We start from the raw sequence: 57,671 nt of genomic DNA on the forward strand, positions 1-57,671 counted from the left end.
GTCATCTCCTACCGCGTCCCGGACCTCGACGACCGGGAAGTGCGCGCGCAGTACGCGGGCAAGCACACCGCGATCGCCGGCGGCGGCCACTCGGCACTGAACGCCATCGTTGCTCTCGCCGCGCTCGAGAAGGAAGCACCCGGCACTCGGATCACCTGGATCCTGCGCCGCGGCGACGTCGCCTCCACGTTCGGTGGCGGCGAATCCGACCAGCTGCCCGCCCGCGGCGCCCTGGGCCTGAAGGCGAAGCAGGCCGTCGACGACGGCCTGCTGAACGTCGTCACCGGCTTCCGCACCGCCGCAGTCGAACCCGCAGACCAGAACCAGGTTGCCCTGACCTCCGACAACGGTCAGCGAGTCGACACCATCGACCGCGTCGTGGTGCTCACCGGGTTCCGGCCCGAGCTGTCCTTCCTCTCGGAGATCCGCCTCGGCCTCGACCCGGTCCTGCAAGCCCCGACCGAGCTGGCCCCGCTGATCGACCCGAACGTGCACTCCTGCGGCACCGTCTACCCGCACGGCGCCAAGGAACTCAGCCACCCCGAACCCGGCTTCTACCTGGCCGGCATGAAGAGCTACGGCCGCGCACCGACGTTCCTGGCCATGACCGGCTACGAGCAGGTCCGCAGCATCGCCGCCGCCATCGCCGGTGACCACGAGGCCGCCGCCCGCGTCGAGCTGATCCTCCCCGAAACCGGGGTCTGCGGCGGCGCAGGGGTATTCGACGAGCCCGACGCCGACGCCGACGAGGGCGGCTGCTGCGGCGCGCCGCAGCCGGAGTTGGTGACCCTGACCGCACCCGGCGGGGCACGCTAGCCCGATGACGGACACCAAGACCCCGCCGCAGACCGACACCCTTCCCGCGGCCGGTCTGCGGCGGGTCTTGGCGATCCTGTGCCTGACGGAGATCACCAGCTGGGGAATCCTCTACTACGCGTTCCCCGTGCTGTCGGTGTCGATCACCGACGACACCGGCTGGTCCTTGCAGACGATCATGGCCGCGTTCTCGATCGGCCAGCTCGCCGCCGCATTCACCGGCATCCCCGTCGGCCGGATCATCGACCGCATCGGCCCGCGCGCCATCATGACCGCCGGCTCCGTACTCGCCGTGCCCGCACTGCTTCTCATCGCGACCGCACACAACCTGCCGACGTTCTACGCCGGCTGGATCCTCGCCGGCATCGCGATGGGCGCCGTGCTCTACCCGCCCGCGTTCGCGGCCCTGACACGCTGGTACGGCGACAGCTACGTCAAGGCGCTGATGATCCTCACCCTCGCCGCAGGCCTGGCGAGCACCGTCTTCGCCCCGCTCGCCGCCACTTTGGTCGAGCGAACCGACTGGCGCGACACCTATCTCGTCCTCGCCGCGGTCCTCGCCATCATCACCATCCCCGCCCACCTGTGGGGGCTGCGTGGCCGGTGGCCGCACCCGCCGGCACCGGCACACGGAGATACGGCCGATCACCGCGACGCCTCTCGCAGCCCCGCGTTCCTCGCGCTCGTCGTCGCCCTGAGCCTCGGAGCGTTCGCCGCGTTCGCCGGCGTGTTCAACCTCGTCCCGCTGCTCACCGAACAAGGCTTCTCCCCGTCCCTGGCGGCCCTGACCTTGGGATTGAGCGGCGCGGGACAGCTCCTCGGCCGCATCGGCTACCTGCCCCTCGCGGCCCGTACCTCGGCTCGCAGCCGGGCTATCGGCGTCCTCGCCGCCACCGCCGTCAGCACCGCACTGCTGGGCATCGTGGCCACGGTCGCCACCCTGATCACCGTCGCGATCGGCGCCGGACTGATCCGGGGACTGTTCACCCTCGTCCAAGCCACCGCCATCACCGACCGGTGGGGCGCCACCCACTACGGCCGCCTCAACGGCCTGATGTCCGCCCCCATCGTCATCGTCATGGCACTCGCCCCCTGGGCCGGCACCGCCCTATCGAACTGGACCGGCAGCTACGCCCACGCCTACCTCGTCCTCGGCGCCATCGCCCTCCTCGCAGCCCTCGTCGCGGCCGCCAGCGTCCCCCGCCGCACCGCCGAAGCCACTCCCTGATTCGAAGGACCCCCACATGCCTCACTACGACGCCCTCATCGTGGGCGCCGGCCAGTCCGGGCTGGCCACTGCCCACGCCCTCCGCCAGCGCGGCCTGACCGCCGCGATCCTCGAAGCCTCCGACGACACCGCCGGATCCTGGCCGCACTACTACGACAGCCTCACCCTGTTCTCGCCCGCGAAATACAGCTCCCTACCGGGACTTTCCTTCCCCGGCAACCCCGACCACTACCCGCACCGCGACGAAGTCGTCGACTACCTGCGCCACTACGCCAAGGGCCTCGGCGTCGACATCCGCCTCAACCACCGGGTCGTCACCGTCGACCACGACGGACACACCTTCGCCGCCCACACCGACACGGGGACCGTCTTCACCGCGCCCCGGCTCGTCGCTGCCACAGGCGGATTCGGCTCGCCTCACCTCCCCGTACTGCCAGGGCAAGACACCTTCACCGGAAAACTGCTGCACGCCAGCACCTACCGCACCCCCACCGACCACACCGGCGAGAACGTCATCGTCGTCGGCGCCGGCAACTCCGCGGTCCAGATCGCCGCGGAACTCGCCGCCACGGCCACGGTCACTCTCGCCAGCCGTGCGCCGGTGAAGTTCGCCCCGCAACGCCCTCTCGGCCGAGACATGCACTTCTGGTTCACCATCACCGGCATCGACGCCCTCCCCATCGGACACCGGATCACCAACCCGCCCACCGTGCCGGTCTTCGACACCGGCCGCTACCGCGCCGCCCTCACCGCATCCCAACCCGCCACCCGAGAGATGTTCACCCGACTCGACGGCCACACCACCGTATGGCGAGACGGCACCACCAGCGACGTCGACGCGATCATCCTCGCCACCGGATACACACCCCACCTGCCCTACCTCGCCGGTACCGGCGCCCTCGACCAGGCCGGACGCCCCCTGCAACGGAAAGGCCTGTCCACCACCCACACCGGACTCGGCTACATCGGCCTCGAATGGCAACGCAGCCTCTCCTCCGCATCCCTACGAGGAGTCGGCCGCGACGCCCGCCACCTGGTGCCCCGACTGGGGCATTGACTCCTCCTCGTTTCGCCAACACAACGACGCGACAGGGAAGTCCATCGAAATCCCTCAATCGCGACGCGGCGGTGCCAACGGCGACGTTGGCACAACCAGCCAGAACAACCCATCCCGCGAGCGCCCCGGCGACAGGACGGCGCTATCTGTCGCGGACGACACGGTCGCATGGCCGCACCCGGTCAGCAGCCGTTTCTCCCCGAGAACCTTGTCGGCTGCTCCTGCCAGAATCACCTGATGCAGCCTTCTTTTGATGCGGACAGCAGAAGAGCGCCGGAGCCAACGCAGCCGTACGGGTCCGCGGGAGACCTACCGACGGTCCAAACGCTTCGTACACAGCTTGCCGAAATGCGGGCACTCGCTCGCGTGGTCCCCGGCGTCGACACCTCACAGTTGGACTCGACAGAGCGAGGCATAGATGAGCTGGTGCGCGTCGTCGACGCCTTCTATGAGTTGCTCGGACCGCGGTGCTGGGTATTCACCGACGATCTCAACGTTTCCGAGATGGGCAAGATCGTGGCCGAGTCACCCGACGGCAGTGACGCCGAACGCCGACTAATCGCGTACTACCAGCAGGACACGCCCTTGGACGTGGCTGTCGCGCGACTGCATCGGTTCCCTGCGATGAAACCGCGCCTGGCACTCGTGGACAAGGCGAAGCGGGACTATCGGGAGGGTCGCTACAGCACCGTACTTGTGCTTCTCGCGGTTATGGACGGGTTCGTTCAAGACATCACCGAGCACGACGCACAACGGCGCAACCTCACCACCACCGAGGCTCAAGAACTCGTAGCGTGGGACAGCGTCGCCGGGCATCATATGGGCCTGTCAAACGCGCACGACACGTTCTGGCGAGCGTTCAAGAAGACTCGTAGCGAGCCGACGACTGAGTTGTTCCGAAACGGGATCATGCACGGCATGCTTGTCGACTTCGATAACGACGTCGTGGCCACGAAGGCATGGAACCGTCTGTTCGCAGTCACCGATTGGGCTACCGGTCGGGATAAAAAAGCACAGCCATCTGCACCGGAGCCGACGATTGAGGATGTGGTTGCGAAGTACATCGAGGTACAGGCTGATCGTGCACGACTAGAGGAGTGGTTGCCACACGAGCACACGCTCGCGACGGACGAGACTCAATGGAGCAACGGGACTGCCCCGGCTTTGGTTGACTCCTGACCGGTGAGGATTGATCCTCACCTGGAAGGATCATTGATCATGCCCAGGCCCTACCCCGCAGAGTTCCGCCGCGACGTCGTCGCCGTCGCCCGCAAGGGCGATGCGCCGTTGTCCCGGATCGCGAAGGACTTCGGAATCTCCGAGGCCACACTGCACAACTGGCTCAAGAAGGCCGACATCGAGGACGGTGTCCGTCCCGGCGTGACCGAGCAGGAGTCCGCCGAGCTGCGTGAACTGCGCAAACGCAACCGCCTGCTCGAGCAGGAGAACGAGATCCTGCGGCGGGCCGCGGCGTTCTTCGCCCGCGAGTTGCCCCCAAAATGACCTACCCGCTGGTCCTCGACCTTGCCGCCGACGGCATCGCCGTCGCGGTGACCTGCCGGGTGCTCGGATTCTCCACCCAAGCGTTCTACAAGTGGTGCCAGGACCCTGTCTCGCAGCGTGATTGGGACGACGCCCACCTGATCAACGCCGCTTTCACCATCCACGCCGACGACCCGGCGTTCGGGTACCGGTTCATCGCGGACGAGCTCCCGAGCCGAGGTATCACCGCCGGCGAGAACAGGGTGCAGCGGTTGTGCTCACAGCAGCGGATCTGGTCGGCCTTCGCGAAGAAACGCGGTCTGAGCCGCAAGTCCGGACCGCCAGTCCACGACGACCTCGTCGCCCGCGAATTCGCTGCGGACAGGCCCGACAAGCTGTGGCTGACCGACATCACCGAGCACCACACCGATGAGGGCAAGCTCTACCTGTGTGCGATCAAGGACTGCTTCGGGGGCCGGATCGTCGGCTACTCGATCGATTCCCGCATGACCTCCGAGCTGGCAGTGGCGGCGTTGCGGAACGCGATCGCCCTCCGTGGCCCGGCGGGGACGATCGTGCATTCCGACAGGGGCAGTCAATTTCGTTCCAGAAGATTCGTGGAACTGTTGTCCGCCAAAGGGTTACGGGGTTCGATGGGGCGTGTCGGGGCGTGTGGCGACAATGCGGCGATGGAGTCGTTCTTCTCGCTGCTGCAGAAAAATGTCCTCGACCGGCAGCGCTGGGCTTCTCGCGACGAACTCCGCATGGCGATCGTGATCTGGATCGAACGCACCTACCACCGTCGGCGTCGTCAACGCGGCCTCGGCAAGCTCACCCCGGTCGAGTATGAGACCCTCAATCAGGCCCCACTCGCGGCCTGAACCTCTACACCCCGCGAGTCAACTGAACTCGGGGCAGTCCCAACCTCGACCGCACCTGCGTGCAGTTCCTCGGCGATTGGCAACATCGCCGATGGGGACTCCTCGCGGAGCACTTGTGGGCGCCTACAACCGGCACCAACCGACGAACGAACAAGGGCAACATCGCCGATGTAAGGCGCACCTACAGCCACTTTCCGTTGTCGAAGTGGACCATCAACAGGGTCTACCACAAGGGCGCATCGATGGCGCTGGTTACTGCTGGCCTCGCCTTCGACGGCGTCGAGCGCATCGCAACGCTTCGGTGGCTGTACACCGACCTGGCTGGTGAACAACTCTATGACTGGCAAGCCGGCGGCGTGTGGAGGCTAGCCACTCATGATCCCGACCAGTTTTTCGACCGACAGGACTCATAGTCACACGGATGAGGTCGGGTATCCGGTTGACGATCGGGACTTCCCCCGATCTGGCTACCCCAGTACCGATCACCCAAACCGGCTCCTTGACAGCGCAACTGGACATGACGCCGATCCAAGTCCCCTCCAGACTTCTGTGATCTGGAACCCCGTCAAGTGGGATGACCGAGTGGTCAAGCGAGCCAATCGACAACCACCCCAGGCAAGCCCACGATTGGCGAACACCTCTCGCTGCCCCCGGGCGCGAGCTCGTCGGTCATCACCGTGAACAATCGACTCTCGACCGGAATTGAACGAGGGAGAATAGGCGTGACACGGATGGACGAGACCCAACATCGGCTCGTTTCCTGGACCGAAGGTCAGGAGTCTGAACGGCTCGCAGCCCAGATCCTGGCCGATCAGGGCTATCAGGACATCGATCCGTCACACCCCTACGGCGGCAAGGACGGCGGCCGCGACATCATCTGCAGCCGCGACGGCAAACCGTGGATCGGGGCCGTCTACTTTCCGCGGGGGCAGAAGTCGATATCCGAGATCACAAGCAAGCTCGCCAGCGACCTGAAGTCCGCGCGCGAGCATAATCCGCACGGTCTGGCGTTTGTCACCAACCAGGAGGTGAAGCTGGCCGAACGGGATGCCCTCAACAAACTGGCCGACGACATCGAGATCGACATCTTTCACATGGAACGAGTCGCTTTCGTCTTGAATCAACCACACATGCATTCGCTGCGCAAGCAGTACCTCGACATCGACACGGGCCCAGTTCCCCTCGACATCCACCTCTCCATCGACGGTGCAGCGCACTACTTCGTGGACGGCAATGAACTCCGTGACGGGCTCATCGAGAAGGAGGTCCAGCGCATCCGTGAAGCTGCGGCCAAGTCCCGAGCCATCTCGCCAGCCGAACGAGCTAAACTGGACATGATCGCCAAGGCGATGAACCGGGGAGAGCTCGGTGACCCTCCGAGTGAAGAGGACACCGAGAAGACGGTGGCCGCACTGCGAGAGCGCGTGGAACGCAACTGGCCGCGTAGCGAGGAATGGCTCGGGACTCGGGGCTGGGACGGCCTACGGTTCACCGTCACCAACAACGCCGAGTCGTTCCTCACCCGGGTGGAGTTGGTCATCACTTTCCATGGCGTGAAGGGCTTCGAGACGGACTACCTCCACAACCCCAACCATATCTTCCGATACCTCCTCAACCCTGATTGGGAGCCCACCGACTGGCACGATGGGATGGCTACGCCGATGTCCATCCCCAGGCTGGCAAACCAGGAGGTGCAGTGGGAGAACGACGGCGGCGATCTCACGGTGACAATCGGACTCGAGGAGTTGCGGCCACAACCGGCGGCATGGCGAAGCAACCCCGATGAGGTGATCGTCATGGTCCCGCGGACCGATACGCCCATCGAGGTCACCTGGTTCGCCACCGCTCACGGGCACGGGACCGCATTCAGGGGCGAACCGATCGCTCTGCCTGTCGACGCGGCATCGTTTCGGGATGCACTGGGCCGACTAATCAATGGCGAGGACGCCGATGCCTAGTGAGGTATAGGCGCTCATCGGCGCGCCGCGACACCCGCACTCTCACCGATTAGTTCTCGTCGCCGGCTACCGGGGATGAGCTCGAAATCAACCGCACATCAGGCTCCGGCTTGGCCAGCGCCCCGCGAGCGGGGATGAGCCGCTGCTTCGCGGTGCACTCCACCCGTCTGGGATCGTGTCCCAGCGCGAGCGGGGCTCCTGGCAGATTTGGGTACCGCGGCACCCTAGCAACCTGGTTGAGTAGCAGCCCTGACATGCCCGGGCCCGGCGCGAGCCGTCGACGACAAAGTGGACGCTCCAGTGGCAGTGTGATCTGTAGCCGCCCCTATGTGTGATTACCTCGGCGTCAGTTCATTCGAACACTGTCCAACGCAGTCATTCCCGCCATTGGTGAACACCCCTCTCCGCCTGAAACGGCCTCTCACCTGCGCCGCAGCTCTCCGCAGTACGAACTCGGTACAGCGCAAGCCGAAACGTCCGACGCAACGATGAGGCAAGACCGTCTGGTCTACCTCCTTCGTGCTGCCGCTCGCCGGCGTCGACTTTCCTTCGCCCCCGTCCACGTCGACATGAAGTCGAGCAGGGTCGACGAGACGTTCGCGTGCGGCACCACACCGACGACGCCGTCGCCTTCGCGAAGCAATGGGAGTCGAAGAACTACATGAAGACGCGCAGCCTCGATCTCTCTTCTGTACCTGATCTTTCCTGCGCGCTCGCACTGACCGTCATCGGGCTCGTCTGCCGTACCCGCCCCAGCATTCCCGTCCGCATCGTCCGCGCCCGACCCGGAAACGACGGAAGGCCCACCCTCGAATGAGAGTGGGGCCTTCGCTCCAGGCCGACCCGGCTCGCAGGTCTCGCCACTTCCCTCTTCTCACGTCATGGCTGGGCTCTCACACGCCGTATCCGCCGTCGACGTCGAGTTTCTGTCCGCTGATGAAGCCTGCTCGGTCGGAGGCGAGGAAGCACACAGCTTCCGCGATGTCTTCGGCGTTGCCGAAGGTTCCGAGGGGGATGCGGGATTTCGCGACGTCGAGTGCGTTGTTGTCCAGGTCGCCGCTGGCGATGAGTCGGTCGGCCATGCCGTCGGTGGTCATTCCGGGACCCACGCTGTTGGCCCGCACGCCGTACCGGCCTTCCTCGGCTGCGATGCCCCGAACCAGTGCCTCGACTGCTCCTTTGGGTCCGATCGACAGGCCGTCACGAACTGGGTAGCGGGAGGTGCCGGCACTGGTGATGGCGACGATGTTGCCCCGGCATGCCCGCAGGTGCGGCAGCGCCGCATGGACTGCGTTGAAGAATCCGGCGACATCGCTGACAATCTGGCGTTCGAGGTCGGCCGGCGCGACTTTGCTCAGGTGCACCATCGGCACGTGTGGCCCGGCCGCGTAAACCAGCGTGTGGATACCTCCGAACGTCTCCGCCACCTGCGTGACGACATCCGAGGTCTGCGTGGCATCGGAGAGGTCGAGCTGCCAGCTCCGGGCCGTTCCGCCAGACGTCGCGACGCCGGCCAGGAGCGGTTCGAGTGCCTGCGCGGACCGAAAGTAGGTCAGCGCGACGTCGGCTCCCCGGTCCAGGAGCATCCGGGCCGTCGCGTCCCCCAACCCGCCACTGGCACCCAACACCAACGCTGCTCCCGAACGATCACTGAAATCTCCCACAGCTTCTCCGAATCTCCGAGTGTCCCTCTGCGGCTGCGTGATCCGTGCGAGTGCGCGGCGGCCGTTGAGGTCTGTGGTTTCAGTGGTAGCCGACGACACGAAACCAAGCAAGTGCTTGGTTTTGTTTTCTCCCGACTGGCGGGAAGTGTCGGTTCGAAGCCCCGAAAAGTCTCTATATGGTGACCTGCGTCACCCCGCCGATCACTCAGCTGGACGTAGCCGTTCGAGGTTTTCGAGCCTCGAACGACCGAAAGAATGGTGCCCACATGCATATTCGATCGCTCACTGTCGCCGCCGCGGCCCCGGCCGTAATCGGCGCGCTGCTGCTCTCCACTCCGGCGGCCGCACAGCCGCTCGATTCCGTTGGATTCGGAAGCGCCTCGTCGTCGCTCGGATTCGGGAGTTCTTCATCTCAGGTGAACTGTCCGCGTTCGCCGCTCGCGCCGCCGATGCGTTTCCTCGACAACGCAGCGCTCGATGCGCGAGCGCGCGAGTTGGCACAGGACCCGGTAGTCGTCGCGGCCAAGGCGAACCTCCTCGACACCCTGGCACAGTCAGGCCTTGCCACGGACGATGCCACTGCAGCAGAAATGCCGGCCTACGTCGATTCGCTGGCACTGGCCGCGGCCAGTGACGTCGCGAACCTCGGCCGAACGTCCATCGCGTGGGACAATCAGCCAGACCGCCGATGGGGCCTCGACAATCCCGACGTGATCTACCGATCCGCCACCATCGACGAGAACGGTTCCTACGTGATCCGCGGCATCCGGAACTCGTCGCAGAACATCTACTTCCAAGTCCTCGATGCCTACCCGGGTGACGGAACGCTCGGGAACACAACAGGGTTCATTGCCGGCAGCGACCTCCGGACGGCAGCAGACGGGTCGTTCACCCTGACGTTGAGCGCCGATCCCGGGCGCCCAGGAGAGAACCACATCCAACTCGGCGCAGGCAGCAAGCGAATCGTCGTGCGCGATACCTTGGCAGACTGGGCGCGCGAGACACCCGCCGAGCTTCGACTCACCCAGGTGAGCGGGCCGGTCGTCGCTGCTCCCACGGACCCGGCAGCCGAAGTCGCGCGCCGGACGACACTCCAGGGCGAGTTCTGGGCCAACTACGCGAAGCAACTCCTGCAGCGGCTACCGGTAAACGCCGTCGCGCCACCGGCCCCGACCATCGGTGGGCTGCCCGGGCAGGTCAGCGCCTTTGCTCAATTCGATCTGGGATCCGATGAAGCGCTGGTCCTCACCGTGGACCCCGCCGACGCACCCTACTTCGGCATGGAACTCGGCCACAACTGGTTCACCTCGATGAACTACTGGGACCACCAGTCCAGCCTGAACCGTGCTCAGGCCATGAGCAACCCGGATGGAAGCGTCACATTCGTAGTGAGCCAACGTGATCCCAACGTGTGCAACTGGGTCGACCCGACAGGACACAACCGTGGACTGATCTTCCTGAGGTGGCAGGACCTGCCGACGGATGTGGTCCCGGGCGAGGTGACAGCGCAGGTCGTCTCCGTCGATGACCTGGAGAAGACGCTCGCGGCGATCCCGAAGATCGAACACGGCGCCCGCCGGGCGCAGCTGGAGCATCGAGAGGCGAGCCTGCATCGGCGCCCAGCCGTATGGCCCTGATGATCGGATACACACCGGCGACGACGCACCACGTTCACCGCACTCGCCGCCGGATCGCGGTGGCGCGTCGAGGAATGCTTCCGGCAGGCCGAGAACGAGGCCGGCCTCGGCCACTACCAGTCGTCCACTCCTCCTTTTCACCTGCACTGCCAGGATGTGACGAGACCGGTCGTCTGCGAACGAGCACGGTGGTGGATGCGAGAGCGGTCAGTGTCGCGAGTGCGGCGTATCCGGCGGCCAGGGGGGCGGTGGCTGCGGCTGCGGCGACCAGGAGCGGTCCGCCCGCGTCGCCGAGTTCCCGGCCGAGTTCCGCGGCCCCCATGGTCTGCCCGATCCGGTTCTCCGGGGTCGATGCCGCGAGTGATGCGAAACCGATCGGGGTGATCACACCGGTGCCGACACCGATACCGACTGCGGCAGCGACGACGCCGACGACACCCGGAATCAGGGCACAGGCGAGACCGGTTGCGGTGAGCACCAGTCCGGCGGCGAGTCCGATGTCGGCGCGGAGCCGTCCCGCATCGAGGGCTCGTCCCGCGTAGGGCTGGGCCACCGCACCGCATGCGGCCAGTACGGAGACTGCCGCGCCGGTCGCGATCGGGCCGAGTCCGGCCGCAGCACCGGAGACGGGCAGGAATCCGACACCGACGGACAGGGCGGCGGTGGCCAGCGCCAACGCCGACGTCGGCCGCAGGAAGCTGCTGTCGGTCAGTCGTCGGGCCAGGTCGACGACCGTCTGCCGGGATTTCGGCAGCGGCGCGAGGACGGGCACGACCCACCCCGCCCATACGGCGACGGCTGCGGACAATCCGGCGAGCACGGCGAACAGGGTGACCAGGCCGCCGACCCAGACGAGCACACCACCGAGGAGCGGGCCGAGGGTGTAGCCCAGGCTCTTGTAGAACCCGTAGGTGCCGAAGGCCCGCCCGTGCCCGGTGACCGGGCTCGTCCGGGCGACGAGGGCTCCCGCCGCGGGCGAGAAGGCGGACGCTGCAGCGCCCTGGCCGAGACGGGCCAGCCACAGCCATGCGGAGTCGTCGACGATCACGAAAGCCAGTGATGCCGAGCAGAATCCGATCAGGCCACCGATCAGGACCGGGCGGGCACCGATGCGGTCGGCGAGGGTGCCGAAGACCGGTTTGAGGACGACCTCCGCCCCGTCGTACAGCGCGAGCAGCACACCCAGGTACAGCAGTGAGCTGTGCAGGTCGGAGCCCTCGCTGCCGAGGTTGGCGGCGATTCCGTGGGCCCCGAATGCGGTCGTGAAACCGGCGGCGTACAGGGGCCACACCCGGAATCGTTCCACCCGGTCGGGAGAGGCGGTGGGCGTCACCGGATCTCGTCGTCCTCGGGCAGCGCGTGCAGCGCGGCCATCACCTGTTCGGCGTAGTCCTCGAAGCGGACGACGCACCGCTCCAGATGTGCCCGGGCCTCGGATGCGTTCGCGGCCCCGAACACGTCTCGCGCCCGGAGGTCACGGTGCCAGCGGCGCAACCGTTCGAGGCTCTGTTCTTCCTCCTCGAGTTCCGCGAGAGTGAACTTGCGGATCCGGATCTCCTTGTCGATCTCGGTCTCGTACTTGCCGCATTCGGACAGGAACTCGGCCCAATCCGCTTCCCGCGCCTCGGTGAACATCGCCTCGAACCGGGCCGCGTCCTCGGCGGTCGATCCCGACGCACGCAGCGAGACGATCTCGCCGTCGGCGCGGGTGGTCAGCTCCGATACGCGGCTCAGCCCCGCGGTGAACGCCGGCACGTCGGGGACCGCCCACACCCCCTGCCCCACCGACAGGGCCCCGACCTTTCGCAGTTCCCGCCACACCGCGACCCGGTGCCGGGTAGGCCGGGCCGGGAGTTTCACCACCAGAAGCACCCACGCAACGGGTGAAGTTTCAGTCACAGAACAGAATGTAACACCGGTTACAACTCAATGGTGTCGGTATCCGATCGCCGGTGGGGCACCATCGCCGACACACGATTGCACGCTGCATCATGATCAACTGTGACGGTGATGAACGAGGTGGCGTCCGGCGTCTTCCAGGTGTCCGGGACCGAAGTGAACATGGTGCTCCTGCGGGACGGGGACGCGTTGACGTTGATCGACGGCGGCTATCCGCGGGACGTGGAGGTGGCCGAGCGGGCGATCCGGGCGCTGGGCCGTCGCCCGGAGGACGTGGAGGCGCTGCTGTTGACGCACGCGCACATCGATCACATGGGGGCGATCGCCGCATTCCACGAGCAGTACGGGACGCCGGTGTACACCGATGCGGTGGAGGTGGCGCACGCCCGCCGCGACTATATCGAGCAGGCCGCGGCCCCCGATTTCCTTCCGATGATCCACCGGCACGGCGTGCTGCCGTGGCTGCTGCGCATCGCACGGGCGGGCGCCACGAAGAAGGTCACGATCCCGAATGCTCGCGCCGTCCCCGACACCGGCGCGATCGACGTCCCCGGCGCCCCGGTGCCCGTCGCCACCCACGGCCACACGTCCGGGCACACCGCCTACCACCTGCCGCAGCACGGTGTCGTGATCACCGGCGACGCCCTCGTCACCGGGCATGCACTGTCGAAGGTCCGTGGGCCGCAACTACTCCCACCGGTGTTCGATCACGGTACGGGGGACACGCTCGCCGCACTCGATGCGCTCACCGGACTCGGCGCCGGCACGATCGTCCCCGGGCACGGGTCGACGCTGTCGATGCCGATCGCCGACGCCGTCGCACAGGTCCGGGAACGTTCCGGACACTGACGGTCAGCTCAGGCTCTGCAGCCGGGCCGCGATCGGCGCGCGCCACACCTCGAGGTCCTCGGGGCCGCTCTCCTCCCACAGTTCGTGGAGTTCGGACGTGTCGCTGTCGGCGATCGCCCGGGCGAGCGTCGCACGAATCCACGCATGCTGGTCGGGGGTGAGGGACGCGACGTACGCGGCGGCGTCGATACCGTCGAGCTGCGGCGGTGCCGGAACGATCCCGCGGGCGACGGCGACGACCTCGGCGAGGGCGATCGCGGCCTGTGCGTCGTCGGCTTCGAGATAGTCCGCGCAGCCATCGCCGGTGTTCTGCACGAAGTCGTCGATGTCGAAGTGCCTGTCGCGCAGGGCCGCGAGCAGATCACCTGCACCATCGTTCTCGAACGGTCCGTGTCCCCAGGTTCCCATGGCCCACACAGTACGTCAGGATAATCCGGTGACCGATGTCCTCTATCCCGTTCTGGCGTTGAATCTGCTTGTCGTCGTGGGTGCGTGGTGTCTGGCGCGGCCGAGTCGTACCGCCGCCGGATGCCTCGTCGCCCTCGCCGTGACGTGGGTGTTCGTCAACGGGCCGCTCGAGGGCCACATTCTGTGGACGCTCACTCCCGAGCACGGGGTCACGGTGTCGGATCTACTGTCGGTCGCCGCCGTCGCCGTCGCCGTGCGGACGTGGCGCGCCACTACTTGACCGGTGCAGTTCCGGCGGAACTCAGCAGATTCCCGCACACCGACTTACCATTCGAGAAACCCACGATCCGTGGGGTCGTCGCGGCGAGCACATATCCGATGCTCGCAACCGGCCGTCGTGCTGCCACGAGTTGCAACAAGGAGTCCCGATGAAACTCACCGTCGTCGATGGAGTCGCCCCCGCAGCCACCACCGAGGTGGTGTTCGTCGGTAGTTCCACCGCCCTGCAGGAGGCCCGGGGTCTCGCGCCCGCCCGCGGCCTCCGCTGCGTCGACGTCGTCGCCGACACCGTCGCGTACGCCGTGGTCGACGACGACGCCCTCGACGGCATCTGCAGCCCCGCGGAGGCGGCGCTGCTCGCACAGATCCGTGCCCTCGACGTTCCGGTCCTCACCGTCCACCAGGCCCGCACCCTGTTCCGCACGCCGGTGGACACCCTCACCCTCGCGTGACGTCCCGCGCTTCGCTTTTTCACAGCAAGCGCTGCTAGAAACAACTCATGGCGTGGTTGTGGATCGCACTGGGCGGATGGATCGTCCTCGCATGCGTCGCGGCCCTGCTGATCGGACGTGCCGTCCGCCGCGGCAACGACGAGGAGATCGGCTCCGACCTCGACTGGGATCCGACCCATCTGGACGAGAAGAACCGGCAGTCCCGTGATTCACACGGGTGACGGATCCTTCCGGACGCGGTGCAGACCGCGGGCATCGTAGAACCGGGTCGCGACCACACCGAGCAGCAACCCGACGAGCAGTCCGATCCCCGTCATCCACACCGCGTGCAGCAGTCCCGCGCCGGCGCTGCCGTCGAAGTAGAGGATCGCGCGCGCCCCCACGAACACCTGATGCATCGGCTCGAACTGGGCCAGGATCTCGTAGATTCTCGGGGTCGCCTCGAGCGGGATCGCACCACCCGACGACGGTAGTCCCATGATCACGAACACCACCAGGTTGACGAGCAACCCGACGGTCCCGAACGCGGCCATCACCGACAGCGCGGTCACCCCGATCGTGGTGATCGCGAACGCCCCGAACTCCCACAACGCCAGCGCATTCGGAATCGGCATCCCGAGCATGCCGGTGATCGCGATGTACAACGCCGACACCAGCATTCCGAGCACCGCCATGACACCCCACTTCACGAGCAGAGTCCGGAAACGGCTGATCCCGGCCGACTCCCGGTGCACGTACCACGGCCCGTACTCGGTGGGCGCGAACCCGAGCGCACTGTCGACGATCGAACTCACGATCGTGGCACCGGTGAACCCGGCCAGCACCAGCAGCAACGCGAAATAGAAGGCGGACAACCCGTTTCCGGTTCCCGGCGGCAGCGGATTGTGCTGCACCTTCAGCACGTCGACCGGCTGCGCCAGCGTGATCGCGGCCGCCCCCGACACCGTCGTCCCCGGGGCGACCGACGCCAGACGCTCGTTCACCGTCGCGGTGAGCTTCTCCCCCATCGTCGTGTTCACCTGCGCGAGCGCCTGTCCCGTGATCGCCTCGGTGATCCCGATCCCGAAACTTCCGGCCCGCGGATTGGTGTAGGCAGTGATGATCGGCCGCTCCACGTCGCCGGGCACCACCGACGCCTGCCCCAGGATCGACGTCCGCTTGGTGAAATCGCCCGGAACGACGATCGCCCCGAACAACTCACCCTTACCGAGACGTGAGGCCGTCTCAGCCCACGAAAGCTGTTGCAGATCAACCTTGTCCGCAGGAATATTCGCGACCAGCCCCTGCGCGATCTCGTCCCCGAAATTCTGGTACACCGGACCGTCCGGGCCGTCGATCACGTCCCCGACGTCCTGGTTCACCAACGCGATCGGGAACCCACGCAGATGCTTCGCCGGATCGAGGATGCCGCCCATGTACAGCGCAGCCAGCAGCGACATCACCACCGCCACCACCGCGGTCGGCGCCAGCCAGAGCCGCCACCGTTCCGGTGTCCGCATCGCCCCACCCCTCCCGTGAGCCGTCGGCGCTCAGGCCTCGAACGGAATCAGATTCCCGGCAGCGTCCCGCACCCCGACCCCCGACTCGATCGCGTCCACCAGATCGTCGACCGCCTCCCACGTGGCCGGTGGGTCTCCATCGAGATTGCCGATCGTCAACCAGTCGTCGGTGGCACGGTAACGAACCAGTCCCCGACCCGAGTCGTCGACGGCGACGTCGAGCAACCCCGACACCGTCCCCTCCTCCTCGGTCATGACGGCGACCGGCATACGAATGGCGGCGATGTCGATGATCCGGCCCTCCTCTACCCGAACGCGCCCTGCCGGACACAGTCGTCGACCGCGGTACGCAGAGCCGTCTGCTCCGCCGGGTCGACGGTGAGGCCGTACTTTACCTTGACGTGGAGGTATCGATCGACGTATGAACAACGGAACTTTCCGGGCGGCAGATAGTTCGCGGCATCCTGATCACCCTTCGACCGGTTCGCCGACGGGTCGGCCGCCACCAGATTCGTCGCATCGTTCGCGATCCGCCGGCGCGTGTCCTCGTCCAGGTTCGCGGCCCCCGACCGCCAGGCCTCCGCCAACGCCACGATGTGCTCGGCGTCGACCCCCGACGGCTCCGTCATCTTCTTGTACGGACGCATCTCTCCGGTCTTGCGGTCGATGAACCCGTACTCGTCCTGCCAGCCGCCGCCCTTGCCGACCGTCAGCTCACACGTCTTCGGGTCCAGGCTCACCGCACCGACCGCGTCGCGCAGCATCATCACGTCCCGCGTGGTGCATTTCGGGTACTGCGCGAACGCGTCACCGAACCCGTGCTCGGGCAGGTTCCGGTCCCAGTGCGGAAACTCCTCCCGGCTGTACCCCGTCATCGGCGCCTCGGGGGCGACCCGGAGCTGCGCGAGCAGCGTCTCGATCTCACCGGACGACGCCGACGGCGGCACCTGGCCGGCCGGTTCCTCCTCCGACCCCAGCCACGTGTCGACGGCGACGTACCCGATCCCCAACACCACCGCGAGCACCACCGTGCCCGCCAACGTGAGCAGACGACGCACCGAACCGGACATCGACGATTTCAACCGAACCCCATCTCTCGCACATATGTTCGCAGGAAACGAATACTAGTCGGTACGGGAATCGCCGAGAGCGCCCACACACCGGAACGCCCCGTCGCCCCGGATCCGGAACCGACGTACAGTCCCGCCATGAAGTACACGACTCTGCCCGGCACCGACCTGACCGTCTCCACAGTGTCGTTGGGCTGCAACAATTTCGGATCCCGCATCGACCGGGAACAGTCCCGCGCCGTCGTCGACGCGGCCTTCGAGCACGGCATCACGTTCTTCGATACCGCCGATATCTACTCGACCGGCGAATCCGAGCGGCAACTCGGCGCCGCCCTCGCCGGACGACGCGAACAGGCCGTCGTCGCAACAAAATTCGGTGGCCCCATGAGCGACACCGACCGCGGCTCCGCACCCGACTACGTGCGCCGCGCCTGCGACGCGAGCCTGCAGCGCCTCGGAACCGACCACATCGACCTCTACTACCAGCACATGCCCGACCCGCAGGTCCCCATCGAGGACACCCTCGGGGCCCTCGACGATCTCGTCCGCGCCGGCAAGGTGCGCTACACCGCGTGCTCCAACGTCACCGCCGACCAGATCACGCACGCCACCGGCACCGCCACCGCACGCAACCTGCCGCGTTTCGTCGCCGCCCAGATCGAATGGAACCTGCTCGAACGCAAAGCCGAAGACACTCTGATCCCCGCCTGCGAGGAGAACGGCCTCGCCGTGATCCCGTTCTATCCCCTCGCGGCGGGGCTGCTCACCGGCAAGTACCGCAAGAACACCGCGTTCCCCGCCGGTTCCCGATTCGACAGCTCCGACTACTTCGCGGCCACCGCCACCGACACCGCCCTCGACCGCGTCGAGGAACTGCTCACCGTGGCCGACCGGCTGGGACGGCCCCTGTCCGAACTCGCAATGGCATGGCTCGACGCCCAACCGCAGATCCCGTCGGTGCTGGTCGGATCGAAAACCCCCGAACAGGTGGCCCGCAACGTCGCGCACCTGCAACGCCCCCTCACCGCGGACGAGGAGGAGGCGCTGCGGTCGGCGACGACGGCCTACTGAGCCAGCGGCGGAAGCGTCACGACCTGGCCCGCGTAGGACAGGCCGGCTCCGAAGCCGACCAGCAGGGCCAGGTCGCCCGGCTTCGCCTTGCCGGTGCGCAGGACCTCTTCCATCGCGAGGGGGATCGACGCAGCCGACGTGTTGCCGGTGTCGGCGATGTCGTCGGACACCGGCACCGACTCGGGGAGCTTGATCTGGCGGGCGATGACCTCGTTGATGCGGCCGTTGGCCTGGTGCGGGATGAAGGCACCCAGGTCTTCCATGGTCACACCGGCCCGCTCGACCGCCTGCACGGCGATCTTGCCCATCTCGAACGCGGCCCAGCGGAAGACCGTGGTGCCCTCCATCTTGATCCACGGGCGGCTCGTCGGATCGGCCGCGAACGTCAGCCAGTCCGGTTCCTGACGGATCGCATTGGACTGCGAGCCGTCCGATCCCCACACGGTGGGGCCGATGCCGGGGGTGTCGCTCGGTCCGACGACGACGGCGCCCGCACCGTCACCGAAGATGAAGCGGACGCTGCGGTCCGTCGGCTCGGTGCTGTCGCTCATCCGCTCGGCACCGATCACGAGAACGTAGTCCTCGGTGCCGAGACGCACCATGTCGTTCGCGACGGACAGCGCGTAGCAGAAGCCCGCGCAGCCGGCGGCCACGTCGAACGCCGCAGACCCCCCGGTGCCGAGCGCATCGGCGACGACGGCGGCACACTGCGGCGTCTGCACCGGGTAGGTGGAGGTGGCGACGACGACCGCGCCGATCTGCTCACCCGTCAGCCCGGCCGCCTCGAGCGCCTTGCGGCCCGACGCGATGGCCATGGCCAGCACGCTCTCCTCGTCGTTCGCGAAACGACGGTTCTTGATGCCCGAACGCGACTGGATCCACTCGTCGGTGGAGTCGATGGTCTGGCAGATCTCGTCGTTGCTCACGACCCGCTCCGGGCGGTAAACCCCCAACCCGAGGATGGCGGACTGCCTGACCTCGGTGGAGTTCGAGATCTGCGCACCCATGCTGGTTCTCCTCTACAGCCTGATCTCGCGACGCGACACGCCGCGCGACGGGGCCCATGTGGCCACGTCCCCACGACACCGTACTTCGCGCCATCTGCCCGCACTGTTACTCGGGTCCTCGGATTCGTCACAGTGCGCTGGGCCCGGATACGCCGCTCACGTGCGTCCGAGCTGCCCGCGAGCGGGTTCGGAACACCGCGCAATCGGAACAATATTCGTTGTATGCGCAATTCGGATCATTTCCGAAAAGGTCGATGAACCACACGGAAGAAGTACCCGAGTTCCACCCGGAGAAACCGCTTCCGCTGTTACCGTGTTATCCGCCCGCTACGACCGACGTCGTCACTCCACGCGGACATGACACCAGGCAGACACCGATTTTCGACACCGATGGGAACATCCGTGCACCGAAACCGAAAGCGCTCCGCAATTGTCACGGCCGCCGCCACGGCAGCCGTCTCCGCCGTCGTCCTGTCACTCGCTCCGCCCTCGGGTGCCGACCCGAACACGGTAAATCCGATTCCCGTCCTCAACGGGACCACCGGCGTCCCCGTCCTGCACGGGCGCAGCCAGGCCGTGGCGCAGGTCACCGGCATGCTCAGCGCCAACCGCACCCAGGACACCAACGTCCTGGGCACCGACCTCGGCATCATGTGGGACAACGGGGCGGGCCAGGTCCTCACCGCGTTCGGCGACACCGCCGGACTCGGCCTGCCCAATCTCCTCGCCGGCAGCCTGTGGTCGTGGCGCAGCAACGTCCTGTTCCGCAGCACCGACCGCGACCTCGCCGACGGCATGACGTTCGACAGCTCGCCCCGCGACATCGTCGGCCAGTCGAAGGAGGTGGTCCCCAGCCCCAAACTGCCGTTCGTCGAGATCAGCCGCATCCCCACCGCCGGCATCGCAGTCGACGGCGTCCAGTACATGAGCATGATGTCGGTCAAGGACTGGGGCGAGCCCGGCAAATGGGAGACCAACTTCTCCGGCCTGGTCACCTCCGGCGACAACGGCGAGAACTGGACGGAAGCCGTCGAGACCCGGCGCCCCGACCAGGGCGGCAACCACAACTTCCAGATGGGTGCGTTCCTGAAGGCCGACGGCTACGTCTACCAGTACGGCACCCCCGCCGGCCGCGGCGGACTCGTCCACCTCGCCCGCGTCCCCGAAAAGCAGCTCCTCGACCTGAACGCCTACGAGTACTGGGACGGCGGCAAGTGGGAACCGAAGAACCCCGACGTCGCGGCGCCCATCGTGTTCGGCGGCGTCGGCGAGATCTCCGTCCAGTACAACGACTACCTGCAGCAGTACCTCATGCTCACCACCGACGACCGCAACTCGGTCGTCATGCGCCGCGCCCCCACCCCCGAAGGCCCGTGGAGCGCCCCCGAAACCCTCGTCGACGGCACCGAACTGGCGTCGATGTACGGCGGCTACATCCACCCGTGGTCCAGCGGACCGGACCTCTACTTCCTCACCACCGTGCACTCCAACTACAACGTCCTGCTCATGCACACGACGCTGCAACGGTGACGTCGACACCCACCCCGTGGGACGACGCCTGTCCCCGCCCCCGCGGGTGCGCTAGCGTCGCACCCGGACCCACAACCGGCACCGGAGGCGACGTGACCCAGAGCAGTGACATCCGCAGTAGCGTCCGGGACGACGTCTCGAACCTGCTCGCCCGTCTCGCGCATCTCGCCGACGACGGCACCGTCGAGGACTATCTCGCGAACTTCACCGCCGACGCCGTCTGGGAGTCGCAGGCCAACCCGGTCACCGGCATGGCCGCGCAGACCCGCACGGGCGTCGTCGCCATCGCGGAGGGAGTGCGGCAGCGGCGCGCCGACGGCATCCAGGGGCCGGGCACGTTCTCCCGGCACGTCATCACCACCGTCGCGGTCACCGTCGACTCCGACACGCAGGCATCGTCCACCGCGTACTGGTTGTTCTTCCGCGACGGCGCCACCGAGCCGCGTCTCGCCGGTGTCGGACGCTACGACGACACCCACCGTCTCGAGGACGGACGCTGGAAGCTCGCCCACCGCCGCATCACCGTCGGCTGAGCCGGCAGCTCGCCCCGCCGACGCGCGGGTGCGACGCAATCTCGCTACCGTCGTCTCCATGAAGGCTGCGGACTGGAACGAGCGGTATTCACAGGCGGACATGGTGTGGGGGACGCCGCCGAATCCGGTGGTGGTGGAGTACGCGACGTCGCTGCCGGCGGGCCGGGCACTGGACCTGGCGTGCGGGGAGGGCCGGCATGCGCTGTGGCTCGCGACGCGCGGCTGGCGGACCACGGGTGTCGACTTCTCCGATGTGGCGATCGACAAGGCGCGGCGGATCGCGTCGCCGTCGCCGCGGGCGGTGCGGGAGCGCCTGGACTACGTGGTCGACGACATCGTCACGACCACCGTGCTGGACGATCCGTCCGGCTTCGATCTGATTCTGATGATCTTCGTGCATCCCTCGCCGGCCGAGCGGGCGGCATTGGTGGGGCGCATCGTCGACGCCCTGAAACCCGAGGGAATCCTCATGATCCTGGGCCACGACACACTCAACGCCACGGAGGGAGTCGGCGGACCGCCCGATCACGAAATCCTTTACACCCCAGATGATTTGGCGATCGATGTGGACGGCCGACTGGACATCGTGACCGCCGAACGACGCTTCCGCGAGACCCCGGACGGCACCGCGATCGACGCGCTTCTCGTCGCTCGCAAGCCCGCCCTTGGCAGCTAACTTAATCACGAGTAACATCGGCTAAGTTACCGGCGAGTAGCAATTACCGACTGCAGCGCCACTTCAGGGAGAGAACATGGGCCACTACAAGAGCAACGTCCGCGACCTCGAATTCAACCTCTTCGAGGTGCTGGGTCTGGACAAGCCGCTGAGTGAGGGCGTGTGGGGGGATCTCGACGCCGACACCGTCCGCGACATGCTGTCCGAGGTCGCGCGCCTGGCCGAGGGACCGCTCGGTGAGGCCTTCGCCGACGCCGACCGCAACCCGCCGGTGTTCGACCCCGAGACCCACGAGGCCACGCTGCCCGAGTCGTTCAAGCAGTCGTTCAAGGCCATGTGGGACGCCGAGTGGTACCGCATGGGCCTGTCCGAGGAGATCGGCGGCGTCCCCGTACCGCGTACGGTCGTGTGGGCCATCGCCGAGATGCTCCTCGGCGCCCAGCCCGCCGCGTTCATGTACGCCGCAGGTCCCTCGTTCGCGAACGTGCTCTTCCACAACGGCACCGACGAGCAGAAGCAGTGGGCCGCCACGTGCGTCGAACGCGGCTGGGGCGCCACCATGGTCCTCACCGAGCCGGACGCCGGCTCGGACGTCGGCGCCGGCCGCACCAAGGCCGTCCAGCAGGCCGACGGCACCTGGCACATCGAGGGCGTCAAGCGGTTCATCACCTCGGCCACCTCCGACGACCTGTTCGAGAACATCTTCCACCTGGTCCTCGCCCGCCCCGAGGGCGCCGGCCCGGGCACCAAGGGCCTGTCGCTGTTCTTCGTCCCGAAGTTCCACTTCGACTTCGAGAAGAACGAACTCGGCGAGCGCAACGGCGTTTTCGTTACCAACGTCGAGCACAAGATGGGCCTCAAGGCCTCCACGACATGTGAGCTCACCTTCGGCGGCCACGGCACCCCCGCCGTCGGCTGGCTGGTCGGCGAGGTGCACAACGGCATCGCGCAGATGTTCGACGTCATCGAGCACGCCCGCATGATGGTCGGCACCAAGGCCATCTCGACGCTGTCGACCGGCTACCTCAACGCCCGCGACTACGCCAAGGAGCGCGTCCAGGGCTCCGACCTGACGCAGATGACGGACAAGACCGCGCCGCGCGTCACCATCACCCACCACCCCGACGTCCGCCGCAGCCTCGCGATGCAGAAGGCGTACGCCGAGGGCATGCGTGCGGTGTACCTGTACACGGCCGCCCACCAGGATGCCGAGATGGCGCAGCGGGTTTCGGGGGCCGACGCCCAGCTCGCGCACCGCGTCAACGACCTGCTGCTGCCGATCGTCAAGGGTGTCGGCTCGGAGCGGGCCTACCAGTACCTGACCGAGAGCCTCCAGACCCTCGGCGGGTCCGGCTTCCTGCAGGACTACCCGATCGAGCAGTACATCCGCGACTCCAAGATCGACTCCCTGTACGAGGGCACCACCGCCATCCAGGCGCAGGACTTCTTCTTCCGCAAGATCGCCCGCGACCGCGGTGTCGCCCTCGCCCACGTGGCCGGCGAGATCAAGAAGTTCATCGACAGCGAGGCCGGCAACGGACGCCTCAAGGCCGAGCGGGCCCTGCTGTCCACCGCCCTCGAGGACGTCCAGGCGATGGCCGCCGTTCTCACCGGGCACCTCATGGGCGCACAGGAGCAGCCCGCCGAGCTGTACAAGGTGGGCCTCGGTTCGGTCCGCTTCCTGATGTCGGTCGGCGACCTGCTCATCGGCTGGCAGCTGCTGCGCCAGTCCGAGATCGCCCTGACGGCGCTCGACAGCATGGGTTCCGAGGGCGGCGCCTCCGACAAGGACAAGGCGTTCTACGAGGGCAAGGTCGCCACCGCGTCGTTCTTCGCCAAGAACGTCCTGCCCGAACTGGCCGCCACCCGCACCATCCTGTCGCACCTCGACAACGACATCATGGAGCTGGACGAAGCCGCGTTCTGATCGGCCGATCCACCGCTCGACGACGGAGCCCCCGCACCGATGTGCGGGGGCTCCGTCGTGGTCGAGGCCGACTACCGCCCGGGCTCGGGCGCTGCGGGAGTTGCGGGTGCTGCGGGCTCCTCCGGCGGCGTCGCCGCCGGTTCCGCCGGCTTCGGGTCCGGCTTCGGCTCGTTGGATATGCACTTGACGACCGGCACCGGGTCGTACCGGACGGTGCGGGTGTTCCGGGAGATCTCCGCCCCGGTCTTCGCGTCGCTGATGATGCGGGTGTCGCTCGTGGTGAATCCCTGTGCGCCGCCGGACGAGACGCAGTGCGGACCCGCGGGCAGGGAGATCGTGGTCGGGGACGTGAAGTTGCTGCGACCACCGGTCACCGACTCGACGTCGACGGTCTTGGTACCCCACAACCGCACCGTGATGTCCGAATTCGTGCCGATCGTCTGGATCACCACGCCGGTCGACGCCGGATTGCGGAACTGCAGATCGATCGCACCCTCGAACACCGTCGCCTCACGAGCCGCCGGATACCGGGAGATGTAGTAGCTGTGCTCGGTGTGGTCGACGTCGTCCATACCGGCGAAGTAGGCGGCGTTGTAGAGGGTGGTCGCGAGCTGGCTGATACCGCCGCCGACCGCCGTGTCGGGGCGGCCGTTGTTGATGATGCCGGACGAGATGTAGCCCTCCGCGGTCCCACGGGGACCGGTGTAGCCGTTGAGCGAGAACGTCTCCCCCGGCTTCACGATCGCCCCGTTGATCTCGCCCGCCGCCAACCGGATGTTCACACCGGACGCGTACTCGAAGCCGCCGGTCGTGTACTCGCTGATCACCTCGCGGATCCCGAGGGCCTTCGCCCCGTCCGTGGTGAGCTCCGGTTCGGCCGGCTCGTAGACGGCGGGCGCGGTCCGTGCGTCCGGGGCCGCCAGCAACGCCGGCAGCGGCTCGAGCGTCTTCGTCCACTGCACCATCTCGCCCGTCACCGACGGCACCACCTGTGGTGCGCCACCGCCGAACGTGAACGACGCGTCCTTCGGCTTCTTCTCCGTGCCCGCGAGCTGCGGCGCCAGGATCGCGGTGGCCGCCTCCAGGTCGTACTGCGGCGTCAGGCCGCCGTCACCGTCGGGCACGAAGGACAGGACCGTGCCGATCCGGTCCCGCGGCAGCGTCGCCACCACCCCGTCCTTCCCCGTCACCACGACGTCCGACGCCACCGCCGGTGCCGCGACGTCCCGGACCGCGGTGTCGACACCCTCCTGGGTGACCGTCACGTCGACGGTGTCCACCGGCAGGACGACGGTGGTTCCGAACGCCCAGTCGTCGACGAACGTGTCCTTCGCGGCGTCGACGTCGAGTGCCTGCCCGGGTAGCGGATCGACGGGCACCACCTCGGCGCCCTCGAACACGACGGCGCCCTCCCGCGGCGCCCGGTCGGCCTGCTGCTGCACGCCCGTGATCGCGGCCGTCAGATCGGCGTCGTCGACGGTCGACACGACGCCGATCTCCCGCGTCGTGAACAGCGATGCGACCCGCGTGAACGGGTTGATCGGCTGAGACCCGGCCCGGTCGACGGTCGCCGCCCAGTCGATTCCCACCCCGGCCTGCGCCGGAACGATCGTGGTGTCCGTGTCACCGGCCTGCACCGGCACCGCCTGCTCGGCCCGCGGCCCCAGCGCGGCCCGCAGCGTCTGCTCGGCGTCCACGACACTCTCGCCGCCGATCTCCACCCCGGCGACCGTGACCCCACGCGGCACCCGGTCCGCGGAGATCATCCAATCGGCGGCATACGCGATCCCGGCGATCACCACCACACCACCGGCGACGGCCGCATACTTCACCCAACCGCGCTTGGCCTGTGTGGCAGCTGCGGCGTCGGGAACAGGTGCGGGTTCCGGCGTCGACTCGGACTCGGGTGCCGGCTCGGGTTCGGGTTCCGGCCCCACAGGCGCCGGGGGGACCGCAGGCATGACCTCGGTCGGATTCTCGTCCGGTCCGGGACCGTCCGGACGGTTTTCCTCACCGTTGGCGCCGTCGCGCTCGTCACTCATTTACGTGGGCTCCTGCCGAATCGACACCGTGCGGGGCCGTCGCGTGCGTACTTGTACTCGTTCAAGGGTAGTAAAGACAGAGCGACCCCGTGCCGTTGCCAGGTCGGGGGTCAGGCAACAACACGGGGCCGACTGGGATATCGGGCCTGTGAGGAAGGTGTTACACCGAGTCCTCGGACCGGTCGGAACTGCTTCCGGACTTCGGCCGGATCACACCTCGACGATCGCGGTGACGCCCTGGCCACCGGCCGCGCAGATCGAGATCAGACCACGTCCGGACCCCTTCTCGGCGAGCATCTTCGCGAGCGACGCCACGATCCGACCGCCGGTCGCCGCGAACGGGTGACCGGCCGCGAGGGACGAGCCGTTGACGTTGAGCTTGGACCGGTCGATGCTCCCCAGGGCTCCGTCCAGGCCGAGGCGTTCCTTGCAGTACTCGTCGGACTCCCACGCCTGCAGCGTCGCGAGCACGACCGACGCGAACGCCTCGTGGATCTCGTAGAAGTCGAAGTCCTGCAGCGTCAGCCCGTTGCGGGCCAGCAGGCGCGGCACCGCGTACGTGGGAGCCATGAGCAGCCCGTCGCCGCCGTGGACGTAGTCGACGGCCGCCGTCTCCGAATCCACCAGGTGCGCGAGCACCGGCAGGTTCCGCTGCGCCGCCCACTCGTCCGTCGACAGCAGCACCGCAGACGCGCCGTCGGTGAGCGGCGTGGAGTTGCCGGCCGTCATGGTGGCGTCGCCCAGCCTGGTACCGAACACCGGCTTCAGCGTCGACAGCTTCTCGACGGACGAGTCCGGACGCAGATTGTCGTCGCGGGTCAGCCCCAGGAACGGGGTGACGAGGTCGTCGAAGAAGCCCCGGTCGTACGCGGCGGCCATGTTGTGATGGCTGGCAGCCGCGAGTTCGTCCTGATCCTCGCGGCGGATCCCGAACTCCTTCGCGGTGATCGCCGCATGGTCGCCCATCGACAGACCCGTGCGCGGCTCACCGTTGCGGGGAATCTCGATACCGAGCATCGACGGGCGCACGTTCCCGAGCAGCTTGATCCGGTCCGCGGTGGAGCGGGCACGGTTGACGGACAGCAGGAACTCGCGCAGCTCGTCGTTCACGCCGATCGGGGCGTCCGACGTCGTGTCCACACCGCCGCCGACACCGACGTCGATCCGGCCGGACGCGATGGCGTCACCGACGGTGACGATCGCCTGCAGGCCGGTGCCGCACGCCTGCTGTAGGTCGTAGGCCGGGGTGTACGGGCTCAGAGCGCTGCCCAGCACACACTCGCGCATCAGGTTGAAGTCGCGGCTGTGCTTGAGCACCGCGCCGCCGGCCACCATGCCGAGCCGCTCGCCCTGGAGGCCGAACCGGCTCACCAGCCCGTCGAGCGTGGCGGTGAACATGTCCTGGTTGGATGCCTGCGCGTATCGCCGGTCCGAACGCGCGAACGGGATACGGTTGCCGCCGACGATGGCGACGGGGCGCAACTGCCGACCGCCGGACTGCGGTGCGGATGCCGGTCGGGGGCTGCTCTTACGGGCTCTGCTGGTCACGTCGGTCTCCATCGGACGGGGCGGGGATACGGTCACACTCGACATTGAACTTACTCCAGAGTAAGTTCAATGTCGACACCGCACCCGGACGCGCGGGTGCCCGACCAGCGATCAAGAAGAAGGTGGACCGTGGCAGCCAGCAAGGGCGCTCCCGACCTCTACTCCCAGTTCCTCTCCTCCGCGCCGGGCGCATTCATCGCCAAACAGGCCGGGCTGCCGCAGCCGGAGAAGCTGCGCCGCTACAAGAAGGGGGAACCGCCGCTCGCGGGCCCGATCCTGATCGGCGGCAAGGGCCGGCTCGCCGAGCCCGTCCGGGAACTGCTGTCGGACTACCCGGCCGCGCAACCGCACGACGACCGCTACGGCGCGCTCGTGTTCGACGCCACCGGCATCGGCCAGGTCACCGAACTGGTGCAGCTGTTCGAGTTCTTCCAGCCCGTCATCCGCAACCTCGCGCCGTCCGCCCGCGTCGTCGTCCTCGGCACCACCCCCGAACTCGCGTCCGGCGTCGACGAGCAGATCGCGCAGCGCGCCCTCGAGGGCTTCACCCGCAGCGTCGGCAAGGAAATCAAGCGCGGCTCCACCGCCCAGCTGGTCTACGTCTCCCCCGACGCCGCCACCGGCCTGTCCGGCCTCGAGTCGACGCTGCGTTTCCTGCTGTCCGCCAAGTCCGCGTTCGTCGACGGCCAGGTCATCCGTGTCGGCGCCCAGGACTCCGTCGCCCCCGCGAACTGGGACCGCCCGCTCGACGGCAAGGTCGCCGTCGTCACCGGCGCGGCCCGCGGCATCGGCGCCACCATCGCCGAAGTGCTCTCCCGCGACGGCGCGACCGTCGTCTGCGCCGACATTCCCGCGGCCGGCCAGGCACTGTCGGAGACCGCGAACAAGGTCGGCGGCACGTCGCTCGCCCTCGACGTCACCGCCCCCGACGCAGCCGACAAACTCGCCGCCTACATCACCGAACGCCACGGCGGCCTCGACATCATCGTCCACAATGCCGGCATCACCCGCGACAAGACGCTCGCCAACATGGACGAGGCCCGCTGGAACAGCGTCCTCGGCGTCAACCTCCTTGCCCCGCACAAGATCACCGAGGCACTCGTCGCCAAGGGTGTGCTGCGCGAAGGCGGACGCGTCGTCGACGTATCGTCCATCGCCGGTATCGCCGGCAACCGCGGCCAGACCAACTACGGCACCTCCAAGGCCGGTGTCATCGGGCTCGTCCAGGCCACCGCACCCGTCCTCGCCGAGAAGAAGATCACCGTCAACGCCGTCGCCCCCGGCTTCATCGAGACCGCGATGACCGCGGCCATCCCGTTCGCGACCCGCGAGGTCGGACGCCGCGGCAGTTCGCTGCTGCAGGGCGGCCAGACGGTGGACGTCGCCGAACTGGTATCGTACTTCGCGTCGCCGGCCTCCAACGCGGTCACCGGGCAGGTCGTCCGCGTGTGCGGCCAGTCCCTGCTGGGTGCCTGATGGCAACCGGTAAGCAGACGCTGGTACAACTGCGGGAACAGCCGTCCACCCTCGACAACTACGCGCGGGCCGCGCTCGGGGCGCTGCCGTTCGTCAAACCCGCAGGCCGGCGGACCCTGCCGAAGGAGACGCTGGCGCTGTCGCGGCTGCACGTCGACCACGACAACCTGGCCGCCTACGCGAAGGTGTGCGGGCTGCGGTTCGGCGACACCCTGCCCGTCACGTACCCGTTCACCCTCGTGTTCCCCACCGTGATGCGCCTGCTCACGTCACGCGAATTCCCCTTCCCGGCAATCGGATCCGTCCACACCGACAATGTGATCGAGCAGCTGCGCCCGATCTCCGTGAGCGAGCCCCTGGACCTGACCGTGCGTGCCGACAACCTGCGCCCGCACCCCAAGGGCACCCAGGTGGACCTCGTCAGCGACGTGTCGGTGGGCCGCGAACTCGTGTGGCGTCAGGTCAGCACGTTCCTCAAGATGCACCCCACCGATGCACCGAAGGAACCCCGGACCGAACACAAGGCCGAGGTGCCACCGCCGCCCACCCGCACCCTGCGGGTGGATCAGCGGATCATCAGCCGGTACGCGGCGGTCTCGGGTGACCGCAACCCGATCCACGTCTCGTCGCTCGGCGCCAAAGCCTTCGGCTTCCCCGGCACCATCGCCCACGGCATGTGGAGTGCAGCGGCGGCACTGCAGGCACTCGAAGGCCGCCTGCCCGACGCATTGACGTACACCGTCCGCTTCGGCAAACCGATCGTCCTTCCCGCCACCGTCAACCTCTACGCCGACCGCACCCCCGACGGCTGGGACCTGTCCCTGAAAAACCCGAAAAAGGGCTACCCGCACCTCACCGCGACAGTGCGCTGACACACCTGTGCGCCGCTGCTACTGCAGCGGCGCACAGGTGTCTACACCCCTTCGCGCAGCCGTTCGTTCTCGGCGCGCAGTTCGGCGTTGACCGCCTCGAGTTCCAGGATCTGCCGGATGCCGGTGAGGTTGACACCGGCTTTCACCAGCTCGGACACCCGCGTGAGCCGGTAGATGTCGTCCTCGCTGTATCGGCGGGTACCGCCGTCCGTGCGGGACGGCATGATCAGCCCGCGACGCTCGTACAGCCGCAGAGTCTGCGGTCCGATACCGGTCAACTCGGAGGTGACCGAGATTCCGTAGACCCCGCGCGTCGATCGGAGCGGAGACTGCTGCGTCATCGTGGCCTTCATATCCCGTCTGGGCTGTTCGAGGGGAGGGAGGATCCGACGTTCGTGCACCGTCACCCTGCGGCGACTCGCACTGCTGTCGATGCGACAACGGTAGCACCGGGGGCATACCGAATGTGCGGCGGCAGACAAAGATTCTCCCGCTCCCTCGTCGGCCGAATGTCACACCGGTTCAGTTGAACTGAACGAATGTGACATTCGGCCGACGAGGGGCGACGACCGCCACCGGATCGGGATCGCCGCCCATCGTTTTTGCCACCCGAAACGTTACGCGCGGACCCGCCGGAGATGGTCGACTGATGTGGGCGCGCCATCGCCGGGACACGCCCCGAGAACCTGCCCTCACCTGCAGCAACAACTTATCTACTTCACACGACATAGATTTTGTTGTACGTTTCCTAGGTCAAAACTTCGAGATGCACGAGAAGAAGAGTGAACCGGCGAACCGCCGACGAGCCCACGAGCACGTCACGGTCGCCCAACCACCCGGCTTCCAAAGCCCGGGCGGCACGTCCCCGGACAGCACCGCCGCGGGCAGGCCGTATCAGAGAAGAGGAGATATCGATGACCGGCACCCGACCGACCCTCGAACCACTGGCCGACACGTGGGAATGGCAGCAGCACGGAAGCTGCCAGGGCATGAACGAATCCGTCTTCTTCCCCCCGACCGGCGAACGCGGCAACGCCCGCACCATGCGCGAACGACGCGCCAAGGCCATCTGCGCGTCCTGCCCTGTCCAGGCCGCCTGCCTCCAGCACTCCCTCGCCCTCCCCGAGCCCTTCGGGGTGTGGGGTGGCGTCGGCGAATCCGAACGCGCGATCATGCTGCGCGGACGCCGCGTCCGGAACCGTAAGCGGCCCGAAGCAGCCTGAAGCAGGCTGGGTACTACGTGCTCGTGCGCCCTTCTCGGTAGCAACCACTACCGAAAGGGCGCACAGCGCTACTTCTTGGTGCCGGCCAGGCCGCGCCAGGCCAGCTTGTCGAGCAGTTCGACGGCGGCGGCCACTTCGATTTCGCCGCCGGCGACCCGGTCGGCGACGGCCTCACCGGCGCCGACGAGGGCGACGGCCATGATCCCGAAGTCGATTCCGGGGTCGGGGTCCTTGGTGCTCGATTCGAGCAGTTTCGCGGTCAGGTCGATCAACCGCTGGCGGCTGCCGCCGACCTGACTCGCGAACGACTGCTGCCCGATCGCCTGCCGGTACAGCACCATCCAGGAGCGACGGTTCTCGTCGACGAATCCGAGGAAGCCTGCGAGGGCGGCCCGCAACTGTTCCCGCGGCGGCAGGTTGGGATCGCCCGCCGGGGAGATGGCCTCGACGAAACGCACCCCTTCCCGGTGGATGCAGGCTGCGAACAGTTCGTCCTTGGAGCCGTAGTACAGGTACAGCATCGGCTTGGAGATGCTGGCCTTCGCCGCGATGGCATCCATCGATGCGTCGTGGAATCCGTTGTCCGAGAACACTTCGATCGCGGCGTCGAGCATCTGCTGCTCGCGCACCGCCCGCGGGAGTCGCTTGGTGCCGCCTGCCATGTCTCCTCCAGAGGTAAGACGCTAGATCTTACTCTAGAGTAAGAAGGCCGATGTCTTCCCTATTCTGCCGGATCGGATCGACCGGACCGTCAGCGGGCGGCCGGGGCCGGCAGCACCTGCGTGAACAGGGCCGTCCCGGTGGCATCACACAACCGCACCGTCATCTCGCCGGTGTCGCCGGCGATGTCGACCTCTCCGAAATGCTGGAACCCGTCCAGCGGCGACGAGTTCGCCGTCGGCGGCGCGTGCACGAACACAGCCTCCGGACCGAACGTCGCGTCCAACTCGTTGGGGCCGAACCCGCCCGCGTTGAGCGGTCCGGACACGAACTCCCAGAACTCGTCGAAGTCGGTGAACGCGGCACGCTCCGGCGCATAGTGGTGCGCGGCCGTGTAGTGGACGTCCGCGGTCAGCCACACGGTGCCGGTGACGCGGTTCGCCTTGATCGCCGACAGGACGCGTGCGATGTCGTGCTCGCGCCCCGACGGCGCGCCGGGATCCCCGTTGGCCACCCCCTCGAACGCGGTGTCCCCGTCCGGGACGACCAGTCCGATCGGCAGGTCGGCGGCGACGATCTTCCACATCGCCTGCGAACGGCTCAGCTCGTCGATCAGCCAGCGGGTCTGCTCCGGTCCGAGAATGCGGCCGGCGGCGCCCGTGTTCGCACCGTTGGCGTCCTTGTACGTCCGCATGTCGAGCACGAAGACGTCGAGCAGCGGGCCGTAGCCGATCCGGCGGTAGATCCGGTTGTCGACCGCCTCGGACGGCTCGATCGGCAGCCACTCGTGGAACGCCTGGAAGGCCCGCGCCGCCAGCACGTCCACGTTCTTCTCGGTGTACGCGTCGAGGTCCAGGATCTCCCCGGGGTACCAGTTGTTCACCGTCTCGTGATCGTCCCACTGGACCACCTGCGCGACAGCCGAATTGAACCGCCGATAGTTCTCGTCCATCAGGTTGTAGGCGTACTGGCCGCGGAACTCGTCGAGGGTCTGCGCCACCGCGCTCTTCGGCTCGGTCACGATGTTGCGCCACACCCGCCCGTCCGGCAGTGTGAGCGTCTCCTTCAGCGGGCCGTCCGCGTACACGACGTCCCCGGAGTGCAGGAACAGGTGCGGGTCCCGGGACGCCATGGTGTCGAAGATCCGCATGCCCCCGACATCCGGATTGATCCCGAAGCCCTGCCCGGCGGTGTCTCCCGACCACTGCAGGCGGATGTCGCCGGGCGCGTCCGGGGCGGTGCGGAACACGCCCGTGACGGGCTCGGACGTGGCCCCGTCGTCGCCCTCGAGCGTCACCCGGTAGTGCACCTGCTGCCCGGCCGGCAAGCCCGTCAGGCGCACCCGGCCGGTGCCGTCCGACGCCGGCGTCAGCAGTCCGCTCTCGGTGCGGGACACACTCGAGAAGGATTCGGAGGCAGAGGTTTCCACGATCATCTTCGCCGGCCGGTCGGTGCGCGCCCAGATCAGCGCCCCGTCCGGGCGGACGTCACCGGACGCCACGCCGTGGGTGAGGACCGGACGCTGCCGCACCAGGGTCGGCCCCACCGAGCCGACCGAACTCGCCGACGACGGCGTCGAGCACGCCGACAGCACGGGCACCGCCAACGCGCCGAGAGCAGCGGACCGGAACAGGGCACGACGGGACAACGTCACGGGAACTCCTCGAACGATTCGGGGCCGGCCCCCGACGGGCAGGCACTCCGCTCGTGAGGATCGGGGACGAACCTCTCGGGACCGTGAACGACGGGTGAGTTCCCGCCGGCATCCCGGTGACGGTCACGTCAGCAGCTGATCGCGCCCTTCGCGCGCGCCACCGTCAGCACCGACGCGTCGACCTGCTCCTGCGACAGCCGGCCGGAGTCCACCGCGTCCTCGAGCCGGTCCAGCACCCGCGGGACGTCGTCCGTCGTCAGCCACAACGCAACCGTCACGCCCGCCGACAGGGCCTGCTCGACGGCCTCCGCGATGTCGAACCGGTCGGTGATCGCCTGCATCCCGGACAGGTCGTCGGTGAAGATCGGACCCGTGAACGCGGGTGCCCCGTAGCCGACACCGTCACGCAGCAGCGTCACCGCCTCCGGGCTCAGGCTCGCCGGCAGCCCGTCCGTCGTCAGCCCCGGCACACTCAGGTGCCCGAGCATGACGCCGACGCCGGTGTCCACCAGGTTCCGGTACGGCACCAGGTCCGAGGTCTGCAACCGGTCGAGCGGCGGCGTCGTCACCGTCCCTGTGTGCGAGTCGCCCGATGCCGACCCGTGGCCGGGAAAATGCTTGAGCACCGGTAGAATTCCGGCGTCCCGCATGCCCCGGGCGTACGCGTCCGCATACGTCGTGACGACCTGCGGGTCGGTCGAGAACGACCGGTCGCCGATCACCGCGCCGTCGGGCTGGCTGCTCACGTCGACGTCCGGCGCGAAGTTGACGGTGACGCCGATCGACCGCAGATTCCGGCCCCGTTCGAGCGCCATCTCGTACGCCTGGTCGGGGGTCATCGTCCGCGCCACCTCACGTGCCGACGGATCCGGGCCGAACAACTGGTCGACCCGCGAGACCCGGCCGCCCTCCTCGTCGATCGTCACCATCAGCGGGATCGGGCTCGCGTCCGCGATCTCGGCGGCGTCCCCGTTCGCGAGCATCGACTCGTCGGTCCAGCTGCCGATGAAGATGCCACCGATCTGCTCGGACTCGACGATCGACCGGGCGTCCTCGGTACCGGTGACACCGACCGTGAGCAGCTGCGCGAGCTTCTGCCGCTCGGTGAGCGACTGCAGGAATCCCGGGCCGCACATCGCCGACCCGAACGGTGCCGGCGCCGGCGGGGCGCTGCTCGTCTCCGACTGCGTCGCCGACGTCGTGTCGGGGGCCTGCTCGGCGCTCGTCGTGGTGTCCGACCCGCCACCGGACGAACACCCCGCTGCCAGACCCGCCACCAACAGGGCCGCGACCGCATGTCGAATACGCATGGTCCCGACGGTAGCCGAGACGGAATCGACGCGTTCCCGAGCCGAACGCCACGGGTAATGGCAAGGTAATCTCGAAGGACGGGAGACCACCGTCCACGACCACCGGACGAACCTGATTTCAGGAGGTCACAGTGCCTGCAGATCTCATGCTCATCGCCTACGACGGTTCCGACAACGCCAAACGGGCCATCGAATACGCCGGACGATTCCTGTCCGCGAACCGCGCCGTCGTCGCCACCGCGTGGGAACCGATGGTCCGCCAGGCCGCCCGCATGTCCGGACTGTCCGGGGTGATGCAGCCCGAATGGGTGCCCGACGAATCGACCGAGGACATCGCCCTGACCGACGCCAAGACCACCAACGCCGAGGGCCTCGAGCTCGCCCGTAAGGCCGGGATGGCCGCGGAGGGCCGCTGCTGCGAATCGTCGTCGGCGATCTGGGCGACGATCGTCGAATTCGCCGACGAACTCGACGCCGACATCATCGTCACCGGCACCCGAGGCACCACCGGACTGCGCTCCCTGCTGCAGTCCAGCGTCGCCGACCACGTGCTGCGGCACAGCCACCGACCGGTCCTGATCGTTCCACCCGGCACCTGACCTCTCCGGCGGCCGCCCCCGGTAACCCGGCTATCGTCGGCAACACCATGGACGGCTTCCTTCTCTCCCGCCCCGACCGAACCCTCCGCACCACCGGGACGCGGGAACGCTTCGACACCGCCGACGCCGCTCGCACCGCCCTCGACGCCGGGCGCGTCGACCTCGTCGTCGGGGCCCTGCCGTTCGATCCGGCGGCACCGGCCGCGCTCACCGCCCCCGAGACCGTGTCGTGGACCGACGGCCCCTGGCGGCCGTCGGGCCTCCCCCCGCTGCCGCGGGTGCGTGTCGACCGTGAGATTCCCTCCCCCGCAGAACATGTCGAGCGGGTGCGGACCCTCCTCGCCCGGCTGGGTCGCGACGGCCTCGACAAGGTCGTCGCCGCCCGCGCCGTCCACCTCGTCGCCGACACCCCCATCCCGCCGGAAGCCCTCGCCGCCCGCATGATCGCCCGGCACGAGACCGCGAACGGATATGCCGTCGACCTCACCGCCGCCGGCGACGGCTACACCGGGCACAGCCTCGTCGGCGCCAGCCCGGAAATGCTGTTGAGCCGGCGCGGCGACGTCGTCACCTGCCACCCGCTGGCCGGGTCCGCGCCCCGCCGCCCCGACCCGGACGCCGACCGCGCCGAGGGCGACGCCCTCCTCGCGTCCGCGAAGAACCTCGCCGAACACGCGTACGTCGTCGACTGGATCCGGGACGTCCTCGCGCCGCTGTGCACCGAGCTGGACGTGCCCGCAACCCCGCAGCTGACCCGCACCGGCGAACTGTGGCACCTCGCCAGCCCCATCCGCGGACGGCTGCGGGAGGTCTCCGTCGACGCGCTCGACCTCGCCACCCGACTGCACCCGACCCCCGCCGTGTGCGGCACCCCCACCGACCGCGCCCTCGTCACCATCGGCGACATCGAAGGCGACCGCCGCTTCTACGGCGGCACCGTCGGCTGGTGCGACCGCTCCGGCGACGGCGACTGGGTCGTCGCGATCCGCTGCGCCGAGATCGACGCGCCCGGCACCGGGGCACTCGCCTGGGCCGGCGGCGGCATCGTCGCCGCCTCCGACCCCGTCACCGAGCTCGACGAGACCACCACCAAACTCGGCACCCTGCTCGGGGCACTCGGCGTCGACGTCCATGCCGAACGCCCCGGGCAAGTGATACCTTGACCCGGATATCACGTATCAGCGGCACCACCATGGGAGATCCGAGATGGCCAAGTTCCTTGTCCCCGGCATTGCCAGCGCCGTGATCGGTGCACTCGTCGGAGTCGGAGCCGTCTTCGGTGTCACCTCCGCCGCCCAGGACAACACCCTCCCGAACATCGACCGCTCCGGGAACGCCAACTCGTCGCTGCTGAACCAGGTTGAATACGGCAGCCGCTGAGCCGTCCACCGAACCCCTCACCCGGCGCTGGCTGATCGGCGCCGGGTTCGTCGCGCTCCTCCTGTGCCTGCTCCAGTCACCGGGTCGGATCGCCGCCGACACCAAATACGACCTCACCGAGAACCCCATCGGGTTCCTCACCCGCGCCGCCCACCAATGGTCCTCGATCGCGCCGCTCGGCCAGGTCCAGAACCAGGCGTACGGCTACTTCTTCCCGCACGGGCTGTTCTTCGCCGCAGGGCAACTCCTGCACGTCCCGCCGTGGATCACCCAACGACTGTGGTGGGCGCTGCTGATCACCGCCGGCTTCTGGGGCATCGTCCGTGTCGCCGAAGCCCTCGGCATCGGTAGCCGCTCCTCCCGCATCATCGCCGCCGTCGCGTTCGCGCTGTCCCCGCGCGTCCTGACCACCCTCGGCTCCATCTCGTCCGAATCCCTGCCCATGATGCTCGCGCCGTGGGTGCTGCTACCGGTCGTGCGCTTCTTCGGCAGTGACCACCCCCGAAAAAGCGCACGGGTACTCGCGGCACAATCGGCTGTCGCCGTCGCGCTCATGGGAGCGGTCAATGCCGTCGCCACCGCGGCGGCGTGCCTGGTAGCGGGCCTGTGGTGGGTTGCGCATCGGCCCAATCGGCGCTGGTGGGTGTTCACCGCGTGGTGGATTCCGTGCCTGCTGCTGGCGACGCTGTGGTGGATCGTGCCGTTGCTGCTGCTCGGCCGGGTGAGCCCCCCGTTCCTCGACTTCATCGAATCGTCCGGGGTGACGACGCAGTGGACGTCGCTGACGGAGGTGCTGCGCGGTACCGACAGTTGGACGCCGTTCGTCTCCCCGGAACGTGTCGCCGGAACCGTGCTGGTCACCGAACCGGTCGCGGTCGTCGCGACAGGTCTGATCGCGGCCGCCGGCCTGGCCGGGCTGTGCATGCGGCGCATGCCCGCGAAGGGCCGGCTGACGCTGATCCTGCTGGTCGGTATCGCCGGTCTCGGTGCCGGCTACATCGGCGAGCTCGGCTCCCCCGTCGCCGACCAGGTGCGGGCGTTCCTCGACGGCACCGGCGCCCCGCTGCGCAACGTGCACAAGCTCGAGCCGCTGGTCCGGCTGCCGCTCGTCCTCGGTCTCGCACATCTGCTGGCGCAGGTACCACTGCCCGGGTCGGTGCCACTGCGCCGCTGGCGGTCGGCGTTCGCGCATCCGGAACGGCAGCCGCTGGTCGCGGTCGCCACACTGCTGCTGGTCGCGCTCACGCTCACGACATCGCTGGTCTGGACGGGCCGGCTCGCCCCCCGCGGCACCTACGACGCCGTCCCGTCGTACTGGCACGACGCCGCACAGTGGCTCGCCGACCACGCCTCCGGGACGACGGGCGCCGATGCCGAACGGGCCCTCGTCGTGCCCGGTGCGCCGTTCGGCGCACAGATCTGGGGTCTGACCCGCGACGAGCCGCTGCAGGCGCTGGCGTCTACACCGTGGGCGGTGCGCGACGCCGTCCCGCTCGTACCGCCCGGCGCGATCCGGGCCCTCGATTCGGTGCAGCGGATCGTCTCCGACGGCCGCCCGTCCGACGGTCTCGCCGACACCCTCCTCGCGCAGGGGGTGCGGTACGTCGTCGTCCGCAACGATCTCGACCCGGACACGTCCCGGTCGGCGCGCCCGATCCTCGTGCACCAGGCCGTCGCCGGATCACCCGGCCTCGAGAAGGTCGCCCAGTTCGGGGACGACATCGCGCCGGAGACAGGGGACGACGTCGTCGTCGACGGGGGTCTGCGGCCCGCCTATCCGGCGATCGAGATCTACCGGGTCACCTCCCCCACCGGTCCGACACCGCCACCCGGCCCGTACACCGTCGACGCGGACGCCGTGCCGATCGTGCAGGGCGGGCCCGAATCGTTGCTGCGGCTCGCCGAGAGCGGCACCGTCACCGGTCCGGCGCTACTGGCCACCGACGCGGTCCGGGCCGGGCTCCCGGCCGCCGAGGTGACCGTCACCGACACCCCCACCGACCGGGAAACCGACTTCGGGCAGGTCGACAATCATTCGTCGGCGCTGCGCAGCCCCGACGACCCGCGCCGCACCCACAACGCGGTCGCCGACTATCCCGTCCCCGACGCGCCGCTCGTCGAGGGCGAATGGTCCGGGGCCACGTTGACGGTGTCGAGTTCGGCGGCCGACGCCACCCAGTTGGGTGGCACCGCCCCCGGCAGCGGGCCGGCCGCGACCGTCGACGGCGACCCCGCCACCGCGTGGCTGTCCAACGGGCTCGAGACGGCCCGCGGGCAGTGGCTGCGCGTCGACCTCGACACCCCGATCCGCCGCGGCATGCTGCACGTGACCACCAGCCCCGCCGCGTTCGGGCCGCCCGTGCAGTGGATCCGCGTGGAAACCCCCAACGGGTCCCGCTCGGTGCGCGTCGACGAACCCGGCGAGCCCGTCGCGGTGTCACTGCCGGCCGGGACCACCCCGTGGCTGCGGATCCTCGCCACCCACACCGCGGACGGCTCCGCCGGCTACCAGTTCGGGATCAGCGAACTGTCGATCGACGACAACTCCACCGACACCACCGTTCCCGTTCCGATCGTCCACCGCACCGTGCTGCCACCGACCCCCGACGGCGCACGGGTCCGCGGCTGGGATCTCGGCCAGGAACTGCCCGGGCGGGCCGCATGCGCCGACGGCCCCGACCGCGTCCACTGCAGCCCCGCCCTCGGCCTGCCCCCCGAGGAACCCGGCACGTTCACCCGCACCCTGCAGGTCCCGGACACCACCCCCGTCACCCCCACCCTCACGTTGCGGCCGCGGCCCGGCGCCGCCCTCGACACCCTCCTCACCGACCCCGATGCCGTGACCGCGACCGGCGCCGCCGACGGTGTCGAACCGCGCGGCACCGCCCGCGCCGCCGTCGACGGCGACCCCGCGACGTCGTGGACGGCCCCGACCGAGACCGCGGCCGGACGCCGTGGCCTGCCCACCCTGACGATCCGGCTGCCGCAACCGACCCTCGTCACCGGCCTGCACCTGGCCACGAGCCCCGGTGCACTCCCCGCCGCCCCGACCCGCGTCGCCGTCGACCTCGGCACCGGCCCACAGACCCGCGACCTCGACGGACCGTCCGACACCGTGGCATTGGAACCGCACGTCACCGACCGGATCGTGCTGTCCCTCGTCCACTGGGACGACGTCCGGGACCGCACCGGACTCGGCTTCCTGCAACGACAACCGGCCGGGCTCGCGGAGGTCGTCGCACTCGGAGCAGACGGCACCCCCGTCCCCGGCACCGCGACCGCACCGTCGCAGCGGCCGGTCACCGTCGGCTGCGACACCGGGCCTGCGATCTCGCTCGGCGGCACGACCGTGCACCTGTCCGTCACCGCGACCGCGCAGCAGCTCGCGTCCGGGCAGCCCGTCACCGCGAGCGTCTGCGGGGCCGACGCCACGACCCTGCCCGCGGGACGTCAGGACGTCGTCGTCGCACCGGGGCCCGCGTTCACCGTCGACAACCTGCAGCTGAACGCCGCCCCCGCACCGCCCGCCCCCGCGACCGGCACGCCCACCGTCGGCCGCTGGACCGAGAACCTGCGCGAACTCGACGTCACCGCGTCCGGCCGCGATCGGCTGCTCGTCGTTCCCGAGAGCACCAACATCGGCTGGCACGCCACCACCGCCGACGGCACCGACCTGCAGCCGATCGTCGTCGGCGGCTGGCAGCAGGGCTGGATCGTGCCCGCCGGCACCGACGGCACCGTCACCCTCACCTTCCCGAGCGACCGCTGGTACCGCGCCGGTATCGCGTTCGGACTGCTGCTGCTGATCCCCCTCGCGCTGCTCGCGTGGGTACGGCCACGCCGAACCGTCGACCCCGGCCCGCCGCCGCACCCCTACCGCAGTGTCGTCGCCGGATTCGCCGGTGTCCTCGCCGTCGCGACCGTCGTGGCCGGCCCCGTCGGGTCACTCGTGACGCTGCTCGTCGCGGCCGGTGCGACCGGGCTGACGTGGTGGCGCGGCAACGCGTTCGCGGCCCGGGTGCTGGTCGGTGGCGCGGGTGTGTCGCTGACGGCGGCGTCGGTGCTGCTGTCGACCGGGCCGTGGCGGGCCGCCGACGGCTACGTCGGCCACGCGTACCCGATTCAGCTGTGCGCGTTGATCGGTGTCGCCTGCGTCGGCGTCGCGGCCCTGCCGCTGTCGCGCTCACCGATGTGGCGGCGCTTCTCCCAACGTTTGACGGCCCGCCGCGCCGGCTCCTCCACCAGCGCGTAGCTGGCCGACGCCACCGCGATGCTCAGCACCGTGGTGACCGCCAGCACGAACCAGAAACGTCCACCGAACGTGGGAATGTCGAACATCGGGAACACGATCGTCAGCACCGCGAGATGCCAGATGAACAGCCCGTACGACCAGCGGCCCACCGCCAGCGCCACCGGGCTCGCCAGGATCCGGTGCCGGTGCCCGGCCAGCACGAGCGGCGCCAGCAACGCGAAACTCATGACCGCACCGAGCACGATCTTCGTCGCGTACTGCCACGGCTCCGGCCGCACCAGCCCCTCCGGACCGGCCAGCCACGTCGTCGTCAAGCCGAACGCCACCACCGCGACCACCGCCGCCACGACACGGCGCTCCGCGAACCGGTGCACCCACGTGCCACGCACCATCGCCAGCTCGGCCAGCAGCATGCCCGCCGCGAACCACGGCACGTAGCCGGGCAGCCAGTTGTCGTGGTGGATACCGTCCGGCGCCGGCACCGGCAGGAACGCCCACGACAGGCTCGCCACCGACACCACCAGCAGCACCGGGATCCGGAAGCGGGCATTGCCGCCGCGCAGCCGCACCATCGCCACCGCGACGATCGGCAGCACCAGATAGAACGCCACCTCCACCGACAGCGACCACATCTGCGTCAGCCCCTCGGTGAGGGTGAGCGGCACGAACACCTGCACCAGCCCCAGATTCGCCGCCCACACCTTCCAGCCGCCGCTCGCCGCCGGCAGGAACGCCAACACCAGCAGCACCACCACCCAGTAGGCGGGCAGGATGCGGGCCGCACGGTTGAACCAGTACTTCAGCACCGTCGGCGCCGCCCCGAGACCGCGGGCCGCCGCCGCGTGCGGACGCCACAGCAGGAACCCCGACAGCGCGAAGAACACCGCCACCGCCAGATCGAACCGCCCCCAGATCCGTCCGATCACCGGGTCACCCGTCGCCCCCGTCTGGAACGCCACATGCGTCACCAGTACCCCGAACGCCGCGAACCCGCGCATCCCCTCGAGCGCGGGCACGAACGCTCGCGGATTGCCGACCGGGGCGGACTCGCGGATGTTCATCGCGATTCAGTGTGCCCGGTCGTTCCGTGCACCCGCACGTCACACCACGCCGAAAGCCGACAGGACGCGATGCTCCGACGCAAACAGGACACCGAGACTGTTAGTGTCTGGGCTCACGACCCGTGTAGCGTGCGCGCTGGCGGTAGGGGCACCTCAATTCAAGAACGTTGAGTTAGGAGACAGCATGGCCGAGCGCTCAGGCCCGAGCCGGATACTTGCGTGCGTCCTGGTAGGTCTCGGGACCTTCCTGCTGGCCATCGCGATCATGGTCCCCGCGTACACCGTGGACAAGCTGAAGAAGACTCCACTCGACCTCGAGGTCACCACCGTCGCCACCGGCAACGGTGACGTGCTCGACTCGAAGGCCCTCCTCGCCGGCAAGGCCGAGGTGAACACCAACGTGCCGATCGTCGCGCAGCGCTACGTCATCACGCAGGAGCCGTCCGATTCCCAGGTCGTCTCCGTACAGGCCGGGCAGACGCTGATCCGCACCGACAAGCAGGGCGACACCGGCCTGCTCACCGCGACCGTCGACACCGTCACCCTCGACCGCGTCAGCTCCATGCCCGTCGAACCGCCCGTCGGCACCATCCAGACGTCACCGACCGGGCAGGCGCAGGAGGTGTCCCACACCGGCCTGCAGTACAAGTGGCCGTTCGACGCGGAGAAGAAGAGCTACCCCTACTTCGATCTCAACTCCCGCACCAGCCAGGACATCGATTTCGTCGAAGAAACCGAGATCAACGGCATGAAGGTGTACCACTACAACCAGACGATCGAACCCACCGATCTGTCGAAGGTGGTGCCCGAGCCCACCAACAAGCTGACCCTGCCCGCCTCGACGTGGGGTGTGCCCGGCGACGACCAGCCGATCACCATGACCCGCTGGTACACCAACGAACGCGACGTCTGGGTCGACCCCGTCACCGGCGTCGTCGTCAAGGGCCAGGAGAAGCTGTACCAGTACTACGCCCGCGACAAGGCGAAGCCCGAGGTCACGGTTCTCCAGGTGACGCTGCCGTTCGACGAGAACACCATCGAATACCAGCTCGGTCAGGCCAAGGACGGCCAGGACAAGCTGTCGCTGTTCGGCCGGACCCTCCCGATCGTCGCCGCGATCCTCGGCGTCATCGCCCTGATCGCCGGCCTGTTCCTCGGTCTCCGCGGCGGACGCGGCAACAAGGGCGCCGCCACGGCCGGCGGCCCCGGCAACCCGCCCGCCGACGGCCCCGGCCAGACCGGCGACCACGACTGGACCACCGACGAGACGGAAGAATTCCCCACCGTCAACCTCGGCAAGGACGGCTTCACCGAACCGCCGCGCCAGTAGACAGTCTTCGTGGAACCGCACCCCCGCACGAGCTTTCGTGCGGGGGTGCGGTTTTTCGTGTGGCCGGGTGTCGTGCGGCCGGGGTGCTCGGAGGTGTGCGGTTGGGGTGTGTCGGCGCGCCTCTCCCTCGCGTTTCGCGCACTTATCGCGACATTCCCGGGGTGGTTTCTCGCGATAAGTGCGCGAAACGCGGGAAAACCGGTGGGCTGGGCGCGTTGTGCGCACTTATCGCGGGACGGATGCGGCCCGTGCCGCCCGCACGGCCGAGGCGGCGGCGACGACCGCGGTGACGGTCGCGACGGCCATGGCGACGGTGACGAACTGGCGGACGCTGTCGGCGACGGTGAACATGAGCGTGGCCTCGATCGCGAGTCCCACCCAGGCGACGGCGGCGAGGCGGGTGCGTTCCCCGGCGATCGCGGACAGCAGCGCGCCCTGCAGCACGGCGAGGGCGGCGCCGTTCCACGCGAACATCCACAGGATGCCCTGGATCGACGAGTAGTCGTCGCCGAAGAGTGCCGGCGCGAGGGGTGCGCAGACCGCGGCCCCCGCGACGAGCACGACACCGAGCCCGGTGAGCACCCCGAGCGCGGACCGGACCGCGGACGCCGACTGTTCCGGGTTCGCCATCCGCGGATACAGCACCACACCGATGGCCTGCGGCAGCCAGAACGCCGCCTTGGTGGCGACGGCACCGGCCGCGTAGACGCCGGCGTCGTGGGAGTCGAGGACGGCACGGGCGATCACCAGGTCCAGCGACGACAGTGCGATCAGTGCGAGCTGTACCTGCGACGCCCGCAGGACGGTCGCCACGCCGATCGTCGCGTCGGGGCCCTGCGAGGTGGTGTCACGTCGGCTCGTCACCAGCCGAGCGGCGACGGCCACGACACCGGTGCCGACGGCGGCAGCGAGCAGCGCCGGGCCCGGCCCGCCCCCGACCGCGAGGACCACGACGGCCGGGGCCACCTTCCCGATTCCGGCGGCAGCCAGCACGACACTCAGTTCCGCGAACCGGCTCGCCCCTTGCAGGAGTCCCTGTTCGGTGGCGAGCAGCACCAGCATCGGGGCGGCGACGAGCGCGGCGGCGGTCGCGGCGAGGCTCGTGTGCAGCACCCACGACAGCACCGGGACCAGTAGGCACGCGAGGACCGCGACGATCGCGGCACACCGGTATCCGAGTGCCCGCAACGCGTCCGCCGAATTGCCGTGGACGATGTCGCGGGCGACGACGGTCTGCAGGGCCAGCGCGGGCACCGCAAGGACCAGCTGGGCGGCGAGCAGAGCCGCGAACTCGCCGTACCCGACCGGGCCGAGCCAGCGCAGCGCGGGCAGCGCGAGCAGGTAGGCGGCGATATTCGCGGTCATCGAACCGAGAGTCACCATCGTCATCCCGGCGACCGTCGAGCCGGTGAGCGATTGACGTGGCATCCGCTCATGATGCACCACGTAAGGTGCCGCTCATGACGCCACGGCACCCGAGTCTCGCGCGTGCCGTGCCGTCGCTGTACAGCCTGGCTCTGACGGCCCTGATCCTCGGACCTCTGCTGGGCCCCGGCTATCTCCTCCTCCGCGATGCGGTGAGCACGCCGCGGTCGTACGGCACCGACTCCGCGCTGGGTCTCACCGATGCGGCCGCCCGTGCGGTGCCGCAGGACTGGTTGATCGCGGTGCTCAGTTCCGTCGTCGACGGCGGCGTCGTGGTGAAGGCGATCCTGTTCGCGGCGCTGTGGCTCGCCGGCTGGGGTGCGGCCCGCATGGTCGCGGTCCTGCTGCCCGGCGTCGGGCTGGGTCCGCAGCTCGTGGCGTCGACGGTGATGCTGTGGAACCCGTATGTGGCCGAGCGTCTGCTGCAGGGGCATTGGAGTCTGTTCACCGGGTATGCGGCGCTGCCGTGGGTCGTGTGCGCGGCCGTCGCGATCCGGCGCGGACGCCCGGGCGCGTGGTGGGCGCTGGCGCTGTGCCTGGCCGCGGCGGGGCTGACGCCGACCGGCGCGATCCTGGCGGCGGCTGTCGCCCTGGCGGTGCCGGCCTGTCCCGGCGGGCACGGATCGGTCGTCACCCGACTGCTCGTCACCGGGGCCCTGTTCCTGACCGCGTCGGCACCGTGGCTGACGGCGACCGCGCTGTCCGGGGGCGGCGGGACGTCCGATCCGGCGGGTGTCGCGGCGTTCGCGGCCCGTGCCGAACCCGGGCTCGGCACCATCGGCAGCCTCGCCGGGCTCGGTGGGATCTGGAACTCGACGGCGGTGCCCGGATCGCGGACGTCGCTGTGGGCGCTCGCGGGCACGATTCTGCTGCTCGCCGTCGTTGCGTGCGGGCTGCCCGCGCTGTGGCGCCGACGCCGGCACCCGGCGATCGCCGCGCTCGCGGTCCTCGCCGGTCTCGCGGTGCTGCTGCCCGCGCTCGGCGCGACCGGGTGGGGGCTGGCGGTCGGCGAGTGGGCCGTCGTGCAGGTGCCCGGTGCGGGGCTGCTGCGTGACAGCCAGAAGTGGGTGGCGCTCGCGGTGCCGCTGTACGTGCTGGCGGCGGCTGCGGGGGCACGAGCCGTCGCGGCCCGCACCACCCGGCCGGTCGCGTCACCGGTTGCCGTGATTGCCGTGGTGTTCGTCGCCCTGCCCGACCTGGTGTGGGGGGTCGGCGGCGCCCTGACCCCCGTGCACTATCCGCCGTCCTGGCAGAAGGCGTCCGACATCCTTTCCCGGGCAACACCTTCCGGCGACGTCGCCGTCCTGCCCGCGGGGATGTTCCGTATCTTCCCGTACAGCGGGGACGTCCCGGTGCTCGATCCGGCGCCACGGATGCTGCCGGTGGACGTGTTGCAGACCGGGCAGCTCGTCGTCGGGGAGATGTCGGCCGTCGCGGGTGAGGGGGCGCGGGCGTCCCGCGTCGAACAGTTGTTGCTGTCCGGGGCGTCGCCACGGGATCTCGCCGACGAGCACGTCGGCTGGGTGCTCGTGGAGCGGACGACGCCGGGTCCGCTCGGGGACTCGCAGCGCACCCTCGATGCTCTCGAAAAAACTTGGGGAGACGACGAACTCGTGCTCTACCGGGTGCCGGGCTCGTCGGCCGCGCCGGCACCGGTCCGATGGCCGGCCGTGGCCGCGCACCTGCTGTGGGTCGGTCTGCTGATCGCAAGTATCGCGGGCTGCGGGGGGACACGATTGCGTCGAGAACACTGACCGCCGAGAAACTGTTTTGTCCAAAACCTCGATTTCTGTACGAATCGAACCCGCATGGATGTGTGGTTCCAGGCGGTCAGCCGAGATGCGAAGCCGGCACCGTCCGATCGTCACGACCTGCGACGAGCCCCGACACCCGGCGGCCCTCCGCCGACGCCGCGAGCACCGCGTGCACTCCGGTGGCAGTCTGTTCCCACGAAAATTCGTAGGCCCGCATCCGGGCCTTGTCGCCGAGGTCGGCGCGGAGTTCGGGGTCGAGCAGCAGGGTGTCGACGGCCGTCGTGAGCGCCGAGACACGCTCGCCGCCACCGTCGACGAGCAGGCCGGTGACACCGTCGACGATCGAATCGGTGAGGCCCTTGGAGCTGCGGTAGCCGACGGTCGGCACCCCGTGCTGGGCGGCCTCGACGACCGCGAGCCCCCACCCTTCTTTCCGAGACGGCATCACGTGAACCCATGCGCGGGAAAGCAATTCGTGCTTCCGCTCCTCGGGGACGTGCCCGTGGAAGGTGACGGCGTCGGCGATACCGAGGGTGTCGGCGTGCTCGCGCAGGTTCTCCTCCCACCAGCCGCCGCCGATCACGTCGAGGTGCAGCCCGGGAATCGTGTGCCGCAACCGTGCGACGACGGCGAGGGCGTCCTCGATCTGCTTGTGCGGCACCAGCCGCGACAGCACACACAGCGACGGATGCGGGGTGCGGGTGCGGCTGCCCCCGGGAGTGACGGCGTCCGGAATGGCGTCGGCACCGTTACGCACCACTGCGATTCGGTCACGTCCGACACCGAGGTCGGCGAGTTCGTCGGCCGACGGCAGCGACACCGTCAGGTACTGGCTGTCGCGGTGCACGCGCGGCGACAGCCAGGATTCGATCCACCACCCGACGCGGCCCATGAGCCGCCCGGCGACGGGCCACTGCTCACGGTGACAGTGGTGGACGAGCACCGTGACCGGGGCGCCGGTGACCGTGCGGGAGAAGAACGGGATGCCGTTCTGGGTGTCGACGACGGCGTCGGGACGCAGCCCGGCGAGCGGGCCCAGCCCGAGACGTCCTGCGACGATCGCGGCGAGCGCCCGCGGATACACCGTGAGCCGTCCGCCGCCGCGGCTGATGCGGACACCGTCGACGATCTCGTCGCGCGGCGCCCCCGGATAGGACGCGGTACGGAGGGTGACCGAGATGCCGCGGCGGGCGAGACCGGCGCCCACCTCCTCGAGGTACCGCTCGCTGCCGCCGCCCTGGGGATGCCCGGTGTCGCGCCAGCACAGCAGGAGAACCTCTCGCACGTGCGTGCCCCCTCACTCGCTCTGCCAGGACGGTCGCCTGCGAGACACTTTATCGGCTCGACGCCCCGTAAGGTTTCGTGCCGTGACTCGCGTGACCCGACATTTCGCCCGCCGCGCCACCCTGAAACGGTCGATCGGGCTGCTGAGCGACTTCCGGTACGAACAGACCGATCCGGACCTGTTCTACGGCGCCCTGGCCCGCGATTCCGTCGAACTGATCGGCGACCTGTACCGCGGGCTCACCGACCGTGACCTGGGCGGCACCACCGTCCTCGACGTCGGTGGCGGCCCCGGCTACTTCGCCGACGCCTTCTCCGGCGTCGGCGCCCGATACATCCCGGTCGAACCGGATCCGTCGGAGATGCACGCGGCCGGCCTGACCGTCGGAGATTCGATCCGCGGCTCCGGGCTGGCCCTGCCCATCCGCACCGGATCGGTGGACGTGTGCTTCTCCTCGAACGTCGCCGAGCACGTCGCGCAGCCGTGGATGATGGCCGAGGAGATGCTGCGCGTCACCAGACCCGGTGGGCTGATGGTGCTGTCGTACACGCTGTGGTGGGGCCCGTTCGGCGGCCACGAGACCGGACCGTGGCACTACCTGGGCGGCGAGTATGCCGCCCGCCGCTACGCCCGCACGCACGGCAAGGAACCGAAGAACCGGTTCGGGGTCTCACTCTTCGACATCGGTGCGAAGGACGGCCTGCGCTGGGCGAAGACACAGACCGGCGGCGACGTCCTCGCCGCCTTCCCCCGCTACCATCCGCGCTGGGCATGGTGGGCGGTGAAGATCCCGGTGCTGCGCGAACTGCTGGTCAGCAACCTGGTCCTGGTGCTGCGCAAGCGCTGAGCGCACTACCCTCGACGCCATGACCGCACTCGCACTCGATGTCGGCGGCACCAAGATGGCGGCGGCGCGGGTGCGCCCGGACGGGGGCCTCGACGATCCCGTCACCGTCCCGACCCCGGCATCCGGGGTGTGGGAGGCGTGCGCGAGCCTGCTGCGGAAGGTGGCGGGCGACGCGCCGATCACGCGGGTGGGGATCGCGTCGGCCGGTCCGGTCGACGCCGTCGCGGGCACGGTCGGACCGCTCAACATCGCCGAATGGTGCGGCGGTTTCCCACTGGTCGACTCCGTGCGCACCCTGCTTCCCGAGGCGTCCGTGCGGCTCGTGCTCGACGGTGCCGCCGCCGCGTACGCCGAGCATCGGCTCGGGGCGGGGCGCGGCGTCCCCGATCTGCTCGCGGTCGTGGTGTCGACGGGTGTCGGGGGCGGGCTGATCCGCGGCGGCCGGATCGACGGCGGACGCACCGGCAACGCCGGCCACATCGGGCACATGGTGGTGCCGGACGCCGACGACCGCTGCGGCTGCGGCGCCACCGGTTGCCTCGAGGCCGTCGCGAGCGGGTCCGGGGCGCTGCGCTGGGCGCGGGCGAACGGGTGGAGCGGGGCGACGGGCGCCGACCTGGCCGTCGACGCGGAACTCGGGGAGCCCACCGCCGCCGCGGCGCTCGACCGGGCCGGGGTGGCGTTGGGGCGGGCGTTCGCGTCGGCGGCCGCCCTGCTCGACGTGGACCTCGTCGTGATCGGCGGCGGTTTCGCGCAGTCCGGTCCGGCGCTGTGGACGCCGATGACGACGTCCGCCGCCGCGCACGCCCGGTTGTCGTTCCTGCACGATCTGCGGCTCGTCCGAGCCGAGCTCGGGGTGCTCGGCACCCTCTCGGGGGCCGGTCTGGCTGCGCTCGACGACGCCTGACCTGCCGAACTGTTCCCTCGGGCTGTAACGTGTTCTAGTGTGAGCCAGGGCACTCCACACGAGCGAGGGATGGATCGATGACCGACTACGACAAACTCTTCATCGGCGGCCGCTGGGTCGCCCCGGCCACCGAGCAGCGGCTGGAGGTGTTCTCCCCCGCCACCGAGGAGCGTGTCGGCAGTGTGCCGGTCGCCGCACCGGCCGACATCGACGCCGCCGTCGCCGCGGCACGTGCCGCCCTCGAGTCGGGTGCGTGGGCCGAGACGTCGCCCGCACAGCGCGGCGAGATCCTCACCAAGGTCGCCAAGCTCATCGAGGAGCGCAGCGCCGACCTGATCGCCACGATCTCCGACGAGATGGGCGCTCCGGCGTCCGGCGTCGAGATGATGCAGAAGATTCCGTCGCTCGCGACGCTCAACTACTACGCGGGCCTCGCGAACGAGTTCGCGTTCGCGTTCGAGGAGACCCGTACCGGCGCGTTCGGGCAGACCAAGGTGTACCGCGAACCGGTCGGTGTCGTCGGCGCCGTCATCGCCTGGAACGTGCCGCTGTTCCTCGCGATCAACAAGCTGGCCCCGGCACTGCTCGCGGGCTGCACCGTCGTCCTCAAGCCGGCCCCGGAAACGCCGCTGGCCGCGAACGTCCTCGCCGACATCTTCACCGAGGCGGGCCTGCCCGAGGGTGTGCTGTCGATCGTGCCGGGCGGCGCCGAGACCGGCGAATACCTGATCTCGCATCCCGACGTCGACAAGGTCACCTTCACCGGTAGCACCGCCGTCGGACGCAGGATCGGCGCGATCGCCGCCGAGCAGCTCAAGCGCTGTTCCCTCGAGCTCGGCGGCAAGTCCGCCGCGATCCTGCTCGAGGACATGGACGTCGCCGCGACCACGCCGATGCTGGTGATGTCGGGGCTGATGAACACCGGTCAGGCGTGTGTCGGCCAGACCCGCATCCTCGCGCCGCGTTCCCGCTACGACGAGATCATCGAGGCCATGGTGCAGTTCGCCGGGTTCATGCCCGTCGGCCGTCCCGGCGACGAGGGCGCGCAGCTCGGCCCGATCATCACCGAGAAGCAGCGCGACAAGGTCCTCGGCTACATCGAGAAGGGCAAGGCCGAAGGCGCCCGCGTCGTCCTCGGCGGCGGTATCCCCGCCGGCCTCGACAAGGGCTGGTTCGTGGAGCCGACGATCTTCGCGGACGTCGACAACTCGATGACCATCGCCCGCGAGGAGATCTTCGGGCCCGTTCTGTCGGTGATCCCCTACGACACCGTCGACGACGCGATCAAGATCGCCAACGACTCGGACTACGGCCTCGCCGGCTCGGTGTACACCACCGACATCGAGAAGGGCATCGAGATCGCCAAGCAGATCCGCACCGGCACCTACGCGATCAACTGGTACGCGTTCGATCCCGGATCCCCGTTCGGCGGCTACAAGAACTCCGGCATCGGCCGCGAGAGCGGCCCCGAGGGCCTCGAGGCGTACTGCGAACTCAAGTCCGTCCTCATGCCGCCCGGCTACACCGGATAAGAAAACTCCTGTTCAGGCGCGGCCCCGGCTTCCGGGGCCGCGCCTGACGCGTTTCCCGTCCGCGACCCCGTCGCCGCGCCTACCCTGAGGCGATGGCAGCACCCCCGACGGACAGCGGCGGCGAGAGCACCCTCACCGTCGTCGTGGCGTTCGCCGCCAACGCCCTGATCGCGGCGGCGAAGACGGTGGCCGCGGTGATCACCGGATCGGCGTCGATGGTCGCCGAGGCGATGCACTCGTGGGCCGACACCGGCAACGAGATCCTGCTGCTCGTCGCGAATCGCCGCGCCCGCAAATCCCCCGACGACGCCCATCCCCTCGGGTTCGGCCGCGAAGCCTATATCTGGTCGCTGTTCGCGGCACTCGGCCTGTTCGCGGTCGGCGCCGGAGTGTCGATCACGCACGGCATCCAGGAGCTTGCGCACCCCCAGCCGGCCGGCGACTTCGGTGTCGCCTACACCGTCCTCGGGATCGCGTTCGTCCTCGAGGCGATCTCGTTCCGGCAGGCGTTCAAACAATTACGCGGCGAAGCCCACGACGCGCACCGCGACATCCTCGAACACGCCCTGCTCACCTCGGATCCCACCGTCCGGGCCGTGTTCGCCGAGGACGCTGCCGCCCTCGTCGGACTCGTCATCGCGTTCACCGGCATCCTCGCCCACCAGCTCACCGGCTCCCCTGTACCCGACGCGATCGGCTCCATCGCCGTCGGCGTCCTCCTCGGCGTCATCGCGATCGTCCTGCTCGACCGCAACCGCCGGTTCCTCGTCGGCGAACCCGGTACCCCGGAGCTGCGTGCGCAGGCGATCCGGCAACTCCTCACCTACGACGAGGTCGAACGCGTCACCTACCTGCGGCTCGAGTTCCTCGGACCGCACCAGCTGTACCTCGTCGCGAGCATCGACCTCGTCGGCGACCACGCCGAATCCCGTGTCGCCCACACCCTGCGCGCCCTCGAGGACCGCCTCACCACCGACTCCGCCGTCGTCCGCGACGTCGTCCTGACCCTGTCCACACCGGAGGAACCGAGCCTGACCGTCCGATCCCCGTCCCGGGCCCGCGGGGACGAGTAGAACTGGAAGGAGCGTCATCGGTTCGGGTCGTCGTATCGGACGGAGCAGCCGTGGACCCCATCCTGCCCGAGAGGCTCGGTTATCGGATCAAGTGTCGTCTCCTCGGTCCGCCGCTCACCACAGCCCGCCTCCACCACGAACGACTGTCCAAGACGACCGCGCTGGGGGTGCTGTCCCCGGACTGCATCTCGTCGTCCGCGTACGGCCCCGAACAGGCGCTCATCGAACTGCTGCCCTACGCCGCGCTCGCCGCGTTCACCCTGCTGCTGCCGATCACCGGCGCCATCCTCGTCATCCTGCTGCTGCTGACACTGTCGTACCGGCAGGTCGTGATGCTGTACACCCGGGCAGGCGGCTCGTACGTCGTGGCGCGAGAGAACTTCGGCCCCAAGGTCGCCCAGATCGCGGCCGTCGCACTGCTCATCGACTACGTCGTGACGGTCGCCGTGCAGTCCGCCGCCGGAACCGTCGCGGTCGTGTCCGCGGTCCCGGCCCTCGGCCCGTACAGTCTCGAGATCACCGTCGGAGCCGTGCTCCTCCTCGCGTACGGGAACCTGCGTGGACTCCGCGAGGCCGGGCGGGCCTTCGCGTTCCCGATGTACTTCTTCACCGGATCGATCGCCGTCGTCATCGTCGTCGGTATCGTCCGCGCCGTGTCCGGCACCCTCGACCGGATCGATCCGACGACCCTGTCCGGGGCGGTCCCCGTCGGCCACGGCGACGGCCTCGTCATGGGCGCGACGGTGCTGGTGCTCCTGCGGGCATTCGCGAACGGCGGCACCTCCCTCACCGGACTCGAGGCGATCAGCAACGGCGTCAGCGCTTTTCGTAAACCCGTCGGACCCAACGCCCGACGCTCCCTCGTCGTCATGGCGTCGATCCTCGCGTTCCTCGTCGCCGGTGTCTCCCTGCTCGCCTACCTCACCCACGCCACCCCGTACGTCTCCGGCTACCCGTCGGTGATCAGCCAGGAAGCCCGCATCGTGTTCGGCTCCGGCCCCCTCGGCGACACCCTGTTCGTCGTCGTGCAGACCGCGACCGCACTGATCCTGTTCACCGGCGCCAACACCAGCTTCAACGGCTTCCCGTTCCTCGCCAGCTTCGTCGCCGACGACGCCTTCCTGCCCCGCCAACTCCGCCGGCGCGGCCACCGCCTCGTGTTCTCCAACGCCATCGTCATGTTGACGGCCGTCGCGATCGTGCTCCTCGTCGTCACCGACGCCAAAGTGAACTCGCTCGTCCCGTTCTATGCGATCGGTGTGTTCACCGGATTCACCATGGCCGGATACGGCATGGCCCGCCACCACTACCGCATCCGCGGCACCCACTGGCGCCGCAACATGATCCTCAACCTCGCCGCCGGCACCACCGCCGCGATCGTCGTCGCCATCTTCTCCGTCGCGAAATTCACCGACGGCGCCTGGGCCGTGCTCCTCGTCTTCCCGATCCTCGTCCTCGTCCTCATCCGCCTCAACCGCGAATACCGCGACGAAGCCGCCGAACTACGCGAACTCGACGACACCGACGACGCCCGCACCGTCTACTCCGACCACATCGCCATCGTCCTCGTCGACACCTACGACCTCGCCACCATCGAAGCCCTCCGCTACGGACGCAGCCTGCGCCCCAGCCGACTACGCGCCGTCCACTTCGCCCTCGACGACGCCCACGCCGCCCACCTCGCCCGACAATGGGAGAACAGCAGCCTCGACATCCCCCTCGACATCATGGACTGCCCCGACCGGCGCCTCGGTCACGCCGTCCTGAAACTCGTCGCCCGCACCGAAGCACCCCGCACCGAAATCAGCATCATCCTCCCCCGCCGCACCTACGGCACCCTCCTCGGCCGCCTCCTCCACGACCGCACCGCCGACCACATCGCCGGTCTCGTCAGCAAAATCCCCCACACCGTCGCCATCATCGTCCCCTTCGACGCCCGTCGGCGCGCGGCGTCGGCGCCCCGAAACAGCTTGCCCCGAAACAGCTGAAGGGTTCCTTCACGCGCTCCAGGCGCATGAAGGAACCCTTCAGCTGACGACGGAGAAAACTAGCTTCCGGTGCCCGTACCGGCGAGCGAGCCGAGCAGCGGGAGCAGGCTCATGATGTCGACGCCCGCTTCGAGTGCGGTGCTGCCGAATTCGAGGGACGGCTCGATGCTGCCGATACCCGACGGGACGATGACGGGCTTGATCGAGACGCCGATGTTGCCCGGCTCGAGGGACTTGATGCCGCCACAGGTACCCAGGTAGATGTAGACGCCGTTGTCGACATCGACGGTCCTGGAGTTGGTGTTCGGTCCGGGGCTGAGCAGGTTGTTGCTCGCGGCGGGGCCGAGACGCAGACCCGGCGACAGCATGATGTCGACGAGCTTGCCGAAGTCCTTGTTGTTGTACGCGACGAACGCCTCGAGACCCTGCGCACCGTCGAGCAGTGCCGACGTGCAGGAAGACTCGGCGAACAGGCCTTCGGCCTTGTTCGGGTTGGTCAGCGTGAGTTCGACGTTCTTGCCGTCGAAGTCGCCCTGCTCGACCTTCAGCGTCGGACCGTCGTAGCGGTCGGCTGCTGCTGCGGTGCCCGTTCCGGCGACCGCGAGACCGGCGACCATTGCCGCCGACGCAACCACACCCGCCGCAACCTTCTTCGCCTTGCGAAGCTTCATGTTGTCCCTCCGTCCACGATGTGAAACCCCAACCGGTCCTCCCGACAAGCGTGAGGATCGGGATCATCGTGCCACGTCATACCCCGAAACAGGATGAAGGGTCCCTTTGTGCGCTTGGAGCGCACGAAGGGACCCTTCAGCTGACGGGCCGAGTCCGCGCGGAACCGGGACGAATCTCAGATGTAGATCGCCGGGTCGATGTAGGACGTGGGGTCGACGAGTTGTTCGTGTTTGTTGCGGGGCCGCATGGAGGCGGGGATGCCGGTGGCGATGTGGTCGGGGGCGATGTCACGGGTGACGACGGCGTTGGCTCCGATGGCGCTGTCGTCACCGACGGTGATGGGGCCGAGGACTTTGGCGCCGGCTCCGATGGTGACGCGGTTGCCGATGGTGGGGTGTCGTTTGGTTTTGGCGAGGGAGCGGCCGCCGAGGGTGACGCCGTGGTAGATCATGACGTCGTCGCCGATCTCGGTGGTTTCGCCGATGACGACTCCCATGCCGTGGTCGATGAAGAAGCGTCGGCCGATGGTGGCGCCGGGATGGATTTCGATGCCGGTGAGGAATCGGGTGAACTGTGACAGCACGCGGGCCGGGCCGCGCAGTGCGGGCACCGCCCACATGCGGTGTGCGATCCGGTGTGACCAGATGGCGTGCAGTCCGGAGTAGACGACGGCGTTCTCGACGTCGCTGCGTGCGGCCGGGTCGTGGCCGCTCGCCGCCCGGAGGTCCTCGCGGATCGTGCGCAGGACACTCACGATGTTCAGCCCCGGATGTCCTCGAACAGCGGCGTGGAGATGTAGCGTTCGCCGAAGTCGGGGACGATCACGACGATCGTCTTGCCGGCGTTCTCGGGGCGCTTCGCGAGCTGCAGTGCGGCCCACACGTTGGCGCCGGCGGAGATGCCGCCGAGGACGCCTTCCTCGGTGCCGAGGCGGCGGGCGGTGGTGATGGCGTCGTCGAACTGGACGTCGATGATCTCGTCGTAGATGTCGCGGTCGAGGATGTCGGGGACGAAGTTGGCGCCGAGGCCCTGGATCTTGTGGGGGCCGGGCTTGCCACCGGTGAGGATCGGGGAGTCGGCGGGTTCGACACCGACGATGGTGATCTCGGGCTTGTACTTGCGGAGGGTGCGGCCGGTGCCGGTGAGGGTGCCGCCGGTGCCGATGCCGGCGACGAAGATGTCGACGGTGCCGTCGGTGTCGGCCCAGATCTCTTCGCCGGTGGTGCGGGCGTGGATCTCCGGGTTGGCGGGGTTCCCGAACTGGCGGGCGAGGACGGCGTTGTCGGTCTGCGCGACGATCTCCTCGGCCTTCTTCACGGCACCGGCCATGCCTTCGGCGCCGGGGGTGAGGACGATTTCGGCGCCGTACGCGCGCAGCATGGCGCGACGCTCGGTGGACGCCGTCTCGGGCATCGTGAAGATCGCCTTGTAGCCGCGGGCCGCCGCCACCATGGCGAGGGCGATACCGGTGTTGCCGGAGGTGCCCTCGACGATGGTGCCGCCGGGGGTCAGCTCACCGGAGGCCTCGGCGGCGTCGATGATCGCGACACCGATGCGGTCCTTGACGCTGTTGGCCGGGTTGTAGAACTCGAGCTTCGCCACGACCTGCGCGCCGGCGCCCTCGGTGACCCGGTTCAGGCGCACCAGCGGGGTGCGTCCGACCAGTTCGGTGACGTTGTTGTAGATCCCCATGCCGGATCCTCCTCGTGTCCACGGCACACGGCCGGGTCGATGTCTGTATCGGTTGGTGCTATTGCACCATCCTGTCGACGTCCGCATCTCGCCGGGTCCATTGATGTACGAACGTATACGCATGACGCCGTCGAGCGCATCGGGGTCGGTTCGGCGCCCGCAACTACGATCGGCATGTCCACGGCGGGCCGATTTCGGGGGTGTCACCATGTTCGAGAGCACACGCGCACGCAAGTCGTTCGACGGTGGGGTGCGAGCTCTCGGCCTGCCCGTGCTGGGTCGTCGCAGCGCACTGCACTATCCGACGGCCCGGGCCCGGTTCGTCGAGGCCGTCGAGTTCGACCCCGACATGTGCGACGCGTGGCTCGGGCTCGCCGCGACCGGCGTCGTGGATCGGACCGTCGTCGACAACCTGCTGCGCACGGCCCGCGGCAGTCTCGGACGCGAGCAGCTGCGGCTGGGGCTGCCCGCGCGGAGCCTCGCCGGCCGCTTCGCCACCGGAATGTTCGTCGACCATCCGCTGTCCGACGGTCTCGAGATCTGGGCGGCCGCGGCGGCGCAGCGGATCGAGGCCCGGCAGTTCTCCGATGCGCTCGCGATCCTCGACAGCGTCGACGCCGCGACACCACTCGCCGCGTACATGCGCGGAATCCTGTTCGCCCGGACCGAACGGTGGCCGGACGTGCTGCAGGCACTGTCCCGGTCCGAGACGTGGACCGACGAACATCTGCGTACCGGCGCCCACTACATGACCGGACGTGCATGCGCGCATCTCGGCCTGTTCGACGAGGCCCACCGCCGGCTCACTGCGGTCGACGCCGGACCGATCCCGAACGCCACCCACTATGCACGGCATCTTCGTGGCCTGGTCGCACGCGCCCAGGGCAACGAGACGACGGCCCGTCAACTGTTCGAACGGGTGTACGTCGCGCAGCCCGGCTTCACCGACAATGCGCGTGCTCTCGACTCCCTCGACTTCACCCTGTCCCGCACCACCGCCGACCGCATCGCCCGACGCCGCGACCCGTGGGATCCACAGTCGGCGCCCGACGAGACCGTCGTCCGGCAGGAGCAGCAGCAGCGGGCGGGTGCGGCGGCGGTCGACGAGTCGCGGCGCGCACTGGACGCCATGATCGGCCTGACGTCCGTCAAACGGGAGGTCGAGA

General features: G+C 68.8%; 50 protein-coding genes and 3 pseudogenes (2 of these 53 only partly in view). 33 read left to right on the forward strand and 20 right to left on the reverse strand.

Annotation, left to right across the window (positions count from 1 at the left end; all coding sequences use genetic code 11):
* From Q5696_RS18790 to Q5696_RS18825, 8 genes are all read left to right on the forward strand, one after another.
* Positions 1–816, forward strand: the 3' portion of a protein-coding gene (locus Q5696_RS18790) for an NAD(P)-binding domain-containing protein (RefSeq protein ID WP_305092762.1). 525 nt of this gene lie to the left of the window's left edge; 816 of the gene's 1,341 nt are visible here — the last part of the coding sequence; its start codon lies beyond the left edge, outside the window; it ends in the stop codon at positions 814–816.
* 4 nt (positions 817–820) lie between these two features.
* Positions 821–2,044, forward strand: a complete 1,224-nt coding sequence (locus Q5696_RS18795; protein ID WP_305092763.1) for an MFS transporter — start codon at positions 821–823, stop codon at positions 2,042–2,044.
* A gap of 16 nt (positions 2,045–2,060) precedes the next feature.
* Positions 2,061–3,101 carry a flavin-containing monooxygenase gene (locus tag Q5696_RS18800; RefSeq protein ID WP_305092764.1) on the forward strand — a complete coding sequence of 347 codons (1,041 nt, stop codon included), beginning with the start codon at positions 2,061–2,063 and terminating at the stop codon, positions 3,099–3,101.
* A gap of 168 nt (positions 3,102–3,269) precedes the next feature.
* Complete coding sequence (locus Q5696_RS18805; protein WP_305092765.1) at positions 3,270–4,280, forward strand: hypothetical protein; 1,011 nt, start codon at positions 3,270–3,272, stop codon at positions 4,278–4,280.
* Between the two features lie 39 nt (positions 4,281–4,319).
* A protein-coding gene (locus tag Q5696_RS18810; protein ID WP_305091796.1) for an IS3 family transposase occupies positions 4,320–5,464 on the forward strand; the annotation gives its coding sequence in 2 pieces (ribosomal slippage) (positions 4,320–4,593 and positions 4,593–5,464; 1,146 coding nt in all).
* A 59-nt stretch (positions 5,465–5,523) separates the two neighbouring features.
* Entirely contained in the window at positions 5,524–5,877 is a 354-nt protein-coding gene (locus Q5696_RS18815; protein WP_305092766.1) for a hypothetical protein, read from the forward strand.
* 318 nt (positions 5,878–6,195) lie between these two features.
* Positions 6,196–7,422, forward strand: a complete 1,227-nt coding sequence (locus Q5696_RS18820) for a hypothetical protein (RefSeq protein WP_305092767.1) — start codon at positions 6,196–6,198, stop codon at positions 7,420–7,422.
* A gap of 601 nt (positions 7,423–8,023) precedes the next feature.
* Entirely contained in the window at positions 8,024–8,239 is a 216-nt protein-coding gene (locus Q5696_RS18825) for a hypothetical protein (RefSeq protein WP_305092768.1), read from the forward strand.
* A 76-nt stretch (positions 8,240–8,315) separates the two neighbouring features.
* Here the strand turns inward: Q5696_RS18825 and Q5696_RS18830 are convergent, their stop codons facing one another.
* The gene (locus Q5696_RS18830; protein ID WP_305092769.1) at positions 8,316–9,086 is read right to left on the reverse strand and encodes an SDR family NAD(P)-dependent oxidoreductase; all 771 of its coding nucleotides are present in this window, start codon (positions 9,084–9,086) and stop codon (positions 8,316–8,318) included.
* A 266-nt stretch (positions 9,087–9,352) separates the two neighbouring features.
* Here Q5696_RS18830 and Q5696_RS18835 point away from each other — a divergent pair, with 266 nt between their 5' ends.
* Entirely contained in the window at positions 9,353–10,723 is a 1,371-nt protein-coding gene (locus Q5696_RS18835; RefSeq protein ID WP_305092770.1) for a hypothetical protein, read from the forward strand.
* 148 nt (positions 10,724–10,871) lie between these two features.
* Here Q5696_RS18835 and Q5696_RS18840 read toward each other — a convergent pair.
* Together Q5696_RS18840 and Q5696_RS18845 are read right to left on the reverse strand one after the other, a co-directional pair.
* A pseudogene (locus Q5696_RS18840) lies at positions 10,872–12,056 on the reverse strand (MFS transporter); the annotation flags it as partial.
* A complete protein-coding gene (locus tag Q5696_RS18845; protein WP_305092771.1) occupies positions 12,053–12,622 on the reverse strand; it encodes a Chromate resistance protein ChrB in 570 nt (189 codons plus the stop codon). The pseudogene Q5696_RS18840 and the gene Q5696_RS18845, both read right to left, overlap by 4 nt.
* Before the next feature lie 111 nt (positions 12,623–12,733).
* Here Q5696_RS18845 and Q5696_RS18850 point away from each other — a divergent pair, with 111 nt between their 5' ends.
* Positions 12,734–13,471, forward strand: a complete 738-nt coding sequence (locus tag Q5696_RS18850) for an MBL fold metallo-hydrolase (RefSeq protein ID WP_305095373.1) — start codon at positions 12,734–12,736, stop codon at positions 13,469–13,471.
* A 3-nt stretch (positions 13,472–13,474) separates the two neighbouring features.
* On the opposite strand, the gene Q5696_RS18855 is transcribed toward Q5696_RS18850, so the two are convergent.
* A complete protein-coding gene (locus Q5696_RS18855; protein WP_305092772.1) occupies positions 13,475–13,879 on the reverse strand; it encodes a DUF4259 domain-containing protein in 405 nt (134 codons plus the stop codon).
* Between the two features lie 28 nt (positions 13,880–13,907).
* Here Q5696_RS18855 and Q5696_RS18860 point away from each other — a divergent pair, with 28 nt between their 5' ends.
* From Q5696_RS18860 to Q5696_RS18870, 3 genes are all read left to right on the forward strand, one after another.
* The gene (locus tag Q5696_RS18860) at positions 13,908–14,159 is read left to right on the forward strand and encodes a hypothetical protein (RefSeq protein WP_305092773.1); all 252 of its coding nucleotides are present in this window, start codon (positions 13,908–13,910) and stop codon (positions 14,157–14,159) included.
* A gap of 148 nt (positions 14,160–14,307) precedes the next feature.
* Positions 14,308–14,610: a hypothetical protein gene (locus Q5696_RS18865; RefSeq protein ID WP_305092774.1), complete on the forward strand. Its 303-nt coding sequence runs from the start codon at positions 14,308–14,310 to the stop codon at positions 14,608–14,610.
* A 47-nt stretch (positions 14,611–14,657) separates the two neighbouring features.
* Positions 14,658–14,831, forward strand: a complete 174-nt coding sequence (locus Q5696_RS18870; protein ID WP_305092775.1) for a hypothetical protein — start codon at positions 14,658–14,660, stop codon at positions 14,829–14,831.
* Here Q5696_RS18870 and Q5696_RS18875 read toward each other — a convergent pair.
* Genes Q5696_RS18875 through Q5696_RS18885 form a run of 3 tightly spaced genes read right to left on the reverse strand, consistent with a single transcriptional unit; the run spans position 14,820 to position 17,179 of the window.
* Complete coding sequence (locus Q5696_RS18875; protein ID WP_305092776.1) at positions 14,820–16,109, reverse strand: YhgE/Pip domain-containing protein; 1,290 nt, start codon at positions 16,107–16,109, stop codon at positions 14,820–14,822. The genes Q5696_RS18870 and Q5696_RS18875 overlap by 12 nt on opposite strands.
* Positions 16,110–16,139: 30 nt before the next feature.
* On the reverse strand, positions 16,140–16,364 hold the full coding sequence (locus tag Q5696_RS18880) for a hypothetical protein (protein ID WP_305092777.1): 225 nt from the start codon (positions 16,362–16,364) through the stop codon (positions 16,140–16,142).
* Positions 16,365–16,414: 50 nt separating this feature from the next.
* Positions 16,415–17,179 carry an HNH endonuclease family protein gene (locus Q5696_RS18885; protein ID WP_305092778.1) on the reverse strand — a complete coding sequence of 255 codons (765 nt, stop codon included), beginning with the start codon at positions 17,177–17,179 and terminating at the stop codon, positions 16,415–16,417.
* A 138-nt stretch (positions 17,180–17,317) separates the two neighbouring features.
* Here Q5696_RS18885 and Q5696_RS18890 point away from each other — a divergent pair, with 138 nt between their 5' ends.
* Positions 17,318–18,250, forward strand: a complete 933-nt coding sequence (locus Q5696_RS18890) for an aldo/keto reductase (RefSeq protein ID WP_305092779.1) — start codon at positions 17,318–17,320, stop codon at positions 18,248–18,250.
* Here the strand turns inward: Q5696_RS18890 and Q5696_RS18895 are convergent.
* Positions 18,244–19,257, reverse strand: coding sequence for a beta-ketoacyl-ACP synthase III (locus Q5696_RS18895; protein WP_305092780.1), 1,014 nt, complete (start codon positions 19,255–19,257; stop codon positions 18,244–18,246). The two genes, Q5696_RS18890 and Q5696_RS18895, sit on opposite strands and share 7 nt — an antisense overlap.
* 390 nt (positions 19,258–19,647) lie before the next feature.
* Between Q5696_RS18895 and Q5696_RS18900 the strand changes: the two genes are divergently transcribed.
* From Q5696_RS18900 to Q5696_RS18915, 4 genes are all read left to right on the forward strand, one after another.
* Complete coding sequence (locus tag Q5696_RS18900; protein WP_370654824.1) at positions 19,648–20,787, forward strand: glycoside hydrolase family 183 protein; 1,140 nt, start codon at positions 19,648–19,650, stop codon at positions 20,785–20,787.
* 92 nt (positions 20,788–20,879) lie between these two features.
* On the forward strand, positions 20,880–21,320 hold the full coding sequence (locus Q5696_RS18905) for a nuclear transport factor 2 family protein (RefSeq protein ID WP_305092781.1): 441 nt from the start codon (positions 20,880–20,882) through the stop codon (positions 21,318–21,320).
* 58 nt (positions 21,321–21,378) lie between these two features.
* Positions 21,379–21,996 (forward strand): class I SAM-dependent methyltransferase, encoded by a 618-nt coding sequence (locus tag Q5696_RS18910; RefSeq protein WP_305092782.1) that lies wholly within the window; start codon positions 21,379–21,381, stop codon positions 21,994–21,996.
* Between the two features lie 76 nt (positions 21,997–22,072).
* Complete coding sequence (locus Q5696_RS18915; protein WP_305092783.1) at positions 22,073–23,923, forward strand: acyl-CoA dehydrogenase; 1,851 nt, start codon at positions 22,073–22,075, stop codon at positions 23,921–23,923.
* A 71-nt stretch (positions 23,924–23,994) separates the two neighbouring features.
* On the opposite strand, the gene Q5696_RS18920 is transcribed toward Q5696_RS18915, so the two are convergent.
* Both Q5696_RS18920 and Q5696_RS18925 read right to left on the reverse strand, forming a co-directional pair.
* Positions 23,995–25,965, reverse strand: coding sequence for a VanW family protein (locus Q5696_RS18920; protein WP_305092784.1), 1,971 nt, complete (start codon positions 25,963–25,965; stop codon positions 23,995–23,997).
* Between the two features lie 210 nt (positions 25,966–26,175).
* On the reverse strand, positions 26,176–27,513 hold the full coding sequence (locus tag Q5696_RS18925; protein ID WP_305092785.1) for an acetyl-CoA C-acetyltransferase: 1,338 nt from the start codon (positions 27,511–27,513) through the stop codon (positions 26,176–26,178).
* Positions 27,514–27,642: 129 nt separating this feature from the next.
* Here Q5696_RS18925 and Q5696_RS18930 point away from each other — a divergent pair, with 129 nt between their 5' ends.
* Together Q5696_RS18930 and Q5696_RS18935 are read left to right on the forward strand one after the other, a co-directional pair.
* Complete coding sequence (locus Q5696_RS18930; protein ID WP_305092786.1) at positions 27,643–28,989, forward strand: 3-oxoacyl-ACP reductase; 1,347 nt, start codon at positions 27,643–27,645, stop codon at positions 28,987–28,989.
* Positions 28,989–29,861 (forward strand): MaoC/PaaZ C-terminal domain-containing protein, encoded by an 873-nt coding sequence (locus Q5696_RS18935; protein WP_305092787.1) that lies wholly within the window; start codon positions 28,989–28,991, stop codon positions 29,859–29,861. Before Q5696_RS18930 ends, Q5696_RS18935 begins: the two co-directional genes overlap by 1 nt.
* 41 nt (positions 29,862–29,902) lie before the next feature.
* Here the strand turns inward: Q5696_RS18935 and Q5696_RS18940 are convergent, their stop codons facing one another.
* On the reverse strand, positions 29,903–30,214 hold the full coding sequence (locus Q5696_RS18940) for a MerR family transcriptional regulator (protein ID WP_305092788.1): 312 nt from the start codon (positions 30,212–30,214) through the stop codon (positions 29,903–29,905).
* Between the two features lie 561 nt (positions 30,215–30,775).
* Between Q5696_RS18940 and Q5696_RS18945 the strand changes: the two genes are divergently transcribed.
* Positions 30,776–31,084: a WhiB family transcriptional regulator gene (locus Q5696_RS18945; RefSeq protein ID WP_305092789.1), complete on the forward strand. Its 309-nt coding sequence runs from the start codon at positions 30,776–30,778 to the stop codon at positions 31,082–31,084.
* Positions 31,085–31,152: 68 nt separating this feature from the next.
* On the opposite strand, the gene Q5696_RS18950 is transcribed toward Q5696_RS18945, so the two are convergent.
* The 3 genes from Q5696_RS18950 to Q5696_RS18960 all read right to left on the reverse strand — a co-directional run bounded on the left by Q5696_RS18950 (position 31,153) and on the right by Q5696_RS18960 (position 34,708).
* Positions 31,153–31,746, reverse strand: a complete 594-nt coding sequence (locus tag Q5696_RS18950) for a TetR/AcrR family transcriptional regulator (protein ID WP_305092790.1) — start codon at positions 31,744–31,746, stop codon at positions 31,153–31,155.
* Positions 31,747–31,835: 89 nt separating this feature from the next.
* On the reverse strand, positions 31,836–33,398 hold the full coding sequence (locus Q5696_RS18955; RefSeq protein ID WP_305092791.1) for an alkaline phosphatase D family protein: 1,563 nt from the start codon (positions 33,396–33,398) through the stop codon (positions 31,836–31,838).
* Between the two features lie 128 nt (positions 33,399–33,526).
* Positions 33,527–34,708: a glycoside hydrolase family 3 N-terminal domain-containing protein gene (locus tag Q5696_RS18960; protein WP_305092792.1), complete on the reverse strand. Its 1,182-nt coding sequence runs from the start codon at positions 34,706–34,708 to the stop codon at positions 33,527–33,529.
* Between the two features lie 131 nt (positions 34,709–34,839).
* Between Q5696_RS18960 and Q5696_RS18965 the strand changes: the two genes are divergently transcribed.
* Genes Q5696_RS18965 through Q5696_RS21525 form a run of 4 tightly spaced genes read left to right on the forward strand, consistent with a single transcriptional unit; the run spans position 34,840 to position 40,939 of the window.
* Positions 34,840–35,307 (forward strand): universal stress protein, encoded by a 468-nt coding sequence (locus Q5696_RS18965; RefSeq protein ID WP_305092793.1) that lies wholly within the window; start codon positions 34,840–34,842, stop codon positions 35,305–35,307.
* Positions 35,308–35,354: 47 nt separating this feature from the next.
* Positions 35,355–36,470, forward strand: a complete 1,116-nt coding sequence (locus Q5696_RS18970) for an isochorismate synthase (RefSeq protein WP_305092794.1) — start codon at positions 35,355–35,357, stop codon at positions 36,468–36,470.
* 43 nt (positions 36,471–36,513) lie between these two features.
* Positions 36,514–36,687 (forward strand): DUF2613 domain-containing protein, encoded by a 174-nt coding sequence (locus Q5696_RS18975; protein WP_305092795.1) that lies wholly within the window; start codon positions 36,514–36,516, stop codon positions 36,685–36,687.
* Positions 36,668–40,939: an alpha-(1->3)-arabinofuranosyltransferase domain-containing protein gene (locus tag Q5696_RS21525; protein ID WP_370654825.1), complete on the forward strand. Its 4,272-nt coding sequence runs from the start codon at positions 36,668–36,670 to the stop codon at positions 40,937–40,939. Before Q5696_RS18975 ends, Q5696_RS21525 begins: the two co-directional genes overlap by 20 nt.
* Before the next feature lie 23 nt (positions 40,940–40,962).
* Here the strand turns inward: Q5696_RS21525 and Q5696_RS18985 are convergent.
* Positions 40,963–42,000, reverse strand: a pseudogene (locus tag Q5696_RS18985) (acyltransferase family protein); the annotation flags it as partial.
* A 184-nt stretch (positions 42,001–42,184) separates the two neighbouring features.
* On the opposite strand from Q5696_RS18985, the gene pgfA reads away from it, so the two are divergent.
* Entirely contained in the window at positions 42,185–43,330 is a 1,146-nt protein-coding gene (gene pgfA, locus Q5696_RS18990) for a cell envelope lipid trafficking protein PgfA (protein ID WP_305092797.1), read from the forward strand.
* A 225-nt stretch (positions 43,331–43,555) separates the two neighbouring features.
* Here the strand turns inward: pgfA and Q5696_RS18995 are convergent, their stop codons facing one another.
* Positions 43,556–44,758, reverse strand: a complete 1,203-nt coding sequence (locus Q5696_RS18995; protein ID WP_305092798.1) for a polysaccharide biosynthesis protein — start codon at positions 44,756–44,758, stop codon at positions 43,556–43,558.
* A 32-nt stretch (positions 44,759–44,790) separates the two neighbouring features.
* On the opposite strand from Q5696_RS18995, the gene Q5696_RS19000 reads away from it, so the two are divergent.
* A complete protein-coding gene (locus Q5696_RS19000) occupies positions 44,791–46,509 on the forward strand; it encodes an MmpA family trehalose lipid delivery protein (protein WP_305092799.1) in 1,719 nt (572 codons plus the stop codon).
* A gap of 76 nt (positions 46,510–46,585) precedes the next feature.
* On the opposite strand, the gene Q5696_RS19005 is transcribed toward Q5696_RS19000, so the two are convergent.
* Positions 46,586–47,794 carry a glycosyltransferase family 4 protein gene (locus tag Q5696_RS19005; RefSeq protein ID WP_305092800.1) on the reverse strand — a complete coding sequence of 403 codons (1,209 nt, stop codon included), beginning with the start codon at positions 47,792–47,794 and terminating at the stop codon, positions 46,586–46,588.
* Between the two features lie 91 nt (positions 47,795–47,885).
* Between Q5696_RS19005 and Q5696_RS19010 the strand changes: the two genes are divergently transcribed.
* The 5 genes and pseudogenes from Q5696_RS19010 to Q5696_RS19030 all read left to right on the forward strand — a co-directional run.
* Positions 47,886–48,641: a class I SAM-dependent methyltransferase gene (locus Q5696_RS19010; protein WP_305092801.1), complete on the forward strand. Its 756-nt coding sequence runs from the start codon at positions 47,886–47,888 to the stop codon at positions 48,639–48,641.
* Positions 48,642–48,660: 19 nt separating this feature from the next.
* Entirely contained in the window at positions 48,661–49,548 is an 888-nt protein-coding gene (locus Q5696_RS19015; protein WP_305092802.1) for an ROK family protein, read from the forward strand.
* 77 nt (positions 49,549–49,625) lie between these two features.
* Entirely contained in the window at positions 49,626–51,080 is a 1,455-nt protein-coding gene (locus tag Q5696_RS19020) for an aldehyde dehydrogenase (protein WP_305092803.1), read from the forward strand.
* A gap of 92 nt (positions 51,081–51,172) precedes the next feature.
* On the forward strand, positions 51,173–52,153 hold the full coding sequence (locus Q5696_RS19025) for a cation diffusion facilitator family transporter (RefSeq protein ID WP_305092804.1): 981 nt from the start codon (positions 51,173–51,175) through the stop codon (positions 52,151–52,153).
* A gap of 50 nt (positions 52,154–52,203) precedes the next feature.
* A pseudogene (locus tag Q5696_RS19030) lies at positions 52,204–54,111 on the forward strand (APC family permease); the annotation flags it as partial.
* 89 nt (positions 54,112–54,200) lie between these two features.
* On the opposite strand, the gene Q5696_RS19035 reads toward Q5696_RS19030, so the two are convergent.
* The 3 genes from Q5696_RS19035 to cysK form a co-directional block, all read right to left on the reverse strand.
* On the reverse strand, positions 54,201–54,812 hold the full coding sequence (locus Q5696_RS19035; protein WP_305092806.1) for a hypothetical protein: 612 nt from the start codon (positions 54,810–54,812) through the stop codon (positions 54,201–54,203).
* 176 nt (positions 54,813–54,988) lie between these two features.
* Complete coding sequence (gene epsC, locus Q5696_RS19040) at positions 54,989–55,567, reverse strand: serine O-acetyltransferase EpsC (protein ID WP_305092807.1); 579 nt, start codon at positions 55,565–55,567, stop codon at positions 54,989–54,991.
* A 5-nt stretch (positions 55,568–55,572) separates the two neighbouring features.
* Positions 55,573–56,505: a cysteine synthase A gene (gene cysK / locus Q5696_RS19045; RefSeq protein WP_305092808.1), complete on the reverse strand. Its 933-nt coding sequence runs from the start codon at positions 56,503–56,505 to the stop codon at positions 55,573–55,575.
* Positions 56,506–56,713: 208 nt separating this feature from the next.
* Here cysK and eccA point away from each other — a divergent pair, with 208 nt between their 5' ends.
* Positions 56,714–57,671, forward strand: partial view of a type VII secretion AAA-ATPase EccA gene (gene eccA, locus Q5696_RS19050; RefSeq protein ID WP_305092809.1) — the 5' portion only. It continues 836 nt past the right edge of the window; only the first 958 of its 1,794 coding nucleotides appear in the window; the start codon lies at positions 56,714–56,716; its stop codon lies beyond the right edge, outside the window.

The sequence above is a fragment of the Prescottella sp. R16 genome, assembly GCF_030656875.1.
Taxonomy (GTDB): domain Bacteria; phylum Actinomycetota; class Actinomycetes; order Mycobacteriales; family Mycobacteriaceae; genus Prescottella.

What these genes read in the sequence shown, in the direction of transcription:
- Q5696_RS18795 (WP_305092763.1), top strand. Translation starts at nt 821, where the DNA reads ATGACGGACACCAAGACCCCGCCGCAGACCGACACCCTTCCCGCGGCC.
- Q5696_RS18800 (WP_305092764.1), top strand. Translation starts at nt 2,061, where the DNA reads ATGCCTCACTACGACGCCCTCATCGTGGGCGCCGGCCAGTCCGGGCTG.
- Q5696_RS18805 (WP_305092765.1), top strand. Translation starts at nt 3,270, where the DNA reads ATGGCCGCACCCGGTCAGCAGCCGTTTCTCCCCGAGAACCTTGTCGGC.
- Q5696_RS18820 (WP_305092767.1), top strand. Translation starts at nt 6,196, where the DNA reads ATGGACGAGACCCAACATCGGCTCGTTTCCTGGACCGAAGGTCAGGAG.
- Q5696_RS18835 (WP_305092770.1), top strand. Translation starts at nt 9,353, where the DNA reads ATGCATATTCGATCGCTCACTGTCGCCGCCGCGGCCCCGGCCGTAATC.
- Q5696_RS18850 (WP_305095373.1), top strand. Translation starts at nt 12,734, where the DNA reads ATGAACGAGGTGGCGTCCGGCGTCTTCCAGGTGTCCGGGACCGAAGTG.
- Q5696_RS18855 (WP_305092772.1), bottom strand. Translation starts at nt 13,879, where the DNA reads ATGGGAACCTGGGGACACGGACCGTTCGAGAACGATGGTGCAGGTGAT.
- Q5696_RS18865 (WP_305092774.1), top strand. Translation starts at nt 14,308, where the DNA reads ATGAAACTCACCGTCGTCGATGGAGTCGCCCCCGCAGCCACCACCGAG.
- Q5696_RS18870 (WP_305092775.1), top strand. Translation starts at nt 14,658, where the DNA reads ATGGCGTGGTTGTGGATCGCACTGGGCGGATGGATCGTCCTCGCATGC.
- Q5696_RS18875 (WP_305092776.1), bottom strand. Translation starts at nt 16,109, where the DNA reads ATGCGGACACCGGAACGGTGGCGGCTCTGGCTGGCGCCGACCGCGGTG.
- Q5696_RS18880 (WP_305092777.1), bottom strand. Translation starts at nt 16,364, where the DNA reads ATGACCGAGGAGGAGGGGACGGTGTCGGGGTTGCTCGACGTCGCCGTC.
- Q5696_RS18885 (WP_305092778.1), bottom strand. Translation starts at nt 17,179, where the DNA reads ATGTCCGGTTCGGTGCGTCGTCTGCTCACGTTGGCGGGCACGGTGGTG.
- Q5696_RS18890 (WP_305092779.1), top strand. Translation starts at nt 17,318, where the DNA reads ATGAAGTACACGACTCTGCCCGGCACCGACCTGACCGTCTCCACAGTG.
- Q5696_RS18895 (WP_305092780.1), bottom strand. Translation starts at nt 19,257, where the DNA reads ATGGGTGCGCAGATCTCGAACTCCACCGAGGTCAGGCAGTCCGCCATC.
- Q5696_RS18900 (WP_370654824.1), top strand. Translation starts at nt 19,648, where the DNA reads ATGGGAACATCCGTGCACCGAAACCGAAAGCGCTCCGCAATTGTCACG.
- Q5696_RS18910 (WP_305092782.1), top strand. Translation starts at nt 21,379, where the DNA reads ATGAAGGCTGCGGACTGGAACGAGCGGTATTCACAGGCGGACATGGTG.
- Q5696_RS18915 (WP_305092783.1), top strand. Translation starts at nt 22,073, where the DNA reads ATGGGCCACTACAAGAGCAACGTCCGCGACCTCGAATTCAACCTCTTC.
- Q5696_RS18920 (WP_305092784.1), bottom strand. Translation starts at nt 25,965, where the DNA reads ATGAGTGACGAGCGCGACGGCGCCAACGGTGAGGAAAACCGTCCGGAC.
- Q5696_RS18935 (WP_305092787.1), top strand. Translation starts at nt 28,989, where the DNA reads ATGGCAACCGGTAAGCAGACGCTGGTACAACTGCGGGAACAGCCGTCC.
- Q5696_RS18940 (WP_305092788.1), bottom strand. Translation starts at nt 30,214, where the DNA reads ATGAAGGCCACGATGACGCAGCAGTCTCCGCTCCGATCGACGCGCGGG.
- Q5696_RS18945 (WP_305092789.1), top strand. Translation starts at nt 30,776, where the DNA reads ATGACCGGCACCCGACCGACCCTCGAACCACTGGCCGACACGTGGGAA.
- Q5696_RS18950 (WP_305092790.1), bottom strand. Translation starts at nt 31,746, where the DNA reads ATGGCAGGCGGCACCAAGCGACTCCCGCGGGCGGTGCGCGAGCAGCAG.
- Q5696_RS18960 (WP_305092792.1), bottom strand. Translation starts at nt 34,708, where the DNA reads ATGCGTATTCGACATGCGGTCGCGGCCCTGTTGGTGGCGGGTCTGGCA.
- Q5696_RS18970 (WP_305092794.1), top strand. Translation starts at nt 35,355, where the DNA reads ATGGACGGCTTCCTTCTCTCCCGCCCCGACCGAACCCTCCGCACCACC.
- Q5696_RS18975 (WP_305092795.1), top strand. Translation starts at nt 36,514, where the DNA reads ATGGCCAAGTTCCTTGTCCCCGGCATTGCCAGCGCCGTGATCGGTGCA.
- pgfA (WP_305092797.1), top strand. Translation starts at nt 42,185, where the DNA reads ATGGCCGAGCGCTCAGGCCCGAGCCGGATACTTGCGTGCGTCCTGGTA.
- Q5696_RS18995 (WP_305092798.1), bottom strand. Translation starts at nt 44,758, where the DNA reads ATGCCACGTCAATCGCTCACCGGCTCGACGGTCGCCGGGATGACGATG.
- Q5696_RS19000 (WP_305092799.1), top strand. Translation starts at nt 44,791, where the DNA reads ATGACGCCACGGCACCCGAGTCTCGCGCGTGCCGTGCCGTCGCTGTAC.
- Q5696_RS19015 (WP_305092802.1), top strand. Translation starts at nt 48,661, where the DNA reads ATGACCGCACTCGCACTCGATGTCGGCGGCACCAAGATGGCGGCGGCG.
- Q5696_RS19020 (WP_305092803.1), top strand. Translation starts at nt 49,626, where the DNA reads ATGACCGACTACGACAAACTCTTCATCGGCGGCCGCTGGGTCGCCCCG.
- Q5696_RS19025 (WP_305092804.1), top strand. Translation starts at nt 51,173, where the DNA reads ATGGCAGCACCCCCGACGGACAGCGGCGGCGAGAGCACCCTCACCGTC.
- Q5696_RS19035 (WP_305092806.1), bottom strand. Translation starts at nt 54,812, where the DNA reads ATGAAGCTTCGCAAGGCGAAGAAGGTTGCGGCGGGTGTGGTTGCGTCG.
- cysK (WP_305092808.1), bottom strand. Translation starts at nt 56,505, where the DNA reads ATGGGGATCTACAACAACGTCACCGAACTGGTCGGACGCACCCCGCTG.